This is a genomic window from Paenibacillus sp. EPM92, assembly GCF_016586185.1.
Lineage (GTDB): Bacteria > Bacillota > Bacilli > Paenibacillales > NBRC-103111 > Paenibacillus_G > Paenibacillus_G validus.
This window is the reverse complement of the sequence record NZ_BCPS01000110.1, coordinates 1-57,671: the sequence shown is the minus strand read 5'-3', so window position 1 is coordinate 57,671 and position 57,671 is coordinate 1. Positions and strand designations below refer to the sequence as shown.

The following is a 57,671-nucleotide window of genomic DNA, read 5'->3' as shown; positions in this document are numbered from 1 at the left end:
AATCACAAGCCAGCCAAGCGATAAGTCGATCAACGAAGGCAGCGATACGAGCTTCTCCGTAACCGCAACAGGAACGGGTCTGGGCTACCAATGGCAGGTAGACACGGGTACGGGCTTCACGAATATCACCGATGCGGGCGTGTACAGCGGAACAGCGACGAACATGCTGACCATTACCGGGGCTGCGGCAGGGATGAACGGTTACGCGTACCGCGTCGTTGTGAGCGGATCCGGCGGTCTTACACTCCCGTCGACCAGCGCGACGTTGACGGTGAATACGGCGCCAGCGATCACAAGCCAGCCAAGCAACCAGTCGGTCAACGAAGGCAGCAATACGAGCTTCTCCGTAACCGCAACAGGAACGGGTCTGGCGTACCAATGGCAGGTGGATACGGGTACGGGCTTCACGAATCTTACCGACACGGGCGTGTACAGCGGAACAGCGACGGATACGCTGACCATTACCGGGGCTGCGGCAGGGATGAACGGCAACACGTATCGCGTCGTTGTGAGTGGAGCGGGCGGTCTGTCTACGCCGTCGACCAGCGCAACCTTGACGGTGAATACGGCACCGACGATCACAAGTCAGCCAAGCGATAAGTCGGTCAACGAAGGCAGCGATACGAGCTTCTCCGTAACCGCAACGGGAACGGGTCTGGCGTACCAATGGCAGGTGGACACAGGTACGGGCTTCACGAATCTTACCGACACGGGCGTGTACAGCGGCGCAGCGACGGACACGCTGAGCATTACCGGAGCCGCGTCAGGAATGAACGGTTACGCGTACCGCGTCGTTGTGAGCGGATCCGGCGGTCTTACACTCCCGTCGACCAGCGCAACCTTGACGGTGAATACGGCGCCGGGAGCACCCGCAATAGTCAGTACAGTGGCAGGAAATGCACAAGCTCGTCTCACTTGGAATCCAGTGAGCGGTTCGACAAGCTATAAAATATTCACAAGTACAACTTCCCACGCTTATGGTGCAGAAGCAACTACGGTAAGCGGATCGGTATACAGTACTGAAATTACAGGACTTACAAACGGAACCACTTATTACTTTGTAGTTAGGGCTCTGAACGGAAGCTCGGAAAGTCCAAATTCTAACGAAGTAAGTGCAACTCCACAAGTTCCGTCACCAGGAGCGCCGGTATTGCAACCTGTTGCAGCAGGTGATGCAACAGTCAGTCTTGCTTGGAATCCGGTAGATGGTTCGACAGGCTACAAAATATTCAAAAGTGTGAATGCAGGAACTTATGAAACTGAGGTAACCACCGTTCTAGGGTCGGTATACAGCTATGAAGTGACGGGCTTGATCAATGGAACGACCTACTACTTTGTAGTCAAAGCAAGCAATCCGGGAGGAGAGAGTGATGCCTCCAATGAAGTAAGCGCAATGCCCAAAACGGTTCCGGCAGCTCCAACGCTCATCGCCGCAACTGCAGGAAACGGCCAAGCAACCATTTCCTTTACGGCTCCTGCGAACAACGGAGGGAGTCCCGTCACAGGTTATGAAGTTACTTCTTCACCAGGAAATATCGTGGTCACAGGAGCAACAAGCCCGATGACGATAATCGGTCTGTCGAATGGAACGACCTATACGTTTACGGTAAAAGCGATCAATAGCGCAGGCAGCAGTGCGGCTTCCGTTGCCTCCAATGCTGTAACACCGAGGGCGCCGTCCAGCGACAGCGACAGCAGTCCATCGACAGAGCCGTACACGCCAGGCATACCGGCTGCGCCGAGCACACCGGAGACAACGAACACGGGAGTTGACGTTCTTGTCAATGGCAAGGCGGAGAATGCAGGAACGGCAGCAACTACGACAGTGAATGAGCAAACGGTCACGACCATTACGGTTGATCACAAAAAGCTGGAAGAGAAGCTCTCGATCGAAGGACAGCGTGCCGTGATTACAATTCCGATGAATACAAAATCTGATGTTGTAGTCGGAGAGCTTAACGGCCAGATGGTCAAAAACATGGAGCAAAAGCTGGCGGTTTTAGAAATCAAAACGGAGAAGGCGACCTACACGCTGCCAGCGCAGCAGATCAACATCAATTCAATATCAGACCAAATCGGGAAGAACGTGGCACTTCCGGATATCAAGATTCAGATCGAAATTGCCGCACCTACAGCAGAGACGGTGAAGATCGTCCAGAACTCAGCGGCTCAAGGAGAGTTCACGATTGTCGCCCCACCGCTCAACTTTACGGTGAGAGGCATCTACGGCGATACCAGGGTCGAAGTGTCCAAGTTCAATGCGTATGTGGAACGAACCATTGCCATTCCGGATGGCATAGATCCTAATAAAATCACGACGGGAATCGTGGTTGAACCGGATGGAATCGTTCGGCATGTACCAACGAAGATCGTGATCGTCGACGGCAAATATTACGCCAAAGTGAACAGCTTGACGAACAGTACGTATTCCGTGGTATGGCATCCGCTGATGTTCAAGGATGTCGAGCAGCACTGGGCGAAGAATGCCGTGAACGACATGGGTTCGCGGATGGTCATTAACGGCATCGGCAATGGCTTGTTTAATCCCGATCAAGATATTACGCGCGCGGAGTTTGCGGTAAGCATGGTGCGGGGATTGGGGCTGAAGCCGGAGAGCGGAGCCGCTCCATTTACGGATGTGGCAACATCGGACTGGTATAACGAGGCTATTCAAACAGCATACTTGTATAACCTGATCGGCGGGTTTGAAGACGGCACTTTCCGCCCGATGGACAAGATTACGCGGGAACAGGCGATGACGATCATGGCTAAAGCGATGACAATCACCGATCTGAAAGCGAAGCTCCCGTCCCAGGAGACTGGAGAACTGTTACGTCCATTCATAGATGCCAATAACGCTGCAGAGTGGGCGGAGCAGAGTATTGCCGATTGCTTGCAGGCAGGAATTGTGTCTGGCAGGAACAGCGACCAACTTGCGCCAAAAGCGTACATCACAAGGGCAGAGGTGGCAGCGATTGTTCAGCGGCTTCTCCAGAAGTCTGAACTGATTTAATCTTCAGAAGTTACATGAATAGGGTCATCTCTCAAGCGTTTCAACAAACGGCTTGAGGGATGACCCTTTCCTTTGATTTCTTGGGAAAACTAGTAATTTACCAATTTTACCCATATACTCCCCCGATATCATTCACCTCGATGTCTCCGGATGAATACCATGCATGGATGCTTCAGTTCACGAACGGAGGTGAAAGGATGAATCATGAAGTCACGGTTGCCGTTCATCAACCTAACTATTTGCCTTGGACAGGGTATTTTTACAAAATGTTAAAATCGGATATTTTCGTTTTCTTGGATAACGTGCAGTACAGCAAGAACAGCTTCATTAATCGCAATAAAATCAAAGGGCAGCAGGGGGCGCAGTGGTTGACTGTGCCGATCCATGGAAGCACGCACAAGAACATCGATGAGATCGAGTGCGCCGATTGTCATTGGGCGGAGAAGCATATGAGAACGCTTGACACGTGCTACGCCAAAGCGCCTTATTATGAGCTTTACCGTCCTAAGCTGTTTGAAATCTATGAAACCATGAATACGAGAAACTTGAGTCAGTTAAACAAAGCCTTGATTGGTCAGATCGCCGGGTGGCTGCAAATTCCTTGTCAAATCCGTTCCACCTCCGAATTTACGCTAAGCGACGCTTCGAATGGGCGATTAATTGAAATCGCACAAAGGGTGGGCGGTCATATTTACTTGTCCGGTCAAGGCGCCGCGGCATATCAGGACGCAAAGAAATTTGAGGATGCAGGAATAACGCTTCAATATTACGATTTCTCGCCGCCGACATACCCGCAGCTCTACGAAGGGTTCGAGTCTCATTTATCGGTTGTGGATTTGTTGTTTAACACGGGGCGTGCGGCGGCCGATATTTTACGCCAATCTTCCAGGCAGACCGCTGAATAACCGGAGCCGCGGTATCATCAGGCGACCGATCTAATAGATTTCCGCTATGGAAAGAATTCCATTTTCTCTACCAGTTGAATACGATACAAGGAAACAATTTAAACGTAAGGAGGAGAATGAATGAAGCTTGGAAAAGTACTGGTCACAGGCGGCGCAGGCTTCCTGGGGTCGCAGCTGGTGAAGAGATTGCTGCCCCGATCTGAACATATTTATGTCATCGACGATCTGTCTACGGGGAATCCCCGTGCTCTGCCTGACTCGGACCAAATCACCTTTATTCAGGGCAGTATTACGAATGAGGAACTTCTTGAGGAGATTATGCCTAAAGTGGAGTGGGTCTTTCATCTGGCCTGCCGAAATTTGTATTTATCGGCCGTGGATGTAAGACAAGATTTCGATACTAATTTGTATGGAGGCTTCCTGCTGCTTCAGAAGGCCAAATCCCATTGCCCTAACTTAAAGAGGTTTGTTTATACCTCTACCGCATCCGTTTACGGCAATGCACCCGTCATACCGACCCCCGAGAGCTTTCATCAGATTACGATGCCTTATTCCGCAAGCAAATTTTCCACGGAGCATTATTGTCAAATGTTTTATCATATGTACCAGCTGCCTGTTACGACCCTTCGATTATCGAATGTGTACGGTCCAGGCCAATTATTGAGCAATCCTTACTGCGGAGTCGTAACCCTATTCTTTGATGCGGTTCAGAATGGGCGGCCGATTCCTATATTCGGCGACGGTACGCAGACGAGAGACTTTACATTTATCGACGATGCAATGGAGGCCATCCTCACGGCAAGCGTTCACCCCGATTCCATAGGCAAGCTATATAATGTGGGGACGGGCAAGGAAGTCAGCATTCATGAACTGGCTGAAACGATCGGCAAAATCATGGGACACGAGAATTATCCGATTGAATATAAGCCGAAACGAGTGGTGGATAAAGTATATCGCAGGGCCGTCGACATCACGTTCCTGGAACAGGATCTCCACATGAAGCCAGCCCATTCGCTGGAAGAAGGTCTGCACAAAACCCGCCAATGGATGATTCAGCAAAAGGATGCTTAAGTGCATGCGGCAGAAGGGGGGAGGAGCATGTTTTCGTACCAGATCAACGAGGTTACGCAGTTGAGATTGCTGGAATATCGTTATGATCAAGAGCTTTATGATTTAATAGACCATAATCGCGATAACTTGCGGGAATGGCTGTCGTGGGTCGATGGGATGCGCAGTGCGCAAGATACGAAATCGTTCATAGGCCGAACCAGGAAACTGGGCTGACCATGAAGGCTTCACAGCAGGTATTTTTTATAAAGACGCCATCTGCGGAATCATCGGATTCAACAGTGTCAATTGGCGTCAAAAACATATATCCATCGGTTATTGGTTGGGCCAGCAATTCCAGGGAAAAGGAATTATAACCCAAGCTTGCGCGGCCCTTGTGGACCACGCATTTCAGGAAATGAACCTGCATCAGGTTGAAATCAGCACGGCTGTTGAAAACTTCAAGAGCCGTGCTGTGCCGGAAAGGCTTGGATTTAAAGAGGAAGGAATTGCTCGTCAATCCGCATGGCTGTACGATCAATTCATAGATCATGTGGTATATGGTATGCTGGCCGAAGAGTGGAAGGCACGACCCGTGAAATGAATGGCATCCTACCTATAAAGCCCTACCAAGCAACTGCTTAAAAGCAGAGTTGCCATGGGAGGGCTTCTTTAGATGATCCACCTGACCATTTCAAAACATTCGGCATAAGCATAATTTACCTGTACGCCTCTCATTTTAGCTAGTCCGTATATAAAATCCTTATTAAAGTACGGTCTGTTTTCTTGCGTTTTATAGCATTGAAGCGCTTTGTATTTATGATCCTTATGAACATCGTCGACTAAGGAATAGCACATATTTTTAAAGGAATACAGATTCCAGGGCAGCTCGTAAGCTAATATCGAATGATTCTTGAATGCCCGGATTCCTTCCATACTGACGACTTGATGATCCTGATGGACATCTTTGAGACAGGGAAGGATGATCAAATCAGGTTGGATTTGAGTTTTTGCTTTCACCATATCGTCCCAAATATGTTGTCTGTACTCGGAAAATCGTCTGACGGGATACTTCAAAACTTGAATGTTTTGTTCGTTGATCCCTAATACGGCTGTGGACTGAAACGCTTCCTTGCGCAGTTGATCTTTCGGGAATGGATAGGGCACGGATTCTTCCGCCGCGGAAAATGCCAAATAATGCACTTCTTTTCCCTCGTTAATCCATTTATTGACCGTTGCTCCACATCCCAGTTCTATATTATCGGTATGTGCTGAAAGAACCAGGATTTTATGAAATGCGTGCACCTGAATTCCCCCGATCCATCAATTTGATAAATATATAGGCAGATTAATAGACCATATTGGGATATGGAATTTTGGTATACAATCCCTTAATGAACATATAGATCCGAATATAGTCGACGATGTTTTCGCTATAGATGGTCTTCATGGTTTGATTCGGGAACTGATAGACGATGAAGGAATGCTTCATATAACCCTGATACTCCGGTAATCCCAAATTGAAATGATCCAGATGATGAGTGCCATTGTAGATAGGACCTTTTCCATAAATCATTTGAATTCCCGTATTGTAATAGCTGGCGGAATAGGATACGGCGTTCACCCATTGATAGTCATACATCGTGTTGCCGTAATAGTTCGTATGATAAGCTGCAACGTCAAAATTGAAGTCTTTCCAATTCGTCGTGCCATACGAGGCGTAGTAGGGCAGCCACAAACTAAGAAAGCCCTTGGTTCGGATATAGGCATTGGTCCGCTTCACTAGTTCGTCATCATATTCATTGATCGATTCCCGCTGCCACAAAAAACCGCGAAAATGCAATTTTTGCGATAAATAGGATTCTGCGTGCCACCGTGCGATAAACTGATCTATCCACCATGAAATGGCGGCAAATCGTCGTTCTGTCGTATCAAAGTAAAGCGCGCTGCCGTGCAATTCCCCGAAAACCTTATCATCTATAAACGGATACGGGATGGAGACCCAAACGTCCAAAGGTGAATCATCGGCTAAAGCATACAAGGCCTTCAGGTTTGTATCCGGAGCAAACAAGGATTCCGTCCATTGCTCCCAGTCCTGCCGGTTGGCTTGTTGACCGAAAGCGGCATGCAGCGGATGCATATAGCGCCCTTTTTCAACAGAATACCCTTTAAATACAAACCCGTTAAACATGCTGTCGACAGGTTGATCCCCTGCATGATATTTCACATAATACTTCAGATCGGAAACGGTCCACTTATAGATCGGATGTTCAAATATACCGCCGCATGGCAAAACGCAAATGTGATTTTGCACGCCCTGGGCTGCCGGATGATAATATCCATATATAGAGCCTTCCACTGCTAATTCACGCACCCTTTCATACATAGAACCTCTTTTTCATTACAAGATATGCACATGCAATTTCATACGGAATACGGCAATGTCCCATTTTCAGCGAATGGAATAGCAAGTAATCGTTCGTCATCATAAAACAGTATAAGATCATTCTTATTCAAATCATGAAATTCCGGAGAGAAGGGTGATCTCTATGAAAATACTCCATCTGCCTATTGAAATCGCGGGCCAAATGGGGAGTTTATGCGGGGCGTTAAAAAGCTACGGCCATGAAGCGATCGGGTTAAACTACTACCATACCGCATTAAATTATAAAGAAAATATTATACCGGCTGACGGGATGGAAATCGTTAACATTATGGGCGAGGCGTTAAGGCATTTCGACATCTTTCACTACCATCACTTATTAACGGCAATGACGGATTACCGGGACTTGGAGATGGTGGCCGCAGCAGGGAAACACGCCATTATGCATCACTGGGGAAGCGATGTTCGAACCGCAAAGGCACAGCTGCTGAACCCGTATCTGTCCGTGGGATTTGTGCCCGAGCAGGAGACCCATGAGAAGCTGATGACGGTCTCAAAATATATTTCCACGGCGATTGTACAGGATTATGAAGTGCTGCCGTTCGTCTCGGACTATTACCGTCAAGTTCATATCCTGCCGGTAGCGATCGATACTTCCAAATTCATTCCGGTCTTTCCTAACCCTCTTCAGAGTAATCCTCTTGTGATTCATGCGCCTTCCAACCCGAAAGTGAAAGGAACGGATGTGATAGAACGGACGATCGAAATGCTTCAGCGGGAAATTCCATTCCGTTATCAACGTGTAGATAAAACCAGCCATGAGCAAGCTAAACAGTTGTACCGACAAGCGGACATTATTGTCGATCAAATTATAACCGGCTCTTATGGCTTGCTTTGTGTAGAATCGATGGCTTTCGGAAAGCCCGTCATCGCCTATGTGCGGGATGATCTGATGAGCCGGTATCCGACTCAACCCCCGATCTGCAATGCCAGTCCGGATACGTTCTATGACGTGCTGAAATCTTTATTATTATCGCCGGAGACACGGTTTCAGAAGGGGGTAGAGTCGAGGAAATTCACAGAAGATTATCACGACAGCATGAAAGTCGGGGGCAGGTTATTAGAGATATACGGGCAGTTGACGAGCGGGTAAAAGGGGTTTTCTTGGAAGCCATTCCACAATAGTTATTTAATCAAACGCTTCCTTGCATAATTGCTTGGTTTTCGGGAAATTATAATCTTGTTCATCCAAAAACAACGATCTAGGAGGCTAACGTTTAAGATGCAGCTAATCCCTTATGAACCATTCCGGCATCTCGAAAACATGAGACGGGAGCTTGACCGTTTCTTCACAGGAGACTTGTCGACTTTTAAAACAGGATTCGGTCAAAATCTCGGCAGTTTAAGGGTTGATGTCCATGAAACCGAAAATGAAGTCGTGGCTACTTGCGATATACCGGGATTAGAAAAGAAAGAAGATGTGAATATCGATATTGACAACAACATCCTTACCATTACCGGGTCCATCAACAGAGCAAACGAAGTCAAAGAAGAAAATTTGCACAGGCAGGAGCGTTTTGTCGGCCGTTTTCAACGCTCCATCAGCTTGCCTTCAAGCGTATCTTCAGAAGGCGTTACAGCGACTTATAAGAATGGTGTACTTGAAATTCGTATGCCTAAAACCAAACCCGATACGAAGAAAAAAATTGATGTTAACTTTCATTAACCGGGCCGATTTTGTTCCAGGCAGCAAATGAGCATCGCTTAATCCAGAGAACATCATGACCAGTCAGGATTTTGTTGATTGGTCTTTTTGCGTGCATGTCGAAAGGGTGGCACGATCACAATGGCTGCTAGCGAGAATACGAACCGCAAACCTCCTCCTATATGACAAATGTCATACCTTCTACTTGACGTTTATGACTACAGCGAACGGGCTGCATTTTCTATAATTGAAGATAGAAAACTGCGTCCGGTGTTCAACAACGTTCCCCGCGCGTTATATCGAGGAGGAAGCCCGCAATGCACCAAGCTAGCATAGCCCATCTGAAAAAGAACGTCGCTCCTTATGAGAAAACCGATACGAAAGCGAGTATCCGGCAGCTTGTCAACACCCTGGTTCCACTTGTGCTGCTCTGGTACGGCGCGTATCTTAGCCTGTCCGTTTCGTATTGGTTAACGCTGCCGATCGCGATCGTTGCGGCCGGGTTTGTGGTTCGGACGTTCATCATCTTTCACGACTGCTGTCATCAATCGTTCTTCAAGAACCGCCTGGCTAACGATATACTCGGCACCATTACGGGTGTCCTTACGCTTTGTCCGTATGAACAGTGGAAAAATGCTCATGCCATCCACCACGCGACGAGCAGCAACCTCGATAAACGGGGGATCGGCGATATATGGATTTTGACCGTGGACGAATATGCGGCTTCTTCATTGTGGCAGCGAATCGCTTACCGGATTTATCGGAATCCGCTCGTCATGTTCGGACTCGGACCGAGCTTTGTTTTTCTGCTGCAGTACCGGTTTAACCGCAAGGGAGCGAGACGCAAGGAGCGCATGGGCAATTATTTGACGAATGTACTCCTGGTCGCTTTGTATGCGCTGTTGATCTGGGCCGTCGGCTGGCAAGCATTCGTCATGGTTCAAGGGCCGATTTTCTTCGTATCCGGCTTGTTGGGCATCTGGCTGTTCTATGTCCAGCATCAGTTCGAGGATTCCTACTTTGAGAACGAAGAAGAATGGAGCTATGTGAAAGCCGCGGTGGAGGGGAGCTCTTATTACAAGCTTCCCACGGTTTTGCAATGGATCACGGGCAACATCGGATTTCATCACGTTCATCATTTAAGTCCGAAAGTACCGAACTATAACCTGGAGAAGGCGCATGAGGCTACGCCGCCCCTTCAAATGGCGACGACCATTACGCTCCGCACCAGCCTGAAGTCGCTTCGTTTCCATCTATGGGATGAGCGTAACAAAACGTTTGTCGGTTTCAGAGACATCAAACGGGTGCTCGGCAAGACCGATCCTGCAGTCCATTCCATAAAAAAACATAGCCCGAGTCTGCAAGGAAAGTAACTCTGCGCCAAACCTTTATGTTATGATACAAGTAACTTTATCGGCAAAGAACAAAGGATGGGCGACCATGCAGAAGTGGTATCAAATTTTTCACAAAAATACGGGTCTTAGTCCTTATGTGTGGGTCGTCTTTTACATCCTTCCGTTTTATTTCATATTCCGGTCATCCTCTACGTACGAAGTGGTGATCGGCTTCATCATGATTATCGTGTTCTTTGTTTGCTACGTGCTGTCCTTTGTTTCCAAAGGCTGGCTGGTGTACTTTTGGACAAGCGTGCAAATATTGATTTCCATCACGATGACCTTGCAGTTCGGCTATGTGTATTTCTCCCTCTTTTTGGCTTTTTTTATCGGCAATATACAAAATCGGATCGGATTTATTACGTTGTACTCCATTCATCTGGTTAGCACGCTGGCGACTATCAACTATGGGTTCGTATCGAAAAATCCTGTATTTATTACCCAGCTCCCGTTCGTCCTGCTCAGTCTGATTGCCGTGATCCTACTTCCCGTCACCACCTACGACCGGAACAAAAGGGATCAATTACAGGGACAGCTGGAGAATGCGAATAAGAAAATTTCCGAGCTGGTCAAGCTGGAAGAACGCCAACGCATCGCCCGCGATCTGCACGATACGTTAGGGCAGAAGCTCTCCTTAATTGGCTTAAAGAGCGATTTGGCGGGTAAATTAATAAATAAGAACCCGAACCAGGCCCAGATCGAAATCCAGGAAATCCGGCAGACGGCCAGAACCGCGTTGAAGGAAGTCCGGGAGATGGTTACCCAAATGCGCGGTACGAAGCTGGAGGATGAGATGTTTCGAATTGAGCAGATCTGTAGAGCCGCTCAAATCGAGTTCGTTTTGGAAGGGGACCCTAAGCTGACCGACACCTCCTTGATGACCGAGAATGTGCTCAGCATGTGCCTGAAGGAAGCTGTCACCAACGTGGTGAAGCACAGCGGCGCATCGATGTGCTCGATTGCCATCGAACCATCGCGAACCGAGTTGGTTATCCGGGTGAAGGACAATGGGATCGGCATAGCGGATGAATCCTTATGCGTCCGGGGGAACGGACTGCGGGGCATGAAAGAGCGGCTTGAATTTGTGAACGGAAGTTTGGAAATCAGTTCCGATCATGGAATGTTACTCGTGATGAAAGTGCCGAACGTCTTCAAACCAGCGGAGAAGGAGGCGGGGACATGATCCGAATTGTGATTGCCGAGGACCAGCGGATGCTGCTGGGCGCTCTGGCTTCCCTGCTTGATTTGGAAGAGGATATGAAGGTCGTAGGTCGAGCGAGCAACGGCGAGGAGGCCGTGAAGCTGGTTCACCTGCATAAGCCGGATATTTGCATCATGGACATTGAGATGCCGGGCAAGAGCGGGTTGGACGCGGCCGAGGAATTGAAGGGATCCGGCTGCAAGGTGATGATTCTCACCACGTTCGCCCGCTCCGGCTACTTCGAGAGGGCCGTCAAGGCAGGCGCCAACGGGTATTTGCTGAAGGACAGCCCCAGCGAGGAGCTCGCTGACTCGATCCGCAGCATCATGGCCGGCAGGCGCATCTACGCCTCGGAGCTGGTGGATGAGGCTTATAGCGAAGAAAGTCCGTTGACCGAGCGGGAGAAGGAAGTGCTCGTCCTTATCGCCGACGGCAAGAATACGAAGGAAATCGCCAGCGAGCTGTACATTACAACCGGAACCGTCCGCAATTACATTTCCACTATTCTGGATAAGCTCGGCGTCAGTAACCGGATCGAAGCGATTATGCGGTTCAAGGAGAAGGGCTGGTTCAAGTAACAGGTTGCCAGCCAGAGTCACGCCACCTGACGGCAGGATGGAACCGCACCTAGCAGAAATGAAAGCTCATGAAAGAGGCCCTACGAGTAGAATCGTGGGGTCTTTGTTTGTGTACGGAGAACACGAAACGGCCGGGCAAACCGGAAATTTGTTTAGAGTCGCCCGGGCATGGTATTATTACTAAATATGGAAGATCATACAATATACGTTTATACAAGTGGCGATCCAATTCATGAGTCAAATCCGGCTTGCATCTGCTTTATCCCTGAACGGAACACCCATTCTACAGAACAATAAGGAGGCCCGGCATGACATCGATCCATCAATTGCTTATGCCCGGAAAGGTCTTATACGGGCGGGGAGCTTTCACCCAAGTAGGCGAGCAGGCAAGCCTCTTGGGCGTCAAAGCGTTCATTATCAGCGATCCGATCATGGCAAAGATCGGTAACGTCGATTTATGCATCGAGCATCTGAACCGGTATTCGTTTCCATACGCCACCTATTTGAATGTGGATGCAGAGCCGACCGATGTTCACGTGCAGGAAGCGCTGGAAATTTGCCGTCAGGAGCAATGCGACGTCATCATCGCTTTAGGCGGAGGAAGCTGTATCGATACTGCCAAGGCCGTGGCGGTATTCATGACCAACGAAGGCCATCTCAGCAAATACGTCGGCGGCAAAAACCGGTTCCGCACCAAACCGATCCCGCTCATTGCCGTGCCCACCACGGGGGGAACCGGATCTGAAGTCACCAAAGTCACAGTCATCATCGATACGGCGAACGATGTGAAAATGATGATTTCGGATCCGGCGCTGCTTCCTGCGATAGCCATTGTCGATCCATTATTATCCGTTTCCTGTCCCCCGGCCGTTACGGCGGCTACCGGAATCGATGCGCTGTGCCATGCTGTGGAAGCTTACCTCTCGCGCCGCTCGCAGCCTGTAACGGACCTGTATGCGCTGTCGGCGATAGAACTGATTATGAATCATTTGCATCAAGCTTTCATTCAGGGAGACGATGTGGAGGCGAGAGAAAAACTTGCGCTCGGCGCCATGCTGGCGGGAGCCGCTTTCTCGAATGCGTCGGTTACGCTGATCCACGGGATGTCGCGTCCGGTGGGCGCACTCTTTCATGTGCCGCACGGGTTATCGAATGCAATGCTGCTGCCAGCTGTGTTAGATTATACGAAAAGCAGCGCGGAGGAACGGCTTGCCCATATTGCACAGACCATGAGGCTGGACACGACCGGTACCGCCATCCCGGAGCGCGCGGACATGACGATTGACGCCATCAAAAAATTGTGCCGTTCTCTGCGCATACCGAATATAAACCAGTGGGGGATCGAACGGGACAAATGGGCGAACGCTGTCCATAAAATGGCGTTCGATGCTCTCGACAGCGGCAGTCCCGCGAATAATCTGAAGATTCCGACGCACGAGGAGATCGTCCAGCTGTATAACACGGCTTACGACTACAAGTTTTGTTAGCTTTCTTTTTTATCTTGAAATTAACTCCGTTGTATGTTAAATTAAGAAAAGACAACGTATTCTTTATTTAGAAAGCGGTTTCATATATACAAAATGTTAATTCATATTCGGCTCTTTATCTGCTTTAGTAGCTTCAACTACTAACTCTCGCAGACAAAAAACAGCCTTTAAGAATCGAAAGATTCTTAAAGGCTGTTTTTTTATAAAAAAAGGAGTGAAAAAGATGTCAGTGAAACAGGATTTGCGTACTCACATAAAACTTTTGGATTCCAAAGAGAAGCTGCACCGTATCACAAAATCTGTCAATAAGGATACGGAATTGATGCCGCTAGTAAGATGGCAATTTCGGGGGTTGGAAGAAGAGCAGCGGCGCGGATTTTTATTCGAAAATGTGACTGATAGCCGTGGCCGTACTTTTTCCGGTTCGGTGGCGGTCGGTATTTATGCAGCTTCAACAGAAATCTACTCTTTAGGTATGGGGTGCCCCCCGGAAAAAGTAAGAGAACGATGGTTGGAAGCGCAAGCTCGGCCCATTCCTCCGAACATTGTGGAATCAGGACCCGTGCATGAAGAAGTACATATGGGCGATAGCTTGCTGGAACACGGGGGTATTGAGGAGTTTCCCATTCCGATTTCGACACCTGGCTTTGATATCGCTCCTTACACTACAGCATCGAATTGGGTTACGAAAGACCTACAGACGGGCTGGACTAACGTCGGCAATTATCGCGGGCAAGTAAAAGGGCCGGATCGGATGGGAATGTTTATCAGCCCGCGCAATCACGGTTGGAATCACTGGGATCTCGCACGTCAAAAAGGGATTCCTTTGGAAGCGGCACTAGTCATCGGCGGACCGCCTACGATTACTTTTACCTCAGGTTCCCGCATCCCATACGGTGTGGAGGAATATGCGGTGGCCGGAAGTCTGCTCGGCGAGCCTATTGATATGGTTCGATGCAAAACCGTTGACTTATTGGTTCCTGCATATGCAGAACTTGTGATAGAAGGTCGGATTTCCACGGAATACATCGAGCCTGAGGCACCTTTCGGCGAATATACGGGATATATGGGTCCGCGGGTATTCAATGCTGTGTTCGAAATTACGGCTATCACGCATCGGAAAAATCCGATTTTCTGCGCGATCATTAGTCAAATGCCGCCTAGTGAAAGCAGCAAAATGAAGAAGATTGCGCAGGATAACAACTATCTGCATTATCTTCGGAATCAATGTAACCTGCCGGATGTATTGGACGTGACATTCGATGAAATCGCGGTCGATTCTTGGTGCGTGATCAGAATGCGAAAGTGCAATCCGGCAATAGTCTGGCAAGCGTTATATGCTGTGGTGGGCCGGAATTCCACCGTCGGAAAAATGGTTATCGCCGTAGATGAAGATATTGATCCCAGCGATATGGAATCGGTGGTATGGGCGCTCAGTTATCGTGTGCAGCCGGAACATGATATGAGGATTTTACCGTATCGAAGCGCGGGGTTGGATCCATCCGGACATCCGCCTACGAAGGATATTGCTGACAACACGGTTCAGAAGAACTTCGGCTCGGTTTGCCTTGTCAATGCCATGCGTAAGTTTGATTATCCGCCGGTTTCCCTGCCAGCTAAGCCGCATATGGAACAAGCAAAAAAAATATGGGAAGAGCTGGGGTTGCCGAGGCTTAAACCCCGTGTTCCGTGGCACGGATATGAGCTGGGCGAGTGGTCGGAGCGCGACCGGGAGGAAGCTGAATGGGCGATTCGTGGCGAATATAGTCGAACGGGAGAACGAGCGAAAGAAGAGAGAAAGCCCGTGTAAATTAATGGGTTATTAGCAAAAAAAAGCGATTGCAGCTTATGTGGTTGTGTGATAGTCTTTACTTAAATGGATGGGGTGGTTTTCCCAAAAACATTTCATTTCAAACAACGGCGTTCTTAAATCACAACTAAAAACATACAATGATTTAACCGTCGGGTTTAGTGAAGGATGTCGGGTGATCATATGAGCGGATTTATTAATGACAATACCATGAATCACAACATTAATTTATTCGAAAAGAACGTAGTGCATTATTCCGAAATTACCGGCACCGCCATGTTTACCGGTAATGCCAAATTACCAAGCGGTAATGCGCTTTATGAGATGTTGAAAGTAATAAGTTGTGTAATAATCGTCGATCTCAAGACCTCAACGATTATTGATGCATCATTTACTACACTCAGCCCGACAGCTAACAATTATATAAGATCGCTCGTTATAGGCTATGTTTTAAATGGAGGCTTCCAGCCTTTGGCAAACCGTCTTGATCGGCATCTTCATTTAACTTCTAAAAAATCATTTATTAAATCCCTTGAAATTGCATATCAAAGATATCAGGACTATCTGACCGACAGTAAAATGAAGATTGGCTCCTAAATCTTAAAAGCTCACGTAAAATAGAATAAACGGCTTATTATCTGCTTTGGCGGTTAACCTGTCAATTTCACAGATAAACCCAGCCTTTAAGAATCCATATGATTCTTAAAGGCTGTTTTTTTTCAAAAATAGATAATTTTGAAGGAGGCTTGTATATGTCGTCATCATCCGCACCTGAATTTGAAGATAATTTGGAAGCGCTATATCGGGATATGGAGGCAGAAAATGTTGATGCCCTTTGGCGGCGTGAAGGGGAATTGCTAACTCGCGAACCTGCTAAAACCGGCTTGCCTTATCATTGGGAGTGGGAAAAAATTGAATCCTTGCTGCTTCGTGCAGGTCAATTGGTCCAGTTAGGCAGCGGAGGGGAGAGGCGGGTACTCCGTCTGGTTAATCCGAGTCTGGAGGCTCCCGCGAGTACCACCCATACGATTTCTTCCACATTGCAATTGCTATTGCCGGGTGAATCGGCACCTCTTCATCGCCATAGTGCGGCTGCTATCCGCTTCATTATCTCCGGTCGTGGAGCTTTTACCGAGGTGGAAGGCGAACGAATTGAGATGGAACCGGGAGATTTGATATTAACCCCGAATTGGACTTGGCATTCTCATCATAATCCGACCAATGAACAAATCATTTGGATGGATATTATCGATACACCTATGGTACTGCGGTTGAAAGCGATGTTTTTTGAATCGGGACGAAATCAACAGGTGCAGGAGAAACCGGTTGGGTATACGGTGCGTCGTTCGAATAAAGCAGGGATGATTAGGCCCGAATTGCTGCGTAATGCCGCTCCGGTCCAGGGAGGAGCTTTGCCACTGATTTATCGTTGGGCGGAAGTGGAACCTATTTTTCAAGAGCAGGGAGCTGAGCGAAGTCCTTATGATGGCGATTTGCTGCGCTACGCGAACCCGCTGACCGGGGATCATCACACCCTGCCTACGATGGGCTGCGCCATTCAGCGTCTTCACTGCGGTGAACAAACCCTTACGCACCGTCATCTTTCCAGCACGGTTTACTATGTAATGCGTGGCCAAGGAATGAGCACCGTCGAAGGTAAAGAGATTCGATGGCGTCAAGGAGATGTAATCACAATTCCGACTTGGGCCTGGCACTCTCACAATGCTGACCAGGAAGCGATTTTGTTTTCGATCAGCGATCAGCCTGCCATGGAGAAATTGGGCTGGTATAGGGAAGAAGCCGCTGAATAGCGAGGAACGCACAACTAACAATATTAAATGGGGTGTTGGCATGAAAGAATACTTTGTAGCGAAGGCAGAAGAGGTGTCTGAGGGAGGCGTCGTCACTGTTCAAGCGGGAAAAAGGGTGATCACTGTATTTAAAATCGACGACGAATTTTATGCGATGAACAATATGTGTCCTCATAAAGGTGCGTCATTATGTGAAGGGAAAATCGACAAGGCAAGAAAGGTGGTACGTTGTCCCTGGCATCTGTGGGATTGGTCAGTCGAAACAGGCGAATTGGAAGCGTATACAAAAAAACGCCTTCCGGTTTATAAAGTGAAGGTTGTAAACGGGGACATTCTTTTATACACCAAGTAATTCCTGAAAAATGCGTAAAGTCAATCAATCCAACATTTGGGGAGGAGAAGTTATATGACTTCGGAAGAAAAATCGGCTGTTATTGAACGTGAAATAGGTAAGATTATACAACCTCATCCTATTCATCCAAAAGGCAAAGAATTTGAGGTGATCGATTCGGACTTTCATTTTCAACCGGATTGGGATACCCTTCGGAAATATATGAAAGAACCGTTTCAATCCAAATTTCTGCGGTATCCGCAGGTTGCTTCCGAGTATGCGCCCGATCAAGCCATCGGTTTGCAGGGCACGGGTCAAAACGTCCAGGGTCAGGCAAAGACTGCCGCAGATGTGCTGCGGGTGTTGGACGATAACTATACGGATATGGTCATTTTGAGTCCCGGTTTTCAGCGTCCACAGAGCATGTTTAATGAACCCATGATTACTGCGGTTGCTTCAGCCTATAACGATTATCTGGTTCATGAAGTATTCCCTGCGAGTGATCGAATTAAAGGTCTTATTATGATCAACCAACGGGATCCGGTGGCAGGAGCTGCGGAAATTCGCCGTCTTGCTCACCATCCCGGCTTTGTCGGCGTATATTCGGAGTTTGGGGGCACCTATGAACCGATCGGTTCCGCTAAACATGATCCCATTTATGATGCGCTTGCCGAATTCGATCTGCCGATTTCGATCCATGTCGGAACCTTCTGGCAGCAATGGTCGCCGCTTTCCATAGGATCCCGTACCTGGGTTGAATTGCTTGGCGTGTCTTCTGCTGGAACGTGCATGGCTTTTATGGCCAGTATGATCATGCAGGGCCTCTTCGATAAATATCCGAAGCAAAAGGTGCTTGTACAAGAAGGCGGCTACTGGTGGCTTCCCGATCTCATGTACAGAATGGATGAGTTATATCTGGACCATCCCGGCGATATCCAGTTTGTGGAGAGAAAGCTGGAAAGCGGAGAAAAGTATCTGAAAAAACTTCCAAGCGAATATATTTTCGAGCATTTCCGGTTCTCTACACAGCCGATGTGCAAGCCGAAAAACAACAAGCATTTTGCCTACTTACTTGAATTATGTCATGCAGAGCATTTATTCCTCTATTCTTCAGATTGGCCTCACGCTACGTTTGATCCGTTGAACTGGGTTGTGGAAACCGACTTTATTCCGGAAGACATGCAGAAGAAAATTTTGAGCGGCAATGCCCGGGAATTTTATAAACGCTTATAAAACAAAATGGATATGGAGGCTATGATCTATGTTTACTGGGATTATTTTACCTTTGATCACACCGTTCAAATCGAACGGTGAAGTGGATGAGCAAACACTGCTTAATATGGCGGACGGTGCGATTGAAGCAGGGGCTCACGGTATATTTCTATTGGGCTCTCAAGGCCAGGGACCGGCTATGAGTTTAGAGGAGAGAACCAAGACCACGGCTAAAGTTGTGGAGCATGTGAATGGCCGAGTACCGGTCATCGTCCATGTCGGTACAACCGATCTGCGCAGCACCACCCGGTTGGCGGTGGAAGCGGAGGCCGCAGGAGTTGACGGGATCGCAGTGATTGCCCCTTATTACTACACGGATCATACAACAGCGGAAATCGATGCGCATTTCATGGGGGTGGCTAAAGCAACATCACTGCCGATGGTGATGTACAATAACGCCAAATATTCCGGGGTCAACATTACGGTCGATTGGCTGGTTCGGCTAAGCGAGCAAATTCCTACTCTATGCGGGGTTAAACTGTCATACGCCAGTCCCGAAATGATGCTGCAGTATGTGGAACGTCTGCCGGAGCGGGTAGCGGTATATTCGGGCTCAACGATGTATTTGTTAACTACGGTTCCGTTTGGCGTTCGCGGAGCGATCAACCCCTTAGCCGTTTTATTCCCGGAGCTGGCCGTTTCCATGTGGAATGCAATTCATGATAAAAACTGGGAGCTTGCTTTTAAACTGCAGGATCGGGTCAATCGCGCTTCATTGGGGATTTCCAAAATCTTTAAGCAATCAGGACGTTCCTTGTATAAAGAAGGTTTACGTATGATGGGCTATAACGTTGAAGTCTTCCCCCGTTGGGAAGCTCTGGACTTGTCGGAAGCGTCTCTAGCTGAGCTGCGTCATATTATGGAAATCGTATCTGTACTTGATATCAAAAATTAAATGAATGAGGAGAGGTTAACATGGAGTTTGAACGAACAAAGAGTCGTGAACGTGAGCAGATGCCTAATAACATCTATGAAATGGCGCTTAAGTACCGCAAAGACTTTAATGACCGGCAAGTTTCAGGAAGACTCTTGGTAAAGGGCAAGGATGCGGAAGTCCAATTGAGCCGTCAAGGATATATTCAATATTTGCTGTCGGGCCTTTATTTCAAGGATACCGCTTTGCAAACTTGGCAGGTTTTTATTCATGATATCAAAAAACAAAGCGGAAAACACCGGCATCAAGGAGGCCTTGTGCTCTTTATTCTTGAGGGCAGCGGATGGTCTGTTGTCGATGGCGTTCGCTATGACTGGGAAGAGGGCGATCTCGTGCCGCTTCCGCTGAAGCCCGGGGGTGTCGAGCACCAGCATTTTAACGGGGATCCGGAAAAGGGCTGTAAATGGATAGCTTTTATTAACTATCCTCTGTTTGACGAAGCGGCCAGCGAGCTTGTACAGAGTGAGGTCAATGAAGATTTTAAGAAGATGTACGGCGATGTTCTTTAGGAGGGGGATTGAAGCATGAGCAGCAGAGAAGAAAAATTGGCGGCGCATAATTATTTTGAGGAGTTAATGGAGCTTCGTGACAAGCAGCGTGAACAAAAGAAAAATACCGACATTATCGTAAGGGTGAAGGATCTTCCCTTGGAGAATAATCGCCATGGACTGATGCAGTGGTATCTGCACCCGAATATGGACGATACGCCAATCAACAGCGAAATCATCTATGTCCAACACATTCCGCCGGGCAGCAAGAGCGGACGCCAACATCATCCTGGAGGAAAGCTGTTATATTTCTGGAAGGGAAAGGGGCACACCGTAGTCGATGGAGAAAGCTACACGTGGGTAGCCGGCGACATTTTGCAGCTTCCGCTGCGAAGAGATGGCGTGGTTTATCAGCATTTCAATGACAGTGATGAGGATACGGCGAAAATTATTGCGGTAGAAGCCAATTTTACGCAGACACTTGGCGTTGATAAAGGTTCCGTTTTTGAAGAGATTGAGAATTCTCCCGATTTCAAATAGCAGAACAATAACAAGATGCAAGGAGGATCTGCAAAATGCTAAAAAGAATCAAAGCAACAGTTGATCGTGCAGTGTCAGAGCTTGCCACTACTTCCAGATGCCAAGTGACGATAGATCAACAGCTAATGGAACAAGCGGACTTGCATATCGGTGATGTGGTGGCGATCGAAACCGGATTGGGGCGTCACACGTTAGGCAGAGTCGCAGAACCTCTTGAAAAAGACACCGGGAGCGGAATTATTCGTCTGGACCGGTTTCTCAGGCAATCGATCAAAGCAAGAATCAACGAAGATGTCCGTATTGAAAAGAAGGAGTTAGAGCCTGTCAGCAGGGTGATCTTATCGCCTCCCATTGATGTATCGCGGGCGCATCATCTTATTGAGCATTTATCAGAGACGTTTAGCAAACATCAAACTCCCGTCATGGTCGGATCTGTGTTATTCGCCACTTTTCACGATTCCAACGCCGGCATCCTTTATAAGGTAGTGGAAGTCCACGGCGCTCCACACACGCATACAGACGGAGACAAACACTCCCATTCCCATTCACACTCCCATTCACATTCTCACACGCATACACATACACACTCTGACATACAGGGAATCATCAATGAGAAAACGGTAATTGAAGTGGAACCCCCTGATGCGCGAACTGTGGAAGGGGCTTTTGACACCACTTTCGAAGACGTGGGAGGATTAGGAGCGGAAATTAAATTAGTACGTGAATTAATTCAGCTGCCGCTTCAATTTCCTTATATGTATCGCCAACTTGGCATTCAGGCTCCAAGGGGGATTTTGCTTTACGGTCCCCCAGGCAGCGGCAAAACCCATTTTGCCCGGGCCATTGCCAATGAGCTTCAGGCGAAGTTCTATTATATCAACGGCCCGTCCGTTGTCGGCACCATGTACGGCGAAACCGAATCTAATCTTCGCAAGATTTTTAGTGAGGCGGCTCATCACGCACCATCGATTATTTTTATTGATGAAATGGATGCCATTGCACCGCGTCGTGATCAGCTTGGCTCACAAAGTGACATTCGTGCGGTGACCCAGCTTCTCTCACTCATGGATGGGCTGTCCAAGGTTGACAGCGTTGTAGTGATCGGCACGACCAATCGCGTCGATGCCGTGGATAACGCGATGCGGCGGCCGGGGCGATTTGACAGAGAGGTTATTATAGGGCCGCCAAACGCGGTCGGCAGACTGGAGATTTTGCAAATTCATACCCGGGAAATGCCTCTGAGTTCATCGGCTGTAGATTTTTTGCCGCAAGTTTCGAATGTAACGCACGGTTTTGTCGGTGCTGATCTCATGGAGCTATGCCGGGAAGCAGGATTAAACTCATTGCGGCGAAGCACATCCAATCTCAAAAATCATCTTGAAGGGTTCCAATTAAAACCGGAACAGATCACAGTGGAGCCGGAGGACTTCCAATTGGCGCTGACGAAAATTCGTCCATCGGCAATTCGTGAGGCGCTTGTCTCCATACCGAACGTTCGTTGGAATGAGATAGGCGGTTTGGAGAGCGTCAAACGGGAGCTGCAGGATATGGTATTGCGGCCAATGAAGGAACCGGAGCGTTATCAGCAATTGAACTTGACCCCGCCTCGCGGAATTTTATTATATGGCTCTCCGGGTACCGGCAAAACTTTATTGGCAAAAGCTCTGGCTAATGAGGCAGGGGTAAACTTCTTAGCATTGGACGGTCCTGAAGTTTTCAGCAAATGGCTCGGTGAGTCCGAAGAGGCTATCCGCCATATTTTCCGGGTTGCCCGTCAGCTTGCGCCAAGCATCATTTTTTTTGACCAGCTTGATGCCATTGTGCCCAAACGCGGTTTTGATTCCGGTTCCCGTACCACGGAGAGGGTAGTAAATCAAATTATGTCCGAACTCGACGGCATCGAATCTATGGCCAACATCGTGGTTATCGGGGCTACCAATCGAATAGATCTGATCGATTCCTCAATTTTAAGACCAGGCCGTTTGGGTATGCAAATTCATGTTCCGCTTCCGGATTTCAAAGACCGGATTGACATTTTACAAGTGCTGCTGGCAAATATGCCGTTAAGCGATGAGCTATCCGCTTCTGCTCTAAGCGAACAGATTGCGCAAAAAACCGACGGTTTTTCCGGGGCCGATTTACAAGCGATATGCACCCAATCGAGGCTGCAGGCTATGCGGGATGCAAGGTTCCAAGAATGTGTGAAATTATACCTGGCGCATTTTACTACCGCTATTGAGAGAATTCATGAGTTAAAAAAACAAGAGAACGGATTAGGAGTAAAAGCATCGCAAACGATACATGCATAAGGGAGGCGGTTTTACAAGTGGCTGAGAATATTCAAGTGAAATCGACTTCAAACAGGTTAAAGAGACCCCGAACGAATGTTGTAAAAGCCTTCTACTTTAAGCGTGAGCGAGAAATTCTTGGAGGGGGGGCAATTCTTCTTTTCTTTGTGATGTGGGAAATCATTGGAGCAAGCGGATTATTTAATTCCATGTTTGTCAGTTCCCCTTCCAGAGTATGGGTTGCCGGAGTTGCATACATCGAATCCGGATTAGTATGGAATGATTTAAGAATCAGCGGAATCGAATTTTTCTCCGGATACCTTCTAGCCCTGCTCGTTGGGGTTCCTATCGGTTTAATGATGGGATGGTACTGGAGAGTACACGCCATTCTCGATCCGTTTGTCTCATTTTTTTACAGCACTCCACGTATTGCCTTCCTTCCGGTATTGATCATTTGGCTTGGCATTGGTATGGGGTCGAAAATCGCAATTATCTTTATGATGTCCGTGATCCCGTTTGTCGTCAATACGATGACCGGTGTCCGTACAATTGACCAAAACCTGGTCAAAGTTGCCCGCGCTTTTAATGCCAGCGATTTACAAATTTTTCTTACCATCATTTTGCCTGGAGCCATTCCGTCTATTATATCCGGATTGCGTCTCGGTATTGGATTGGGGCTGATCGGTATCGTTGTTGGAGAAATGTATGCGGCCAACGCCGGCATCGGATATCGGCTTATGGAGGCAGGAACCATGTTTAGAACGGATCTGCTTTTCGTTTGTGTTTTAATGATTGCCGGGATTGGCATCGCTTCATCAGAGTTGCTGGTGCGGGTGGAACGTATTTTTGACAGGTGGCGTCCCGATAGATCGTAGTCAATAAATGGAAAATAAATACTCTACCTTACGGGGGTATCATATGGGTCAGCATTCTTTATCTTTGGCAGTAACTAAAGAACGAGGGTTTGAGGCGACGAAGGATAAGCTTATCGCAAACCGGGTTCAAATCGAGTATTTCGTAAAACGGACAGGGGAGTATCATCTTGCCGTAGAGGATATCACACTTACGATTGCGGAGAATGAGTTCGTTTGTATTGTCGGACCGAGCGGATGTGGAAAATCTACATTTCTCAGTGCGGTAGCGGGTCTTCTGAAGCATAGTGGAGGTAATCTTAGTCTTAACGGCAAGCCGATCACGGGTCCCTGTAAAGATCTGTCGATGGTATTTCAATCTGCGGCGCTTCTGCCATGGCGTACTATTGTGAGAAATGTGACTTATGGAATTGAACTTTGGGGTGTTCCCAAAAAAGAAGCGCTGGAACGGGCAAAAAAGATGATCAGTCTTGTGGGCCTGTCCGGATATGAGCAGCGTTATCCCCATGAGTTATCAGGGGGCATGCAACAGCGTGTCAATTTAGCGCGTGCACTTATTGCGGATCCGCAGCTTTTGCTGCTTGACGAGCCATTTGCCGCTCTTGACGCCCAAACAAGAGAGATGATGCAGCATGAACTCTTGCGGATTTGGCAGGAGAATAAGAAAACCGCGCTGTTCATTACACATCAAATCAATGAAGCTATTTATTTGGCCGATCGGGTGGTGGTGCTCTCAAAGGGTCCTGGTCGTATAAAAGAAATTATTCCGATTGATTTTCCTCGGCCACGCGATGAAACTATTAAACGCGATCCGAAATTTTTGGAGTATGAAGATCGTATCTGGGCATTGATTAAAGAGGAGTCAAATGATTAGGAGCATTATGGTTTGAGGGGGAGGGATAGCAGGATGGTTAGAAATAAGCGGTTTTATTTTACGATTATTTTATTACTATCTCTTTTGCTGGCAGCTTGCGGTCAGAGGGAAACGATCGCTGTCAATAATGGGAAATCGGATGCCGTCAACCCTAATCAACAAAGTAAGGATGCTTCCAAGGAACTCAAAAAATTGACGATAAGCGTTCCCGCAAAAAGCTTGGCATTTCTGCCCCTCTATATGGGCATAGAAAAAGGAATGTATAAAGAAGAGGGCATTGATCTTTCGGTAAGCGTCTTGAAAGCCAGTGCTGCCGTAGCCGCTGCGATTAGCGGTGAAGTTCCTTATACGGGTTCTTTGGGATCTACTTTCCGTTCGACCATCACCGGCGGATCCGGCCTGAAGGTAGTAATGGTGACCCTGGATAAGCTGGGTTTCAGTTTGTTTGCTGCTAAAGATATCAAATCAATAAAAGATCTCAAAGGTAAGGCTGTTATGGTGACGAATACTACTGGTTCTGATAACTATGTATTGAAAAAAATGTTGGAGAAAGAAGGCCTTAACCCAAATACCTTTTTAAATGCCGTCAGCTCCACAACAACCGCTAATAGCTATCAAGGTTTACTAGGAGGCGCATCCCAGGGCGCTATACTTTCGCCGCCTTACAGCCAGATGGCCGAAAAAGAAGGGTTTCCTCGTTTGAAAAACGCAATTGATGTTATCCAGCGCGGAAATGCAGGGATTTCCGTGACAACGGCTTATCTGCAAAACAACGAGGAAGAAGTGAAAAAGATGATTCGGGCTACTCTCAAAAGCATGAAATATATTAAAGAAAATCAGCAGGAAGTGATTCCTTTTATCAGCAAATTTTTTGAAATAGATCCGGGGCTGGCAAAAGGCGCATACGAGGACACGGTTGTTCTTTTTTCTAAAGACGGAACATTGGCGGATGAAGTTTTCATGGAGGAAATCAATGAGATTTTAGAAGAGACCAATAGCACGTCTAAAATGAAGGTTTCCGATGCTGTCGACTTTAGTATTGTGAAGAGTCTGGCAAAGTAGTTTACCGGAAAAGTACCGAATAAACCTAACTTATGGAAGGTGACCTCATGAAAACACGATTCTCTCTCATCGTTATGCTCCTGTTGATGACTTTCTTATCTACAGCTTGCGGTCAATCGGCAGCGCCCGCTTCGGCCGACAAAAGTGCCGCCCCTAAAGAAAGCGCTGCCAATGGAGCGGAAGCTAAAAAAGATACTCCTATCGCCTCGCAAAAGCCTGCAGACCTTAAAAAAATCAGTATCAGCGTTCCCGCGAAAAGTCTTGTGTTTCTGCCGCACTATATTGGTGTGGAAAAAGGGATATATAAAGAAGCCGGAATCGATCTTGATATCCAGGTATTAAAACCAAGCGCTGCAGTCGCTGCTTCCATCAGCGGAGAAGTTCCGTACACGGGGTCTCTGGGCTCTTCTCTCCGTTCCGTCATTACCGGCGGATCGGATTTGAAGGTGGTAATGGTTACTTTGGATAACCTGGCTTTTAGCTTGTTCGGCGCAAAGGATATTAAAACCGTACAGGATCTTAAAGGTAAGGCTGTTATGGTTACCAATTCCGGCGCTACAGATCATTACTCCTTAAAAATGATTCTCCAAAACGCCGGCCTGGATCCGATTAAATCCGTGAATATCGTCAGCTCTTCCACCACAGCGAACAGCTACCAATCTTTAGTTCAAGGTGCGGCCAAGGGTGCGATACTTTCTCCGCCGTACAGTCAAATGGCGGAACAAGCAGGATATCCCCGTTTGAAAAATTCGATTGACGTACTTAAGCGCGGGAATGCGGGTGTTTCCGTTCCGGGAAAATACCTGGAAAAGAACAAGGAAGAAGTGACAAAAATGCTTCAAGCCACATTAGAGAGCATGAAGTACATTCATGAACATCGCGAAGAAACGATCGCCTTTATTGAGAAGTTTTGGGAATTGAAGCCGGAGCTTGCCAAGGGAGCCTATGAGGACATCGTTATTTTGGTCTCAAAAGACGGCACGATGGAAGACAAAGTGTTTACTGAGGAAATACAAGAAGTTACTGCAGAGACGGGCGCTAAATTTGACGGTAAGGTTACGGATGCTGTCGATTTCACCATAGTGAAGAGTTTAAACAAATAAACGGAGGGTGAACAGGATATGAGGAACGCTCAGCATGAATTGTCGGATCCTTTAAAGGAAATACGAGAAACCAAGTTTTATCCGATGCTGATCGATGGACAGTGGGTCGAGAGTAAATCGGGAAAGTGGATGGATGTATTTAATCCTGCAGACGGCGAACTGCTGGCGAAAGTTCCGGCCGCGACCGCCGAAGATGTGAATGAAGCCGTTCAAGCGGCGAGTAGAGCGTTAAAAACCTGGAAACATACACCTCCCATGCAGCGTGGCCGACTTTTACTTAAGCTGGCCGATCTGTTGGAAGAAAACATCGATTATCTGGCTGCTATCGATGCCATCGACAGCGGTAACCCGGTATCCGCAATGAAAACCGACATTGTGGCAGCCGCAAGGCAAATCCGATACTTCGCCGGTTTGGTGTTGGAAATGAAAGGGGATACCCTTCCCTTCGGCGGTACGATGCTGCACAGTACGTTTCGCGAACCGTATGGAGTTGTCGCCCGGATTATCCCGTTTAACCATCCCATCATGTTTGCCGCCGGTAAAATTGCCGCTCCTTTGGCGGCCGGAAATACGGTTGTTTTGAAGCCCGCAGACCAAACTCCGATTTCACCTTTGATTTTCGGAAAATTAGTTAACCAGATATTGCCTCCAGGCGTCTTGAACATTATCACCGGCGACGGCCAGCATGCAGGTGATGCTCTGGTACGCCATCCGGAAATAAAAAGAATCGCATTCACGGGAGGCAGCACAACCGGAAGGAAAGTGCTGCAGACCGCTGCTGAGAGAATGAAAGTTGTGTCATTGGAGCTCGGTGGGAAAAATCCGATGCTGGTTTTTCCGGATGCGGACCTCAAAGAAGTTGTGAAATCAGCGGTGAAAGGTATGAATTTCGATGTTTCGCAAGGACAGTCGTGCGGGTCTACATCGAAGATTTTTGTGCATGAATCGATGTATCCGGATTTTGTAAGACAACTTGCTGAAGAAGTGGAGAAAATAAAATTAGGCATACCCAGTGACCCCGGCTGTCAAATGGGAGCTTTAATTTCAGAGGCTCATCTACAGCAAGTCGACGGATTTGTGAAGAGGGCCGTTGCTGAAGGTGCGCGTGTAGTTACCGGCGGAAGCAGGGAAAAGAAAGCTCCCTTTGATAAAGGATACTTTTATTTGCCTACGGTTTTGGATCAGGTTACTCCGGAGATGGAAATTGCAGTCGAAGAAATATTCGGACCCGTAATAGCCGTGATTCCCTGGAAAAATGAGGAGGATGTTCTTCAGTTGGCAAATGACAGCGAATACGGCCTGACAGCCAGCATTTGGACTAACGACATTCGACGTGCTTACCGTATAGCCACCTGTCTGGAGACGGGTTACATCTGGATAAACGACAGCTCCTCCCGATTTATGGGCACACCCTTCGGAGGCTACAAGCAGAGCGGAATCGGCGTTGAAAATAGCATCGAAGAAATGCTCAGCTATACTCAAATCAAAACTATCAATGTCTCTTTATAGGACAGAGAGAAGCTGATCTATGGGTGTATTTTTTTCCTTCGTCACAGCAGTGTTATTCGCGCTTTGCAATATTTACAGCCGAAAAGCATCCAAAGGAATTACGGGCCTGCAGGCGATTGTGCTTACCGTTACCTTGAATTTCTTATTCTTTTTTCCGCTCGGCGTCATTACAAAATATATACAGGGAACGCCATGGCCCGACTTTTCAACGATTCTGCTATTTTTGCTTGTGGGTGTGTTAGGTACATTTTTAGGGCGATGGGGTCTATATAACTCTATAGCTTTAATTGGGCCTTCCAGGGGAAGTCTGATCAAAAACTCTGCACCCTTATTTGCGATTTTGCTGGCATTTCTCTTTTTCTATCAGCTGCCTACATGGTTGTCTTTTATCGGCATTTTTACCATTATGGCGGGAATTTGGATTTCCGGGTGGAAAAAAGAGGATGTCCAAAATTCTACTCCTGAAAAGGAAACATTATTTCAAAACCGTCGTTGGTACAAAGGGATTATACTGGGAGTAGCCGCAGCGTTTTTGTTTGCGGCGGCCGATATTGTCCGTGCAGTTTCCATCCAGCATTATTCCGATATTATCATTGCAACGGGTTTTTCAACTTTGGGTGCTTGGCTCGCTATGTTAGTGTTTTTAATGCTTAGGGGAGAGCTCGTTGAAAGACACCGGAGCCACTTCACAGCATTGAATAAAAATTTGGTTCTGGCTTCCTGTTATGCGGGAGCAGCTCAGTTGACCAATTTCTACGCTTTAAAAATGTTATTTGTGCCTTATGTAAGCGCTTTAGTAGCTACAGCTCCGATATGGACGGCAGTGTTAAGCTATATGATGCTGCGGGATGATGAGAAGTTTGGCGCCGTATTTTGGACTAGTTTAGGACTGATTACCGGGGGAGCGTGTTTGATTATCGGTTTTAAATAAACTCTTGATGAACTGTGAAGCCCTATAAATTTTTTAAATTTGCAAGAAAAAGGAAACCTCAGCTACAATGACAATATGAAAGCGTATTCAAAAGTTCATAATAGAAAGGAGTGCGACTATCTTATGGCAAATAAAAAGTGGTATTTAAGCAAAGTAATAGTAATTTTCAGCCTGTTGCTTGCTATTACGGCTTGCGGTTCAAGCGCGCTGAAAAAGCCGGAGCCGAAAGCTTCCGTTCCGGAGGAAAAGAAGAGCGAGAAAACAAAGGAAGTCGGTGAATGGGACGAAATCGTTGCAGCAGCAAAAAAAGAGGGCAAGTTGGTCATGTCCGGAGATCCGAGCGAAGTGTGGAGAAAGTCGCTGGTCGATTTGTTTCAGCAGGACTACCCGGAAATTAAAGTCGAGTATACAGGCGCTAATGGGCGTGATTTTTGGCCAAAAGTCAGGAAGGAACGCGAGCTGGGGCAAAACCTTTGGGATGTAAGAGCCGGCGGGGTAGAATTGCAAGGTTACCAAGCAAAAAATGACGGTTTTCTGGATCCGATCCGTCCGGTGCTGCTCCCTGAAATTGCCGATGACAGTAAGTGGATCGGCGGATTAAACGGTATGTTTCATGACAAAGAAAAAAAATTCATGCCCTCCTACACGGTATACCTCTCACCGACCGTATTTGTGAATCGCGACTTTATTCCAGAATCTGAGCTTACATCTTCGGAACAACTGCTTGATCCCAAATTCAAAAATAAGATCGTTATGCAGACGCCTACCGGGGGAGCCTCGTTTAGCTCGTTAGGCAATCTCGGATTTATGTATGGAGAGAAGTTTGTGCATGATCTTTTGTCTACGCAGAAAGTGGTTGTTACGGATGACAAACGCCAACAGGCGGAGTGGGTAGTGCGAGGCAAGTATCCTATCGCAATCGGCTTTAATGATACCCAGCTCGTACCGTTCGTCAGTCAGGGTCTTGGTAAAAATGTAACGACGCTGGAAGATAAAATTACGCCCGCGGCATCAGGACTGGGGGGCCTCTTTTTAATCAAGGACGCGCCGCATCCGAATGCGGCCAAACTGTATATTAACTGGTTGCTTTCTAAAGAAACCCAAATTAAGGTGACTAAAAATGTGCTGCTTAACAGCAGACGTACAGATGTCCCTCCGGTTGTCAAAGATCTGGCCATCGATCCGGCAAATTTATCCAAATATCGTTTTTATTCTACTGAGGAAAATGTGGAGATATCCGAACGTCTCTTGCCGGTGATCAAGGATGCTATGCGGCAAAAATAAAAAATTTAATCAAGAATTATGAGGGGAGTAATGTTAGATGTCGAATGTAGAATATAACGATCTTCGCGAATTTATTGAACTTTGTAGAGAACACGGTGAGTTGAAAGAGATCAATGGAGCAGACTGGAACTTGGAAGTCGGTGCCTTGACAGAAGCCACGGCTGAATTGCTTAATGATCCTCCGATGCTTTTGTTTGATCAAATCAAAGGTTATCCGGCCGGATTCAGGACATTATCCTTGCCGATTGCTTCCCATAAACGGGCAGCGTTGGCGCTTGGACTTTCATTGAACAAGACGAAATTGGAGAATGTTCGTTTAGGGGCGAAAAAAATCAAAGAGGCAAAGTCTATTCCGCCGGTAGAGGTTGAGTACGGACCCGTGATGGAAAATGTGCTTACAGGCGATGAAGTTGACCTTCTTCGTTTTCCGGCTCCGATTTACCATTCTTCTGACGGAGGACGTTACATCGGTACCGGCGATTCATTAATTAACCGGGATCTCGTTACGGGCTATGTGAATATGGGGACCTATCGGATGCAGTTACACGAACGGAACTTGCTTGGTTTATGGATGAGCCCGGGTCAGCAGGCCCGTCAGATCTGTCAACAATACTGGGATCAGGGGAAAAGCTGTCCGGTTGTCGCCACTTTCGGTATCGATCCTCTATCCTTTATGGCATCGCACACCAAACGGCCATTCGGCAGCTCCGAATTTGATTTTATCGGCGGCCTTCGCGGCAAGCCGTTGGAAGTCATTAAGGGGCCGATTACCGGGCTGCCTATACCCGCCCATGCCGAGATTGCCATTGAAGGTGAAGTGCCGCCTCCAACAGAGGAATCCCGCGAAGAAGGGCCGTTCGGGGAATGGCCGGGCTATTATTCCGGAGGAACATTGGGTACCGGTGAGCTTCAGCCCGTCATTCGTGTAAAGGCTGTTTATTATCGCAACAACCCCATTATTTTAAGCGAAGCGCCATTATGGCCGGGTGCATCTAAACGCGCTCTTCCGCTCCATGCGGGTTTATTATGGGATCAGCTTGAGAGCGCAGGTATCCAGGATATCTCCGGTGTGTTCTTCCATACGGACTATATGGTTGTCGTTTCAATCAAGCAGCGCTATGCTGGACATGCGAAACAAACGGCAATGGCTGTCTTGGGATGTGCGGCCTCTGCGCGCAATGGACGTTATGTTGTTATCGTGGATGAGGACATTGATCCTACCAATATGAAAGAAGTGTTGTGGGCGATGAAAACCCGCGTAGATCCGGCCACGGATATTGATACCCTCGATGGTGCCTGGAGTACGCCTTTAGATCCGCGCATGCCTCCGGAAAAGCGCCATTCAGGCGATTATACAAACAGCCGAGCGGTATTCTATGCTGTTCGCCCCTTTGCCTGGCGTGATAAATTTCCTAAGTCCAGCCGTACTGAGCGTGAATTGCGCGAAGAAATTGTGAGGAAATATAAATCCATTTTACCTTTTCCGAATGTTTAGAGAAGGAGGGGAACAATATGTCTGAAGTTTCGTATAACGATTTGCGAGAATATATTGACGCTTGCAAAGCGATAGACAATTGGAGAGAGATTCTGGATGCCGACTGGAATGAAGAGATAGGTGCTCTTACCGAAGCGACGGCAGAACTTATCCCGGATCCTCCCATGCTTATGTTTGACAGAATCAAGGATTACCCGGCAGGAATGCGGGTGGTCAGCCTGCTGCTTTCGTCCCCCAAAAGAGTTGCTCTTTCATTGGGCCTTCCTTTGGAGAAAAGCAAGCTGGAACTTGTCCGATTGGCTGCAAGAAAAATAAAAGAAGTGAAAGCGCTTCCGCCCGTGGAAGTGTTGCATGGTCCGATCATGGAAAATGTGATGACCGGAGAAGATGTGAATATATTGCGTTTTCCGGTGCCTCTTTTTCATCAATCGGATGGCGGCCGGTATATCGGCACGGGTGATTCCGTGATTAATCGCGATCCGGAATCGGGTTACGTGAATATGGGGACTTACCGTATTCAGGTTCATGACCGCAATCTGCTTGGCTTATGGATGAGTCCCGGTCAGCAAGGACGCCAGATTTGCCAGAAATACTGGGATCGGGGGAAAAGCTGTCCGATCGTCGCTACGTTCGGAGGCGATCCGTTAACATTTATGGCATCACACAGCAGGCGGCCTTGGGGAAAATCCGAACTGGAATTCGTAGGCGGCCTTCGCGGCAGACCTCTCGAGGTGATTAAAGGACCGATTACTGGACTGCCGATTCCAGCTTATGCAGAAATTGCTATCGAAGGGGAAGTGCCTCCTCCCGGAATCGAATCCCATCCCGAGGGGCCTTTTGGCGAATGGCCCGGTTATTATTCCGGGGGAACAGTGGGTACGGGGGAATTGCAGCCGGTCATTCGGATAAAAGCCATTTATCACCGCAATAATCCGATTATTTTGAGTGAGGCGCCATTATGGCCCGGAGCTCCTAAATATGGATTGCCGATTGGTTCAGGGGTATTATGGGATCAGTTGGAGGGCGCGGGAATTCAGGATATTGCCGGGGTTTATAACCATGATCGCTATTTCATCGTGATCGCGATCCGCCAGCGCTACGCCGGTCATGCCAAGCAGGCAGGTCTGGCTGCCCTTGGCTGCGCTGAAGCGGCCAGGCACGGCAGATATATAGTGATCGTTGACGAAGATATCGATCCCTCGAATATGAAAGAAGTGCTCTGGGCGTTGAAAACCCGTGTAGATCCAGCAACCGACATAGAAATCGTTGACGGCTGTTTAAGCACACCGATCGATCCCGTTATGTCTCCCGAGAAACGGGAGTCTCGCAATCATACAAGCAGCCGTGCCATTTTTTATGCGGTCCGTCCGTTTACCTGGAAGGACAAATTCCCCAAGTCCAGCCGAGCGGGAAAGGATTTGCAGCGGGAAGTGATGGAGAAGTATAAGTCTGTTCTTTCATTTCCAACCTTGTAAATTTTATGGATTGGTTCATAGGCTGATTTCGCGGGAAATCTGGTTGAAATGTCCGGTGATAAAGGAGGAAAGAACATGTCTGAGGCCTTATTAAAGCCACCTTACCCGAATGATGAATACATAAAGGCGGAATCCCCAAAAAAAGATATTCTCCGATTAGAGCAAATAACCAAATATTTTGGGAATAACAAAGTGGTTGATGCCTTAAGTTTGAATATCCAAGAGGGGGAAATTTTCACACTGCTTGGACCTAGCGGCTGCGGCAAGACGACCACTTTGCGGCAAATTGCCGGACTTGAGCAACCGGACTCCGGGAAAATTTATTTTCGCGATACGCTGCTTGTCTCACCATCGGATAAAATAAATATGTCCCCTCATAAGCGGAAGATGGGGATGGTATTTCAATCTTACGCCATTTGGCCTCACCTTAACGTATTCGAAACGGTAGCGTATCCTCTTCGTGCCCGAAATGTGAAAAACGCTGAAATCAAGCGGCGGGTCATGGAGACGTTGGAATTGGTAGGTCTGAACGGAAAGGAACATCGCGCCGGACCTGCGCTAAGCGGAGGTCAACAGCAGCGTGTAGCCGTTGCCAGAGCACTCGTATACGAACCGGATATTCTTTTACTTGATGAGCCGTTTAGTAACCTTGATGTCAAATTGCGCGAGCAGATGCGTATTGAGCTGAAGCTGCTGCAGCGAAGAATCGGGGTTACGGTAATTCTGGTCACTCATGATCAAATGGAAGCTCTCAGCTTTTCGGACAGGATTGCCATTATGAACCAAGGGAAAATCGAACAATTAGGCACTCCCAAGCAACTGTACGAGAAACCGCAAACGGTATTTGCCCGCGACTTTATCGGAAAAAATATCACCTTGGAGGCAGAGATCGAAAGCGTGGAACGAGGATTGGTAAAAGTAATTGTGGGTAAAGGGAAGGGCACAGTTTTATGCGCTCAAAATAATTACGTTCCCCAGCCTAGCAAGGGACAGAAGGTTGTCGTTTCTATCCGTCCCGAGGATATTGTGGTCAATGCTTCGGGCAGCGAAGCGGATCATAATTTCTTGGAAGGGGAAATTGACGCTCTGCTGTTTATCGGAGACCGATATGAATGCCATGTCAAGATAGGCGATGAGGCAATTCTGGGATACGTACCCCGCAACCAAAATTTAGAGGAAGGCAGCAACGTGCGCTTATACTTTCCTCTGGAGGGATTGTCCGTATGGCCAAAGTCATAGTAGAACAAAATCGGTTGACCCGTCGAAGATTCAAAGTTGAAGCCGGAACGATCTTTTACACTTTGATACTGGCGGTCTTATTAGTCGTTATTATTTATCCTCTCGGGCTGCTCATAATCAACAGCTTTATCGTTACGCTTCCCGATGGAACGGAGCAGATCGGATTCGGCAACTGGACCATTGCCTGGACTCAGCCAGGTCTTGTCGAATCCATATTCAATACGTTTAACATGGTAATCGTAACTACAGTGATTGTATTTCCTGTCGGCATTTTATTCGCCTGGCTTTTGACCCGTACGGATATTCCGGGCAAAGAATATTTGGATTTTTTTATGTGGCTGGCGTTTTTTCTGCCAACCTTGCCTGTATTGATGGGTTGGATTCTTCTTCTGGACCCGGACTTCGGCTTGATAAATCAGATTTTTTCAGATTGGTTCGGTCTGCAAAAAGGACCATTCGATATTTATTCCTTTTGGGGAATCATTTGGGCGCACATTGTCATCCGCGGTGTGGCTGCAAAATACATTTTCCTGGCTCCGGCGTTCCGTAATCTCGATTCTTCTTTAGAAGAAGCTTCGAGGATTTCAGGCAGGGGTACACTGGGAACATTGTTTCGGATTGTGGTGCCTGTAATGACTCCCGCCATTCTCATTACCCTGATCATATCGCTTATTCACTCTCTGGAATCATTTGAAATCGAGAAAGTTCTGGGGCCGCCAATCGATTTTTTTGTTTTCAGTACGAAAATCTACCAGCTGATTGCAGAAGTAAACCCTCAGTTTGGCGTGGCGACCGTATTGAGTTTGATCATTTTATTAAGCATGCTGCCTTTGATTTTTCTTCAGCAGTGGATCAATTCCAAACGGAATTTCGTAACTGTGACGAGTCACTTTAAACGGAATATCGTTCGCTTGGGCGCAATGAAGTGGCCGGCGTTTATCCTCGTTTTTGGATTCTGTATGCTCGTCACAGTAGTGCCGATTACATTTATGATCCTAGGGACTTTTATGAATATGTTCGGTTTTTTCGACATTGAGAACGTTTGGACAATGGATCATTGGAAGCGTGTTCTCCAAGATCCCATCTTGATTAAATCGCTTTGGAATACAGTCAAAATGGCGGGCAGTGCAGCCTTGATAGGCATGGTGCTATTTACCTTGTTGGCGTATATTTCAGTGCGCAGCAAGTATTTGGGACGGGGAATGATCGATTTGCTTACCTGGCTTCCTGCCGCTATACCGGGAATCATTTTGGGACTCGGGATGCTGTGGATGTTCTTGGGAACTCCATTTTTCCGTCCGCTGTATGGAACGATTTTCATTTTAATAATCGCCGTGTTAATTAATTCGATGACGACCGGGGTTCAACTGATAAAAACGAACATGGTACAGTTAGGCAAAGAGCTGGAAGAGGCTTCTTCGGTGTCGGGAGGATCCTGGTTGTATACCTTTAGGCGTGTCATTATGCCTATTCTCGCGCCCGTACTTCTTTCCGTCGGCACCTTGACCTTTATTACGGCATCTAGAAACGTGGCCAATATTGCAATGATCGTTACAGGAGAAAATCGCCCGATCGCTATGCTTCAGCTGGATTATATGGCGGACGGCAGCTATGAAGCGGCGGCCATTTCAGGTGTATTCGTCGTTATTCTGACCATTGGCGTGGCGTTACTTGCAAAATGGATCGGAAAACGAATCGGTATTCGCATTTGAACCGCTTTTAGAGTAGAAGAAGATCCACGAGAAAAGGGTTAAAGCTGAAAGCCGGACAAAAGCATTTTGATCGGTGGAATAACCGGCGCGATCATGTTGAATGTGATTTGGGTGAGGCTTGTCGTACAAAATCCATCTCTCGGTTCGGGAAATACCCAACTAACGAATCAGCAAGATAATTACTTGTGAGTTCCAAGCTATTATTGAGGTTCACGCGACCAATTCAATCACATTTATTCTAAGGAGAACACGATGGAAGATAGCCTGTATATGGTCATGCTTTTGGGTTTTATTCTAGGAATGAAGCACGCGCTTGAACCGGATCACATCATCGCCTTATCTACGATCGCCAGCCGGAGTAAAAGTTTATGGCGATCCAGCTTGACGGGTGTATTCTGGGGAATTGGTCACACCTCTACTTTGTTTGTGATCGGACTGCTGCTAATCCTACTGAAGCTGGAACTCTCTTTAAGATTAAGTCTGTCCTTAGAGTTTTTAGTCGGGATTATGCTTGTTTATTTGGGATTTTCCACGGTAATATCGTTTCAGCGCAAAAAGATTCATAATCACGAGCACCAGCACGATGGAATTCCCCATCATCATTTTCATGAAAAACATGAGCATTCCCATTCTAGCTTCTCTTATATAAAGTCCACGATGATCGGAATGATCCACGGGCTGGCAGGAAGTGCGGCCATGGTGCTGTTGGTTATGTCTACGGTATCTTCTGTGTGGAAAGGAATCGTATATATTCTGGTTTTTGGTTTGGGTACTGTGTCCAGCATGCTTATTTTTACGACGATCATCGGGCTGCCTTTTGTTTTAAGTGTAAAAAAGCGGAACTTGAATACAAAATTGATTTTGGCAACCGGAGCCCTAAGTGCATTGTTTGGTTTTTATTACATGTATAATTTAGGAATCAATGAAGGACTTTTCAAACTCTGGTTTTCATAATTTGGTCAGACCTTTATCAATAACCCGGATAATGTTACATCCCCCCTATTATATACCTATGAAAATGCTTGCTTGGATGTGTTATATGTAACTACTGGTCTTATAAAGACATTGAAACGAGGGGACAGAAGATGAGGGTGATTGTAGGTATTTCGGGAGCGACCGGAGCAATATTCGGGATTCGCCTGTTAGAAGTTCTTCAGCAATTGGGAGTGGAAACGCATCTGGTGATGTCCAAATGGGCGGAAACGACTATCAAGCTGGAAACGGGCTATACGGTGCAGCAAGTCAAAAGTATGGCGGCTGTCGTACACGATCCGATGAACCAGGCTGCATCCATATCTAGCGGCTCGTTTCGCGTTGACGGTATGATCATTGCCCCCTGCAGCATGAAAACATTGGCGTCTATCCGTGTCGGTTTCGCCGAGGGACTTCTCGGCAGAGCAGCTGACGTCATATTAAAAGAACGCAAAAAACTCGTGTTACTCGTTCGCGAAACTCCGCTAAGCGACATACATCTGGAAAATATGCTGGCACTTTCGCGGATGGGCGCGGTTATCCTGCCGCCGATGCCCGCATTTTACAACAAACCGACGACATTAGATGACATGGTAAACCATATTGTGGCGCGGACATTGGACCAATTCGGCATCGATAATACGCTAACCAAACGTTGGCAGGACCCGGTAAAACGAAAACAGCCGTAATAAAGGGATAGGAAATGAATGTGTAATGAAGAGGAGGAACTTGAAGTGGAGGTCAAGGTTTTTATCGAATACAAAATCGTTTCAGAGAAAAGAGATACTTTTATGCAACTTCTGCCCGATTTGAAACGAAATACAGACGAGCATGGTGGACGGGAATACAAAATCTATGAGGGGACGGACCAGCCTAATCTGATCGTGGAGGAATTCCTCATCGCGGACATTGGACGCTATCAAATGATAAAAACAGAGCGCTTGAATCCCGATTCCCCATTCTGGAACAAACATCATGAACATATCGTAGGAGGGGCAAACAAGCTGCATATCTGGGCCTTCAAGACATTGAAATAGCTAACCATACAGAACAATACCGAATGAAAAAAAGCCCTAACATTACATATAGGAGGTGCCGCGGCACCTCTTTTTGCGTCTGGACAGTATCGAATAACAGGAGTAGCAGGAAAATAAAGGGATTTTCTTTTCCGATTCGAGCGAAAATTACAAAATACACTAAAAAAACCATGAGAAACGTTAATTGCCCCATGTTCATGGAACAGGCCGGCACAGGTAAAATTGAAGTGTAAAGAGGACAACGAGGGAAAGCCCCAAGCGGACATTTCTCAATATGTCTTTCAATATCTCAGAAGAAAAGAGGAGAAAAAATGGCTCAAAAGATTTTGGATCACAATGGAAACCCTGTCACACATGGCCGCGAAACCGTTAACGGAGTTCGTCTCCATTACTATACTGCTGGAGAAGGTGAGCCGGTTGTCCTTCTGCACGGTGTACCGAAAACCTCTTACTACTGGCGTAATGTATTGCCAAAGCTGTCTCATAAATATAAGGTAATCGTACCAGACCTTCGCGGTTTCGGCGATTCGGCTCGGACATTGACTGGTTACGATATGCCTAACATGGCGGAAGATATTGCTCAACTGATGACGGCTCTCGGACATGAGAAGTTCTTCCTTGTCGGTGAAGACTGGGGAGCAGCGGTGGGCATGGCGCTCGCCATGCAATATCAAGATCGGGTTAAGAAGTTCGTATACACTGAAATGCTTCTCCCTGGATTCGGGTTGGAAGATTGGTCGCACCTGACGGAAGAGAATGTGCGCACGAACCACTGGATTTGGCACATCAACTTCTACAATGTTCGTGATTTCCCGGAACTTCTGATCTCGGGTCGAGAAATGCTGTACTTCTCTCATTTCATCCGTCATGAGTGCTATGATCCTACTGCCGTTTCCGAAGAGGCCATTGCAGAGTATGTGCGCTGCTACGCTGCACCGGGCGGACTGCGGGCGATGTTCGAAGTATACCGCGCGACATTCCAAGATGCGGCCTTCTTCAAAACAGCACTCGACAACAAGTTGAAAATGCCGGTTCTCGCACTCGGAAGTACTTACTTCATTGGTGAAGAGAATACACGCGAGATGAAACTGGTTGCAGAGAACGTGGAGGAAGCAAGCCTGCCTTGGGGCCACCAATTGGCAGAGGAATGTCCGAACGAATTGAGCGAAATCCTGCTTAACTTCATCAGTAAATAATATCTTGATCATCACGCCACATGAATGCAGTGGCGTGATGTTGTAAGTAAGGGTCTGATTCTATCGACGATCAAAGGGGGAACGGAATGTGAAATGGAATAAGCCGGTTCTTGTAGCCATTGTCGTTCTATTCATGTTCATGACGGCTTGCGGCAATAACAGCGGTACATCTTCCGGTAAAGCTGAGGGTACAGCGGAAGCTGACAAGAATGCTGCCGGGTCATCCGTGAAATCTGAAGCGGATGGCAGTACTCATGCAGGACTAAAGCAGCCGCCATGGTATAAGGAACCAACGGCTGATCAATTGGAAGCCGTCAAATTGGACAATCCTTCCGATGTGATTGTAAGCAGCGGTCCTAATGGTGAGAAAGCAACTCCTGCCAGCGAAATTATCATTACGGAAGAGCAAGCTGCCAAGATCAAGGAAGGCAAATTTACGGCAGCAATCGCTATGGGATTCCTCGGGGATGATTGGTCCGAGCAGCAGCTCGCCGGATTGAAGTCGGAGTTCCGCAAGCTGGGTATTGAAGTCGTCGCTGAAACCAATGCAAATTTCAAGGATACGACGCAAATTTCCGATCTTCAAGCTATTGCCGGTAAGAAGCCGAACATTGTTGTAAGTATTCCGCTCAACGCTCAGACAACGGCAAGCGCATACAAAGCTCTGGCCAATGCAGGCACGAAGATCGTCTTTATGGACCAGCCGGCGGAAGGCATGCTGCCGGGCAAGGACTACGTTTCTGTGGTGTCCGCAGACAGCTTCGGTCTTGGCATGAACATTGCGGATGAATTAGCCAAAGCCGTAGGAGGCAAGGGTGAAGTTTCAGCGCTCTATTACGCTCCGAACTTCTATGTGACCAATCAGCGCTATCAAGGGTTCGTAGCTCGTCTGGCAGCCAAGTATCCTGACATTAAGCTGGTTGAGGTACAGGGCTTCCAGGATCCGAACCGTTCACAGGAAGTAGCGGCTGCCCTGCTGACGAAATATCCGAACTTGAAAGGGATGTATGCCAGCTGGGATGTACCGGCAATGGGGGCCGTAGCAGCAGCTCGCGTTGCAGGTAAGACGCCTGCGAACTTTAAGATTTCAAATGATAATCTTGGTAATGAAGTGGCGCTTGACATGGCGCAGAACGGCTTTATCGCCGGCATCGGCTCGCAGCGTCCGTTCGACCAAGGTGTCGCAGAAGCTAAATTGGCGGCACTGGCGATGATCGGCCAGCCGACGCCGGCTTATGTTGCGGTTAGTTCATTGGCCGTCAACCGGAAAAACCTTAAAGAGTCCTACAAGGTGATCTATCACAAGGATGCCCCGGCCGATATTCTTGAAGCATTGATGAAATAAGAGCGTAACGAAGGCATGGCAGGGGGGGACGTCTCTGCCGTGCCATCCATTTATACACGTAGGCGGTGAGACCATGACGATCCCACACATTCTTGAAATGGAGAACATCAATAAGTCGTTCAGTCGTGTGCCTGTACTGAAGAATGCACACTTTGAGCTGCGCAAAGGTGAAGTTCATGCCCTTATGGGAGGCAACGGTGCAGGGAAATCAACGTTGATGAAAATTCTTACCGGTGTGTACACCAAAGACTCCGGAACCATTTTATTAGAAGGCAGCAAGGTGGAGTTCAACAAGCCCAAGGATGCCGAACGAAGCGGTATCGCGATGATCTTCCAGGAATTCAGCCTAATCCCTACACTCACGGTTGCAGAAAATATCTTCTTGAAGCACGAACCCAGGAGAGGCTTGCCCTTCTCCATCGACGGCAAGGAGATGGTTAGAAGATCCAGGGAAATTCTGAACGATTTGGATGTCCAGATTGATCCTAACGCAACGGTTGATTCGCTTAGCGTTGGTTACTGGCAAATGGTCGAGATTGCCAAAGCCTTATCCAAAAATGCGCGAATTCTCGTGATGGATGAGCCTACGGCCTCCTTATCGGAAAGTGAAACCCGATCCCTGTTTCAATTGGTCAAACGCCTTAAACATGCAGGGATATCGATCGTCTACATTTCACATCGAATGGCGGAGATTTTTGAAATCTGTGATCGCATCACGGTAATGAAGGACGGACAGAACGTCTTAACGGAGGAATGCAGCCGGATCTCGATGGAGCAGGTTATTGTGTCCATGCTGGGCAAAGAGACAGCCTCTTTCGAGTGGCAGGAGAGGCAATACGAGCTTACTCCCGAACCCGTTGTGCAGGTGCGTAATCTGGCTTATGGGAGCAGAGTAAGGAATGTTAGCTTTGATCTTTACCCTGGGGAAATTGTAGGCCTGGCAGGTTTAATGGGCAGCGGAAGAACAGAAATTGCGGAAGCCATCTTCGGCATTCGCCAACCGGAAGCAGGAGAAATCCTCATCCGAGGAAAGGAAATCAAGAACGTTCGCGATGCAATAGGTCAAGGGGTTGCTCTAGTCCCGGAGAATAGGCGCAAACAAGGATTGATTCTCGATCATTCGGTTCGAAGCAATGTCATGCTGACGAATATCTATCAGTTATCAAAGCATCTGTTCGTGAATGATTATGCAGGCACGAATATGACGAACCATTACATTCAGAAGCTGAATATTAAAACAGACGGCCCTGATAAGATTGTAAAGCTGCTGTCTGGCGGAAATCAACAAAAAATCGTACTGGCTAAATGGCTGGCTAAAAATCCTACCTTGCTGATCCTGGATGAACCTACGATCGGCGTAGACATAGGAGCAAAATCAGAAATTGTTGAGATCGTCCGTGAGCTTGCCGACAGAGGAATATCCGTTCTTGTTATTTCTTCCGAACTGCAGGAGCTTCTGGCGTTAAGCGACAGAATTCTTGTTCTATATAACGGCGAAATCATGAAAGACATATATCGACGGGATATTGAGACCGAGGAGGTTCTTCATCATGCAATCCAAGGATATTAAAAGCAAGGAGCTCATTTCGATTTCTCGGTTAAGCTTTCCTTTCCATTGGAGGGATTACTTTGTTTATATCGCATTCGCAATTGTTTTGATCTTTTTCGCTTTTACGATTGCTGCGGACGGTTTTTTCCTGCCTTCCAATTTGTTTAATATCGTCCGGGCTACGACGATGATTTCCATTATGGCCATTGCCATGACCTTCGTCATCTCCGCGGGGGAGCTGGATTTATCCATCGGTTCGATAACGGCATTCTCCGCTCTGATTTCGGCCATGGCCATGAATGCCGGATATGGCATGGCAGGAGGAGTTATCGCGGGTCTGCTGGCTGGCCTGCTGATTGGCGCCACTAACGGCATACTTGTTACGAAAGTAGGCATTCCTTCCTTTCTTGTGACCCTGGGAATGATGCAGCTGCTGCGTGGTGTGGATATGTGGCTGACCAATACCAATCCGGTTGTGATCAAGAATGCCAACTTTAACTTCTTCTTCGGTTCCGGCAATTTGGGCTCCATACCCGTCTTACTGTTATGGTCTCTCGTGTTCTTAGGGGCGGGGCATTACATACTCAAGCACACCCCGTTCGGACGTGAGGTGCTGGCTACGGGGGGGAACCGGCTTGCTGCTGAATATTCGGGTGTCAATACGAAGCGAATCAAGTTTTATGCGTTCCTGCTTTCCGGTGGTGCTGCAGCGATCGCAGGAATGCTCTATGCCGGCATGATGCAAAGTGCGCGTTACAGCTTCGGGCAGGGCGATGAGCTAAGTGCGATTGCTGCGGTTATATTGGGAGGAACCAGCCTCTTCGGCGGTGCGGGTACAATCATAGGTACGATCATTGGTTCTCTGCTGATTGGGACCATTAATAACGGGCTCATTATTATGGGACTGAGCGTCAGCCAGCAGATGATTGTCAGCGGCGCGATTATTATTCTGGCGGTTGCGTTCGGTAAAAAACCTGCGTCCTAATCCCTAATGAAGGCGGGATCCGGGACTGCTAAAACATGCTGTACGGCCGTGCGTTCACTCTCCCGGGGTTATGAGGAAGGCTGGACGGATAGCAAGGGAAATAGGATGCAAGGAAAGAGCAGCACCCCTGGAACGGGAATCCGATTCTAGGGGTTCATTCTTATTGGCTTCTCCAGTGCCTGATTATGAAATCCTAGCTTACCTCATCATGGGTTAACACGTGTTATAATAGACGATAGCAGCACACTCACCTGTACTTCTCGTATACCAGAGACTTCAATTGCAAGGGGTGATTACCAATGAAAGTCATTGTCGTTGAAGATGAACCGAACTCATTAATGGGGATGAGAAGAGCGGTCGAATCGATGGGGATGAATTTGTCCCTGTTTACTTCAAACCATGCCGAAGAGGCAATGGGAATCATTGCGGAGCACCGGCCGGACTTGATCGTTACAGATATTATGCTGCCGGGCATGACAGGCTTGGACCTTGTCGAGCATTTCGTTGGGAAACATTATCAACCTAAAATCATTGTTGTAAGCGGATACAACGATTTTGAATATGCACAAAGAAGCATTCGTGTTGGAGCCGCCGATTATTTGTTAAAGCCGTTCCATACGGAGGAGTTCGCGGAGAAAATCCGCAAGTTTCTACTCCTGATTCAGCAAGAAAAAGAACAGAATCACCATCTGCAGCAGCAGTATACCTTTGCCCAAATGGGAAATCGGTTGATGCGTGATAATTATTTGGCCGATTTCTGTTTAAAATATACGCCGCTTGAAGAGCATATTTACCAAAGGTTAAAGCTATGGAACCTGGCATGGCTGGCGGACCAACCCTATTCTATTATGGTGATGGACACCAAAGGCTATCCGGACGGTAAGCCGATCGGGAGTAATTATGCGCTGCAAACCTTCGCTATCGGGAACATTTTGAATGAAGTATTGATGGACTACGCTGCTACTGTATTTTTCAAGGATTCCAAGCATCGTTGGGTTGTAATAACAGGGAACGACAAGGTTCAAGAGTTGATACATTCGATTATCCACAGTGTCAAAAGTTATCAGAAAATTGAATTGGCAATAGGGATCAGCGCAAAGATGGAGCTTTTCGAACATATCCATTCCGCTTACCAAGATGCACTGAAAGCATTCCGAATCCATTCCTTATCGGACCATTCGGAGTTCTTCTATGAGTCCAATCCATCTAAATCAAGCGGTTATGTGACGCCGGACCAGATGGCCTCCTTGTTGTGCGAGCAGAACGAGGAGGCGATTGCACGGGCTGTCAAACAATTCATCCGAGGCACCGTCATGCTGGAAGGAACGGAGAGCAAAGAGGATGTTACTCGCGGCGTCTTAAATTACCTTTCGCAAATTCATATCAGCCTGAGTGAGAGAACGGCCAAGGAATTGGAAGAAATTCCGATGAGAGTGTGGGAGATGCTCGACGAGTGCAGCACGATTCAAGAGTATCAGCAGGTTTTGCGTGACTACCTCACCAATCTAGGCCGACAGCTGTTCGCTCCCAGGATGAATGCGATTGTGGAACGTGCATTAGAGAAAATGGCTGCCGCTTATATGGAAGATATTACATTAGGTAAAGTCGCGGACGAGTTATCGATTCATCCCGTGTGGCTCAGTCAGGTGTTCAAGAAAGAAACCGGCCAGACCTTCACGGATTATCTTGCCGATCTCCGGATTAACCGCGCGAAGACGCTGCTAAGAGAGACAAGTATGAAAATCTATGAGATTGCCACGGCTGTTGGCTACAATGATTTGCAGTATTTCGGCACGCTGTTCAAAAAGAAAACAGGTGAAACTCCGAAAGAGTTCAGGTATGGCAAATGAGGAAGAGAACGAATTTTAACACGCTGTTCATTAAAATGCTTCTGATTATGTCTGTATCGATGTTAATCCCGATCGCCGTACTAGGCATGCTTTCTTTTGAGAAGTCTAAGCAGCAAATTGAATCCGTCACCTCCCAGTTTCTTCAGGATAATCTCGCATTAAATGCCAAGCTGGTTAGAAAAATAATGGTTAGTGTGGAAGAGGAGTCACGACGCTTAGCTGCATCCAAAGAAATTCAGGACTATCTGGAGACCTACCCCTTAGCTAATGAAGCGGATCAGGTTCCGTTCTCCGTGGTGGAAACGCGACTTCAAATCAAGCTAACCAGCGCTTACCGCATGGATGTATTGACTAAGAATTCGGAGTCTTATTCGCAGCTATATCCTCTCATTCAAGCAGCGGGAAAAAAGGGGGTTTGGATTCATGAGTGGGATCGGGATATGTCCAGCCCGGTATTTATCTATATCGCCTTGATCAGGAACTCCGCCTATGATACCATCGGCATTCTAACGCTGGAGATTCCGGAGTATTTAGTCCGTGGAGGATTAGTCTTCCCATCTTCATTTAAGAACTATAAAGTCATGCTGGTGGATAGCGGAAATCATATCATCTCTAATACGGATACAAGCTTCTACAATAAGGAGTATTACTATGAAGAATATTTTCCGACGGAAAAATGGAAGAAGGGAGAAGTCGAGCTGAACAGGGATGGCTGGAAGCTCATTGCGGCTGTCCCAAGGGATGAGCTCACGGGAACCATTTACCAAATTAAAGATTTCACCTTCTGGATTGTGATGATCAGTATGATTGTTGTCACGCTGTTTCTTGTTATACTTGTACGCACCTTTACGATTCCCATTAAAAATTTGGTTCTGCATATGAATGAAGTGAAGAGAGGGCTGCTAAATCCTTTTGCTCTCTATCAAGAGAGACGAGATGAAATCGGCCAGCTTGTTCGCGGCTACAATCAGATGGTATCGGGTATGCTGGAATTGCTTCACAAGACGAAAGCCATGGAATCAGACAAAAGGCAATTGGAGCTGCAGACCTTAAATCATCAAATCAACCCCCATTTCTTTTACAATACGCTTGATGCGATTAAGTGGAGAGCCGAACACAGCAACGAGACGACGATTGCCGCGATGGTCACTAAATTAGCCAGTTTGCTGCGGTTCAGTCTGAACAATGGGGATGAATGGACGACCGTTGAGCGGGAAATTGAGCATGCCCGAAATTACCTTGACATTGAGCTTCTTCGCAGCAATCGTTCTTTCCAAGTGTTCAGCCAAATTGCACCGGATGTTCGCAAAAAAAAGATTATTAAATTAATTTTGCAGCCGATTATGGAGAATGCGGTGAAGCATGGCATCAGCAAGCATCCGGAAGGAAAAGGGAAGATTAAGCTGACCGCGAAACGGGATGGGAATGAAATTGTCTTCATCATTGAAGATAATGGGCCCGGCTATCATGGCGGGCCCTTGTTGAACTTGGGCAATCCTGCGGAGAGGGACGGAACTGGCGGAATCGGATTAGTGAATGTTCATAAACGGCTAGAGCTGCATTTTGGGCATAAGTTCGGATTATTGGTGCATCCGAATCCGAATACAGGATTTAGAGTCGAAATCCGGCATCCTATTATCGAAGATGGGCAGGATAGCAGAAGTGGTGAACATGGCGGGCTCTAAGATGATGATCAGATGGGTGATATCGATTGTACAAGCTATGCAAGAGCACAGTGTGCCACCGCTGGTCATAAAGGTCTAGCAGATGGATAAGCCCTTTACATGGAGAGACGGGCATGATAAGCTCGCTAGCCTCGCGATGCCTGTTTACCCGCATCGCCCTATCGCGAGGGATTCATGCCCGTAGAGGTTCCATGTCAAGGGCAGCACCAAAAGAAGGAATTGGAAAGTTTTTTGGTTGGGGAAAAGAGCCCGCTTACTTTTAGTCAAATGACCGCAGGAGTCTGTTCGTTGCTAGTTAGATATTGATTTTTTTAAAAAACTACTATAATGAACTTAAAAATAAATAAACAATGAACTAATATTTATGGACATTTATGGTTATGTCTATAATTAGCGCTAATCATCACAAACTCTAAAATGGGGGGCGGAAGGATGTATGACTACAAATTCATTAATGCCAGAATTGTCGACGGCACCGGAAATCCTTGGTTCAGAGGGGAGATTGGCGTTAAAGACGGTAAAATTGTAAGCGTGTCCAAAAATCTTGAAGGGGAGTCGCTTCATGTTATCGATGCAGAGCATCAGATCGTTTGTCCAGGTTTTATAGATGTTCATACGCATGATGATCTTGCAGTCATATCCAATCCTGATCATGAACCAAAGCTTTTTCAAGGTGTTACCTCAGAAGTATTAGCAAATTGCGGTTTTGGTTGTGCGCCTGTAAATAAGCTTACACGTAAACAATTGTTGCAATATATCTCACCAGTATTAGGGACTTATTCCCGCGAATGGGGCTGGAAAAGCTTCAAGGAATATGTAAGCGTTTTATCTGAGCGGTCAACTTCGATGAACTTGGTATCGCAGGTTGCTCATGGGGCGGTTCGCATTGCAGTAATGGGTTTTGAAAGCCGCCCTGCGACAAGCCAAGAGATCGAAGAGATGAAAGCTTTAGTGGAAGAGGCCATGCAAGCGGGCGCAATCGGATTATCTTTAGGTTTGCTGTATGCACCTGGTTGTTATGCGGATCGTGCGGAGCTCATTGCTTTGTCAAAGGTGGCTGCTCGATATGGAGGTATTCTCAACTGCCACATGCGGGCAGAAGGAGACAGCTTATTGGAGTCCATGAACGAAGTTTTCGATATTGCCGAAGCGGCGGAAATTCCGCTTCATATCAGTCATTTGAAGCTCATCGGAGTCAACAATTGGGGGAAAATTCATCATGCGCTTGAATGGATCGAATCTAAAAAGGCTCAAGGACTTGATGTAACCTGCGATATTTACACGTATACCGCAGGCAGCAGCACGTTGATGTCGGTCCTTCCGTCCTGGGTTTCCGAAGGTGGAGTGGAGAAAGCTCTCATGCGGCTATCCAACCCGAAACAGCGGGCCAAAATCAAAAATGACATGGGTAGGAGCGTTAAAGGCTGGGATAATTTTGTGGAGATGCTCGGTTGGGATCGAGTGGTCGTCTCGGCCGTAAACGGAGAGGCCAATACCAATAAAGCGATTGAAGGCATGAATTTTTTGGAAATTGCCGAACATCGCAAACAGGAGCCGGTTGAATGTTTAATGGATTTGTTACTGGAGGAGCAAGGCTGCGTTACAATGATTTTACATCAAATGTCAGAAGAAGATGTAAAAGCGGTTCTCCGTTCGGATTATTCCATGATTGGTTCGGATGGGCTGCCGCTGTCTTCGGAAAAAATTCATCCCCGCCATTTTGGTACTTTTCCCAGATTGCTCAGTAAGTATGTGCGTGATGAGAAAGTGATGCCGCTTCAACAGGCCATCCGGAAAATGACATCCTTCTCAGCGCAAAGGTTTGGGTTTAAACGGCGAGGGATTGTGCAGGAAGGTTATTTTGCTGATCTGGTGGTTTTCAACGAACAGGAAATCAGGGATCGCGCGACGTTTGAGAAACCGAGACAGTACCCCGATGGGATTAAGTACGTGATGGTTAATGGTCGGCTTGTCGCCCGTCACAACCATAAGACTGCGGAACGGCCCGGTGTTTTTGTTCCGTTGCAGTATAAGTGTTGTTGAGTCGTTCATCGAATGCGGACTTTGGGTTTGAGAGGAGGTGCGCTTAACCGACCGATTTGTATAACAGGGGAGATAGTGAAGATGTTAAAGATGGGCATTATTTCGCACGAAAATTTTAAAGGAAAGATTTTAAAGGCTGTAAACGAGGTAGCATCGCTGGATTTGGAGTTTTACCTTAGATGGTATGTTCACGAAAGCCAATCCGTCGAACTGACACTTGAACTTAATCATCAGGTAGATGTGATTCTTTATGGTGGACCTGTACCTTATTATCTGGCCAATAAGGCTGCGGCCATCATGGTTCCGGCAGATTTTGTATCCCATGATGAAGTATCGCTCATGAAAGCGTTGTTTGAACTGCAGAAAATGGGAGTTGATTTGGAAAGAGTCAGTATCGATACGATTCCTGAAAGCACTCTTCGTAATGTATGCGAAGAATTGCAGCTTCCGTTTGAGCGGCTTAAAATTAAACCTCTGACTGAACCGAAAGTGAGTGATGATTATACGACGTTCCATATGGAACTTTATAACAACGGAACAACGGCATTCGCTTTGACCTGCCGTTCGATCGTATATGATCATTTGGTGAGCAAGCAAATACCGTGTTATAACATGATTGCAACGAAAACATCAATCATCAACGCTATAAATCAATTGAATGCCGCATACGAACGCTCGAAGTATCAAGGCTCACAAATTGCAATTGGGCTAATCAAAGTCAAGTCCCCTTCCCTGGTAAAGGAATCGATCATTCATTCTCGCAGATATCAAATTGAGATTCATCAGCATTTGCTGAACTATGCGGAGAAGCTTAAGGCGGGGCTGACGGAATTAAATGAAGGATTGTATTTGTTCTATACCACTTACGGTGTTTTGAAACAAGTGACGAACGGCTTCAAAGAGGTCCCGGATCTAACGGCACTTAAAGATTTAAACATTGTGCTGAGTATCGGAATTGGCACGGGCAATACATCTTCTATTGCTGAAGAAGGTGCAAGAAAAGCTTTATTAAAGGCGGAAAAATCCGGAGACGGTCATGCATTCATCATTCTGGACAATCAAGAACTTCTTGGACCATTAGGGGGGCACACCAGCAGAATTATTGTGAGAACGATAAGCACACAGCTACAGACGATGGCCAAAGAAAGCGGAATTAATGTTCCGACCATGGCGAAGCTATTCCACTTGTTTAAAAATGAACGCCGCTATCATTTTACTGCCGAAGAGCTTTCCAACGAACTGGGACTTTCCCAACGAAGTGCAAGACGGATCTTGACTCATCTCCATAAGGAAGGATTCGCAGAACCGATCGGAGAGGAAATCAGCTCGGGTCAAGGCAGACCACGAAGGATTTACCGGATTAATTTTGCATCACTGGATGTAACGGAAGAACGGATAGATTAAAAGGTGGTGAGTGTAATGGCAAATGTACCTGCCTTGGAGAAACATCCTAATAAACCCAATTTTACAGCTGACGACGATTCGTTTGAATATCAGAGAGACAAATTTGGGATGATATATCATTTATTCCGAAGAAAAACGGTTTTGATCGGTTTGGGGCTTGTTGTATTTGTCATTTGTTTGGCTGTATTTTCTTCACTTTTGACGAGTTATGACCCTAATGGAGTCAAAGTGGAAGAACGTTTAATGTCACCCAGCATGCAGCATATTTTCGGCACAGACGACTTCGGTCGCGATGTGTACAGCAGGGTCATTCATGGCGGTAAAACATCATTGATTATTGGAGCGACCGTTATGTTGCTGGCAGTCGGGGCAGGATCGCTAATCGGATTGTTTTCTGGCTTTTATAAAACACTCGATCATGTATTGATGCGAATCATGGATGGATTGATGTCGTTTCCGGGCCTGGTGCTCGCCATTGCCATGATGGGAGTGCTGGGCGGAAGTTTAACGACCGTGATCATCGCATTAAGCATCGTTTATATGCCGCGAGTAGCGCGGGTCGTGCGCGGTTCGGTTCTCGTCGTTAGGGAATATCCGTTTATCGAGGCGGAGCGGGCGCTTGGAGCAAGTAAAATATATATATTATTCACTCATATTTTACCCAACTGCCTGTCTTCTATCATTATTCAAGCTACATTTATTTTTTCCTATGCGGTGTTGGGTGAGGCTGCTCTAAGCTTTCTTGGAGTGGGTGTTCCTCCGACAACGCCCAGTTGGGGAAATATTCTCAGCGATTCGCGAGTTTATATCGTGCAGGCTTGGTGGATCGCGGTATTCCCGGGAGCGGCCATTATGTTAACGGTGTTAGGTTTGAATATGTTCGGCGACGGTTTGAGGGATATGCTGGATCCAAAGCTGCGGAAGGTATAACAACGGTGTTGGAGGTGAGAAGAGGTGAATTTACGATGCGTCGAATGCGGAAAAGTCTTGCCGCCGGAAATGTTATACGAATGCGATGATTGTGGAGGGATTCTCGAGGTTATCCATCCCAAGGGCGTGGAAACAGATGGTGCTTTACAGACAAGCATGTGGCGCTATAGCAAGAAATTGCCGGTCCGCAGTCCGGATCATATCGTTTCGCTGTATGAAGGAATGACTCCGATGCATCGTGCCTTGCGCATGGAGCAGTCGCTATCAGGCTTTAGAGGCATTGTGTATATAAAGGATGAAACAACCAATCCGACGGGATCATTTAAGGATCGGTTGGTCAGTGTTGCGATCAGTCGGGCACAAGAATTAGGTTGCAACGGAATCATCTGCGCCTCAAGCGGGAACGCCGGAGCTTCTGCAGCCGCATATGCCGCAAAAGTTGGCCTAAAAGCGATTATCGTCGCTCCGAGTCATACGCCCATTGAGAAATTAACCCAAATTTCCGGGTATGGCGCAACGGTTGTGCTTATTGATGGACACTACAGTCATTCGTATCGTTTTGCTGAACGGTTGGCTAAGGAGTTTAATTATGTCAATGTGACGACAACTTATTTGAATCCGTACGGAACGGATGGGCTAAAAACGGTTGGTTATGAGCTCCATGAACAGACGGGAGGAGAAATTCCTGATTACGTGTTTGTTCCAGTGGGTTCCGGCCCTTTAGTGAAAGGGGTTTATCAAGGCTTCCAAGAAGCTTTGCGCGAATCGGGTGATGCGCGCAAAGGGATTCCGAAGATCATCGCCGTACAAGCGGCTGGCTGCTCCCCAATCGTGAAAGCGTTTTATTCGGGCGACATGGAGGTGACAGCTTGGGATCAACCGGCAACAATCGCATCCGGGATCTCTGATCCGCTGATCGGTTATGAGAAGGACGGCACTTATACGCTAAGGCTGATAAGAGAATCCGGTGGGGGAGCGGTTTCCGTTACGGATCATGAAATCCGGAATGCAATGAGAATATTGGCCCAATCGGAAGGCGTGCTCGCCGAACCGACCGGAGCCTGTTCCCTTGCAGGATTCATCAAAATGCAGCAAAACCATCGCATTTCGCAGGACAGTAAAGTAGTATGTATGGTCACTGGCCACGGATATAAAGATTTCAAGGTGTACCGGGAAATGTCACCTGTTGTTCATCAGCTCAAAAGTCCGGATGATACGGAGTCAATTCGTCAATTATTATGTTTGAGCCCTGATTGAAAGGAGTGCCGAGCCGCATGATGTCCTATATTATCAAACGCTTTCTTTCGTTGCTGCCGACATTGTTCGTTCCCTTGCTGCTTATTTTCTTTATGCTTCGTTTGGCGCCCGGGGATCCTGCATCCATTATGCTGGGAGCGGATGCAACTGTCGAACAGGTTGAACAGTTGCGAGAGAAAATGGGTTTAAATGAACCGCTGCTGATCCAACTATTTGCCTTTCTGAAACAACTGGTTACACTCGATCTCGGTGACTCCATCTTTCTAAAAAAACCTGTGTTGACGGTTATTTTGGATCATATAGAAACGACCATTGTACTGACGATTTACGCTTTAATCATTGCAATCGTGATCGGTTTGCTTTCCGGCATCATTTCGGCCATTTACCGTAATAAGTCGATTGACCAGATCGCGATGACCGGAGCGATGATAGGCGTGTCCATGCCGGAGTTTTGGTTTGGCCTGATGCTGATTCTGGTATTTGCCGTCAACTTACAGTGGTTCCCGGTTACAGGCTATGTTCCTTTATCAGAAGGATTCTTCGAATGTATTCGTTCATTGACTTTACCGGCTGTGTCCCTTGGCTTCGTGCAGGCGGCGTTTATCGCCAGGATTACAAGAACCAGCATGCTTGACGTCATTCATGAGGATTTCGTTCGAACTGCAGAGGCCAAAGGATTGTCGAATGGGGTGATCGTATTTAAGCATATTTTGCGCAATGCATTCATCCCGATTTTAACGGTAATTGGAATTACTGTCGCGGTATTAATGGGTGGAGCAATCGCCATCGAGACGGTGTTTAGTTTACCGGGCATCGGCAGAATGATGATCAGCGCCGTGTCCAGGCGGGATTACCCGCTTATTCAAGGCATTGTTATGTTTATTTCTGTAGTGTTTATACTCATCAATATGATCGTGGACATCATATATACGTGGGTTGATCCGCGAATCAAGTATCGGTGAAATGGGAGGCGGAAATGGAAATGACACGACCTTTGCTGCAAATCAACCATTTGGAGCTTTCGTTTATAACGCCCAAAAGTCAAGTTCAAGCCCTTGCCGACGTCTCTTTCGAGATTCAGGAGGGTGAGATTGTCGGTTTAGTCGGGGAGTCGGGATGTGGAAAAAGCATTACTTCCTTGTCTATTATGGGGCTTTTGCCAAATGAATCTACGAGAGTCACAGCTGGATCGATCAAATTCCGCGATATTGAATTGACAGGACTGAATAAACAACAAATACGTGCCATACGGGGTAAAGAAATCGCTATGATTTTCCAAGAACCCATGACATCGCTTAATCCGGTGTTTACCATCGGTGATCAATTGACTGAATCCGTTAAACTTCATTTGAAAATGACCCATAAAGAAGCGAATGATCATGTGCTTTCCATTCTGGAAAGCGTCGGTATTCATCGTTCGCGTAATATTATGAATGAATATCCGCATCAATTGTCAGGGGGTATGCGTCAACGGGTAATGATTGCGATGGCATTATCCTGCAATCCGAAGCTGCTGATTGCAGACGAGCCGACAACTGCGTTGGATGTAACGATTCAAGCACAAATTTTGGCATTGTTAAAGAAAATTAATCTTGAATCGAAAACATCCATGCTGTTCATTACACATGATTTGGGTGTCGTCGCCGAAATGTGCGATCGGGTGATTGTCATGTATGCCGGTCAAATCGTGGAAAGCGGAAAGGTGAAAGAAATTCTGAACAATCCGCAGCATCCCTATACAATCGGGCTACTTAAGTCCATACCTAGGCTGAAGGAAACGCGCAGACGATTGGATACAATACCAGGGACCGTTCCACAGTTTGGTAAAATGCCGTCAGGGTGTCGTTTTATGCCTAGATGCGGTTCGGCAACGGAAAAATGCGCAAATGAACCTTTAATGGTGCATGTTACTGATGATCATGCCGCAAAATGCTGGAATGCCACTGGAAATGAGGGATAAGGATGACTTCAGCGCTGCTTGAGGTAAAAAATCTAAAAAAGGTGTTTACAGTAGGGGCTGGCATTAAGAAGAAGAAGGTACAGGCCGTTCGCGATGTCTCTTTCACGATTAACAAAGGCGAGACATTCGGATTGGTAGGCGAAAGCGGATGCGGAAAGTCGACAACGGGCAGGTTGGCGATCCGATTGATCGAACCGTCAAGCGGGTCTATCACGTTTGGCGAAAAGGATGTAACGATGGCGAAGGAAAAAGAGCTGCGGACGATGCGTAGAGAAATGCAGATGATCTTCCAAGATCCGTACGCTTCGCTAAACCCTCGGATGACGATTGAGAAAATATTGACGGAACCGTATAAATTACAAGGTTTATATACGACGGAAGAACGTAACAAACGTGTTATTTCGTTGATGGAAGAGGTAGGGCTTCGCCCTGCTTATCGAACGAGGTTTCCGCATGAATTCTCAGGCGGACAGAGGCAGCGCATCGGAATTGCAAGGGCACTTGCTTTAAATCCCAAATTAATAGTTGCCGATGAACCGGTTTCCGCATTAGACGTATCCGTACAAGCTCAGGTATTGAATCTGATGATCGATTTGCAGGAAAAATACGGGTTGTCGTATTTATTCATCTCCCATGATTTAAGTGTCGTGAAGTATATCTGTCACCGTGTCGGGGTGATGTATCTTGGAGAAATTGTGGAAATCGGTCCAAAAGAAACGTTATACGAAAATCCGCTTCATCCCTATACGCAGGCGTTATTGTCTTCCATTCCGTCGGTTGATCAGAGGGACCGGGAGCGAATTATTTTAAGCGGAGACGTTCCTAATCCGGCCAATCCGCCCAGCGGTTGTTCGTTTCATCCGCGGTGTCCTAGCTGCATGGATATTTGCAAAATCGAAAAACCTGCGGCCAAGCAGATAGGCGATCAATTGGTTTCTTGTCATCTGTACAATTAAATCGAAAACTCGTTATTTTAGGACATTTATGGATATGGCTATAACTGCTGCTCTCTTCTTGTACTTTAAATTCAGAGTCATCAGACTCAGTCTGTACTCAATATAAAATAAGGGGCGATCAAAGTGGAAAGTAAAAAAAGATTCAAGATTTTTTTGTCTCTAATTCTTATGCTTTCAGTCTTGTTGTCCGCTTGTCAAGACAAACCGTCGTCCGGCCCTGGAACGAATGCAGCAGGTGAGCCTAAGATGGGCGGCACGTTAAAGGTCGCAACTACCGGGGAACCGCCAACGCTTGATCCGACTCAAACGACAGCTTATTCCGCGCAAGAGATCGGTTGGCATATTTATGAAGGACTATTTACTATTGATGAAAATTACAATGCTACTCCAATGCTGGCCAAGGATTATGTTTTTGATGAAACTAAGAATACGTACACCATCCATTTACGTGAAGGGATTAAATTTCACAACGGCAAACAACTGTCCGCGGATGATGTCGTCGCTTCTCTAAATCGTTGGGGGAAGAAAGCAAACTACGGAAAAATTCTGTTTCAGAATTTGCAAGAGTTAAAAAAGGTTGACGATCTTACGATTGATATTGTTTTAAAGAGTCCATCGCCTATCGTACCGATTCTGCTCGCGTTCCCGAATCAGCAGTCCGCGATTTTTCCTAAGGAAATTGTTGAAGCTGCCGGAGACGGTGAGATTAAACAATATATCGGCACAGGACCTTACCGTTTTGTTGAGCACAAGCCGGATCAATATATCAAGCTAGCCCGTTTTGAAGACTATAAACCGCTTGAAGGACCGGCCAAAGGTATGGGTGGCAGCCGCAAAGCTTATTTGGATGAAATTTTGTTTATCCCGACTCCGGAAACTTCGGTGCGTTTGGATGGCGTACAGACGGGTCAATTCGACTTTGCCGAGCAAGTGAACTCCGACATGTACAAGCAGATTCAAGCAAACAATCAAGTAGATGCGTTGATCACCAAGCCCTATTGGTTTACGCAAATTGTGTTTAACAAAAAGTCAGGACCGTTCACGGATAAGAGATTGCGCCAAGCATTTTCACTGGCCTTGGATATGAAACCGATGATGCAGGCCGCTTTTGCCTCCGAAGAATTTTATCGTTTGGACCCAAGTATAATGTTCAAGGAACAGAAGGAGTGGTGGTCTGAGGCTGGGAAGGAAAATTATAATCAAGCCAATCTGGAAAAGGCCAAAAAACTGATGGAAGAAGCCGGCTATAAAGGCGAGAAGCTGCGGTGGCTGACGACGAAAGAATATGACTTTATGTATAAAAACTCGCTGGTTGCAACGGAACAGTTGAAGAAAATCGGCTTTAATATTGAATTGCAGGTAGTAGACTATGCAACGATCGTTTCCAAACGAATGAAGCCTGAGGAATATGAAATTTTTATGGGTGCGACAACATTCACTCCGGACCCGGGAATTTGGCCGATTTGGGAAAGCAGTTGGCCTGGATTCTGGGTAGACCCTAAGAAAGATGAAATGGTGAAAAAATTGAACTCAGAGATGGATCCAAAAGAGCGTAAAAAGCATTTGGACGCGCTGCAAGCCTACTTCTGGGAAGAAGTTCCGTTGCTCAAGGTCGGCGATTTCTTCGTATTAAGTGTAAAGACCAAAGAGGTAAAAGGCCTGGAAGGCACCGCATTCCCATTCTATTGGAACGTTTGGAAGGAATAAAGGTTCTATTGGCATCCTGTCGTTGGGGAGCTCTGCTCCCCTCCAGACATAC

At 47.1% G+C, this 57,671-nt stretch carries 50 protein-coding genes (1 of these 50 running past the window's edge); 48 read left to right on the top strand and 2 right to left on the bottom strand.

Going from position 1 to position 57,671, the window contains the following annotated elements; all coding sequences use genetic code 11:
• The 5 genes from JMF85_RS27540 to JMF85_RS28290 form a co-directional block, all read left to right on the top strand.
• Nucleotides 1-3,013 carry the 3' portion of a DUF4347 domain-containing protein gene (locus tag JMF85_RS27540; RefSeq protein ID WP_201319367.1) on the top strand. 2,012 nt of this gene lie to the left of the window's left edge, so only the last 3,013 of its 5,025 coding nucleotides appear in the window; its start codon lies beyond the left edge, outside the window; its stop codon occupies nt 3,011-3,013.
• A gap of 197 nt (nt 3,014-3,210) precedes the next feature.
• Nucleotides 3,211-3,918, top strand: a complete 708-nt coding sequence (locus tag JMF85_RS27535) for a WbqC family protein (RefSeq protein WP_201319366.1) — start codon at nt 3,211-3,213, stop codon at nt 3,916-3,918.
• 120 nt (nt 3,919-4,038) lie between these two features.
• The gene (locus JMF85_RS27530) at nt 4,039-4,989 is read left to right on the top strand and encodes an NAD-dependent epimerase/dehydratase family protein (protein ID WP_201319365.1); all 951 of its coding nucleotides are present in this window, start codon (nt 4,039-4,041) and stop codon (nt 4,987-4,989) included.
• 27 nt (nt 4,990-5,016) lie between these two features.
• Nucleotides 5,017-5,202 (top strand): hypothetical protein, encoded by a 186-nt coding sequence (locus tag JMF85_RS28295; RefSeq protein ID WP_236596024.1) that lies wholly within the window; start codon nt 5,017-5,019, stop codon nt 5,200-5,202.
• Nucleotides 5,203-5,224: 22 nt separating this feature from the next.
• The gene (locus tag JMF85_RS28290) at nt 5,225-5,569 is read left to right on the top strand and encodes a GNAT family N-acetyltransferase (protein WP_308645046.1); all 345 of its coding nucleotides are present in this window, start codon (nt 5,225-5,227) and stop codon (nt 5,567-5,569) included.
• 68 nt (nt 5,570-5,637) lie between these two features.
• On the opposite strand, the gene JMF85_RS27520 is transcribed toward JMF85_RS28290, so the two are convergent.
• Nucleotides 5,638-6,270 carry a PIG-L deacetylase family protein gene (locus JMF85_RS27520; RefSeq protein ID WP_201319364.1) on the bottom strand — a complete coding sequence of 211 codons (633 nt, stop codon included), beginning with the start codon at nt 6,268-6,270 and terminating at the stop codon, nt 5,638-5,640.
• 43 nt (nt 6,271-6,313) lie between these two features.
• Complete coding sequence (locus JMF85_RS27515) at nt 6,314-7,351, bottom strand: DUF4855 domain-containing protein (RefSeq protein WP_201319363.1); 1,038 nt, start codon at nt 7,349-7,351, stop codon at nt 6,314-6,316.
• 163 nt (nt 7,352-7,514) lie between these two features.
• Here JMF85_RS27515 and JMF85_RS27510 point away from each other — a divergent pair, with 163 nt between their 5' ends.
• From JMF85_RS27510 to JMF85_RS27300, 43 genes are all read left to right on the top strand, one after another.
• Nucleotides 7,515-8,501, top strand: coding sequence for a glycosyltransferase family protein (locus tag JMF85_RS27510; protein ID WP_201319362.1), 987 nt, complete (start codon nt 7,515-7,517; stop codon nt 8,499-8,501).
• A 129-nt stretch (nt 8,502-8,630) separates the two neighbouring features.
• Nucleotides 8,631-9,074, top strand: coding sequence for an Hsp20/alpha crystallin family protein (locus JMF85_RS27505; RefSeq protein WP_127609287.1), 444 nt, complete (start codon nt 8,631-8,633; stop codon nt 9,072-9,074).
• A 296-nt stretch (nt 9,075-9,370) separates the two neighbouring features.
• Nucleotides 9,371-10,426 carry a Delta(5) desaturase DesA gene (gene desA, locus JMF85_RS27500; RefSeq protein WP_201319361.1) on the top strand — a complete coding sequence of 352 codons (1,056 nt, stop codon included), beginning with the start codon at nt 9,371-9,373 and terminating at the stop codon, nt 10,424-10,426.
• A 67-nt stretch (nt 10,427-10,493) separates the two neighbouring features.
• Complete coding sequence (locus tag JMF85_RS27495) at nt 10,494-11,630, top strand: sensor histidine kinase (protein WP_127609291.1); 1,137 nt, start codon at nt 10,494-10,496, stop codon at nt 11,628-11,630.
• Nucleotides 11,627-12,226 (top strand): response regulator transcription factor, encoded by a 600-nt coding sequence (locus JMF85_RS27490; protein ID WP_054797828.1) that lies wholly within the window; start codon nt 11,627-11,629, stop codon nt 12,224-12,226. Before JMF85_RS27495 ends, JMF85_RS27490 begins: the two co-directional genes overlap by 4 nt.
• 308 nt (nt 12,227-12,534) lie before the next feature.
• On the top strand, nt 12,535-13,713 hold the full coding sequence (locus JMF85_RS27485; protein ID WP_127609294.1) for an iron-containing alcohol dehydrogenase: 1,179 nt from the start codon (nt 12,535-12,537) through the stop codon (nt 13,711-13,713).
• A gap of 223 nt (nt 13,714-13,936) precedes the next feature.
• Nucleotides 13,937-15,523 carry a UbiD family decarboxylase gene (locus JMF85_RS27480; RefSeq protein ID WP_201319360.1) on the top strand — a complete coding sequence of 529 codons (1,587 nt, stop codon included), beginning with the start codon at nt 13,937-13,939 and terminating at the stop codon, nt 15,521-15,523.
• A gap of 183 nt (nt 15,524-15,706) precedes the next feature.
• Nucleotides 15,707-16,120 (top strand): DUF3870 domain-containing protein, encoded by a 414-nt coding sequence (locus tag JMF85_RS27475; protein ID WP_201319359.1) that lies wholly within the window; start codon nt 15,707-15,709, stop codon nt 16,118-16,120.
• 98 nt (nt 16,121-16,218) lie between these two features.
• Complete coding sequence (locus JMF85_RS27470) at nt 16,219-17,334, top strand: cupin domain-containing protein (protein ID WP_201319358.1); 1,116 nt, start codon at nt 16,219-16,221, stop codon at nt 17,332-17,334.
• Nucleotides 17,335-17,374: 40 nt separating this feature from the next.
• A complete protein-coding gene (locus JMF85_RS27465) occupies nt 17,375-17,686 on the top strand; it encodes a Rieske (2Fe-2S) protein (RefSeq protein WP_201319357.1) in 312 nt (103 codons plus the stop codon).
• 54 nt (nt 17,687-17,740) lie between these two features.
• Nucleotides 17,741-18,898 (top strand): amidohydrolase family protein, encoded by a 1,158-nt coding sequence (locus JMF85_RS27460; RefSeq protein ID WP_201319356.1) that lies wholly within the window; start codon nt 17,741-17,743, stop codon nt 18,896-18,898.
• Between the two features lie 28 nt (nt 18,899-18,926).
• The gene (locus JMF85_RS27455; RefSeq protein ID WP_201319355.1) at nt 18,927-19,832 is read left to right on the top strand and encodes a dihydrodipicolinate synthase family protein; all 906 of its coding nucleotides are present in this window, start codon (nt 18,927-18,929) and stop codon (nt 19,830-19,832) included.
• A 20-nt stretch (nt 19,833-19,852) separates the two neighbouring features.
• Nucleotides 19,853-20,380, top strand: a complete 528-nt coding sequence (locus JMF85_RS27450; RefSeq protein WP_201319354.1) for a cupin domain-containing protein — start codon at nt 19,853-19,855, stop codon at nt 20,378-20,380.
• A 15-nt stretch (nt 20,381-20,395) separates the two neighbouring features.
• On the top strand, nt 20,396-20,899 hold the full coding sequence (locus tag JMF85_RS27445) for a cupin domain-containing protein (protein WP_201319353.1): 504 nt from the start codon (nt 20,396-20,398) through the stop codon (nt 20,897-20,899).
• 35 nt (nt 20,900-20,934) lie between these two features.
• The gene (locus tag JMF85_RS27440; protein ID WP_201319352.1) at nt 20,935-23,208 is read left to right on the top strand and encodes an AAA family ATPase; all 2,274 of its coding nucleotides are present in this window, start codon (nt 20,935-20,937) and stop codon (nt 23,206-23,208) included.
• Nucleotides 23,209-23,225: 17 nt separating this feature from the next.
• Nucleotides 23,226-24,062, top strand: a complete 837-nt coding sequence (locus JMF85_RS27435) for an ABC transporter permease (protein WP_201319351.1) — start codon at nt 23,226-23,228, stop codon at nt 24,060-24,062.
• 43 nt (nt 24,063-24,105) lie between these two features.
• Nucleotides 24,106-24,933, top strand: coding sequence for an ABC transporter ATP-binding protein (locus tag JMF85_RS27430; protein ID WP_201319350.1), 828 nt, complete (start codon nt 24,106-24,108; stop codon nt 24,931-24,933).
• Nucleotides 24,934-24,966: 33 nt separating this feature from the next.
• On the top strand, nt 24,967-25,995 hold the full coding sequence (locus tag JMF85_RS27425) for an ABC transporter substrate-binding protein (RefSeq protein WP_201319349.1): 1,029 nt from the start codon (nt 24,967-24,969) through the stop codon (nt 25,993-25,995).
• Between the two features lie 47 nt (nt 25,996-26,042).
• Nucleotides 26,043-27,098, top strand: a complete 1,056-nt coding sequence (locus tag JMF85_RS27420; protein ID WP_201319348.1) for an ABC transporter substrate-binding protein — start codon at nt 26,043-26,045, stop codon at nt 27,096-27,098.
• Between the two features lie 18 nt (nt 27,099-27,116).
• Nucleotides 27,117-28,607, top strand: coding sequence for an aldehyde dehydrogenase family protein (locus JMF85_RS27415; RefSeq protein WP_201319347.1), 1,491 nt, complete (start codon nt 27,117-27,119; stop codon nt 28,605-28,607).
• 19 nt (nt 28,608-28,626) lie between these two features.
• Nucleotides 28,627-29,538: a DMT family transporter gene (locus JMF85_RS27410; protein WP_201319346.1), complete on the top strand. Its 912-nt coding sequence runs from the start codon at nt 28,627-28,629 to the stop codon at nt 29,536-29,538.
• Nucleotides 29,539-29,661: 123 nt separating this feature from the next.
• Nucleotides 29,662-30,822: an ABC transporter substrate-binding protein gene (locus JMF85_RS27405; protein ID WP_201319345.1), complete on the top strand. Its 1,161-nt coding sequence runs from the start codon at nt 29,662-29,664 to the stop codon at nt 30,820-30,822.
• A 37-nt stretch (nt 30,823-30,859) separates the two neighbouring features.
• Nucleotides 30,860-32,317, top strand: coding sequence for a UbiD family decarboxylase (locus JMF85_RS27400; RefSeq protein ID WP_201319344.1), 1,458 nt, complete (start codon nt 30,860-30,862; stop codon nt 32,315-32,317).
• Between the two features lie 17 nt (nt 32,318-32,334).
• A complete protein-coding gene (locus tag JMF85_RS27395; protein ID WP_201319343.1) occupies nt 32,335-33,792 on the top strand; it encodes a UbiD family decarboxylase in 1,458 nt (485 codons plus the stop codon).
• Nucleotides 33,793-33,867: 75 nt separating this feature from the next.
• Entirely contained in the window at nt 33,868-35,031 is a 1,164-nt protein-coding gene (locus JMF85_RS27390) for an ABC transporter ATP-binding protein (RefSeq protein ID WP_201319342.1), read from the top strand.
• Nucleotides 35,016-36,743 (top strand): ABC transporter permease, encoded by a 1,728-nt coding sequence (locus JMF85_RS27385; RefSeq protein ID WP_201319341.1) that lies wholly within the window; start codon nt 35,016-35,018, stop codon nt 36,741-36,743. The genes JMF85_RS27390 and JMF85_RS27385 overlap by 16 nt, the downstream gene beginning before the upstream one ends.
• A gap of 252 nt (nt 36,744-36,995) precedes the next feature.
• Nucleotides 36,996-37,697, top strand: a complete 702-nt coding sequence (locus JMF85_RS27380) for an urease accessory protein UreH domain-containing protein (RefSeq protein WP_201319340.1) — start codon at nt 36,996-36,998, stop codon at nt 37,695-37,697.
• Nucleotides 37,698-37,828: 131 nt separating this feature from the next.
• The gene (locus JMF85_RS27375; protein ID WP_201319339.1) at nt 37,829-38,404 is read left to right on the top strand and encodes a non-oxidative hydroxyarylic acid decarboxylases subunit B; all 576 of its coding nucleotides are present in this window, start codon (nt 37,829-37,831) and stop codon (nt 38,402-38,404) included.
• Nucleotides 38,405-38,449: 45 nt separating this feature from the next.
• Nucleotides 38,450-38,752 carry an MFS transporter gene (locus JMF85_RS27370; RefSeq protein WP_054800118.1) on the top strand — a complete coding sequence of 101 codons (303 nt, stop codon included), beginning with the start codon at nt 38,450-38,452 and terminating at the stop codon, nt 38,750-38,752.
• 311 nt (nt 38,753-39,063) lie between these two features.
• Nucleotides 39,064-39,948: an alpha/beta fold hydrolase gene (locus JMF85_RS27365; RefSeq protein ID WP_054797830.1), complete on the top strand. Its 885-nt coding sequence runs from the start codon at nt 39,064-39,066 to the stop codon at nt 39,946-39,948.
• A gap of 88 nt (nt 39,949-40,036) precedes the next feature.
• Nucleotides 40,037-41,293 (top strand): substrate-binding domain-containing protein, encoded by a 1,257-nt coding sequence (locus JMF85_RS27360; RefSeq protein ID WP_141335920.1) that lies wholly within the window; start codon nt 40,037-40,039, stop codon nt 41,291-41,293.
• 73 nt (nt 41,294-41,366) lie between these two features.
• On the top strand, nt 41,367-42,863 hold the full coding sequence (locus JMF85_RS27355; RefSeq protein WP_201319338.1) for a sugar ABC transporter ATP-binding protein: 1,497 nt from the start codon (nt 41,367-41,369) through the stop codon (nt 42,861-42,863).
• The gene (locus JMF85_RS27350; protein ID WP_127609302.1) at nt 42,844-43,827 is read left to right on the top strand and encodes an ABC transporter permease; all 984 of its coding nucleotides are present in this window, start codon (nt 42,844-42,846) and stop codon (nt 43,825-43,827) included. The genes JMF85_RS27355 and JMF85_RS27350 overlap by 20 nt, the downstream gene beginning before the upstream one ends.
• Before the next feature lie 299 nt (nt 43,828-44,126).
• Entirely contained in the window at nt 44,127-45,677 is a 1,551-nt protein-coding gene (locus JMF85_RS27345; protein WP_127609304.1) for a response regulator, read from the top strand.
• Nucleotides 45,674-47,362, top strand: coding sequence for a sensor histidine kinase (locus JMF85_RS27340; protein WP_201319337.1), 1,689 nt, complete (start codon nt 45,674-45,676; stop codon nt 47,360-47,362). Before JMF85_RS27345 ends, JMF85_RS27340 begins: the two co-directional genes overlap by 4 nt.
• Nucleotides 47,363-47,794: 432 nt before the next feature.
• Nucleotides 47,795-49,405, top strand: a complete 1,611-nt coding sequence (locus tag JMF85_RS27335; RefSeq protein WP_201319336.1) for an N-acyl-D-amino-acid deacylase family protein — start codon at nt 47,795-47,797, stop codon at nt 49,403-49,405.
• An 81-nt stretch (nt 49,406-49,486) separates the two neighbouring features.
• On the top strand, nt 49,487-50,809 hold the full coding sequence (locus JMF85_RS27330) for a helix-turn-helix domain-containing protein (RefSeq protein WP_141335917.1): 1,323 nt from the start codon (nt 49,487-49,489) through the stop codon (nt 50,807-50,809).
• Nucleotides 50,810-50,824: 15 nt separating this feature from the next.
• Nucleotides 50,825-51,739, top strand: a complete 915-nt coding sequence (locus JMF85_RS27325) for an ABC transporter permease (RefSeq protein WP_201319335.1) — start codon at nt 50,825-50,827, stop codon at nt 51,737-51,739.
• A 24-nt stretch (nt 51,740-51,763) separates the two neighbouring features.
• On the top strand, nt 51,764-52,996 hold the full coding sequence (gene thrC / locus JMF85_RS27320) for a threonine synthase (RefSeq protein WP_201319334.1): 1,233 nt from the start codon (nt 51,764-51,766) through the stop codon (nt 52,994-52,996).
• Between the two features lie 17 nt (nt 52,997-53,013).
• A complete protein-coding gene (locus JMF85_RS27315) occupies nt 53,014-53,958 on the top strand; it encodes an ABC transporter permease (RefSeq protein ID WP_201319333.1) in 945 nt (314 codons plus the stop codon).
• A gap of 20 nt (nt 53,959-53,978) precedes the next feature.
• Nucleotides 53,979-54,956, top strand: coding sequence for an ABC transporter ATP-binding protein (locus JMF85_RS27310; RefSeq protein WP_054797829.1), 978 nt, complete (start codon nt 53,979-53,981; stop codon nt 54,954-54,956).
• Between the two features lie 2 nt (nt 54,957-54,958).
• Nucleotides 54,959-55,912 (top strand): ABC transporter ATP-binding protein, encoded by a 954-nt coding sequence (locus tag JMF85_RS27305; protein WP_141335914.1) that lies wholly within the window; start codon nt 54,959-54,961, stop codon nt 55,910-55,912.
• Nucleotides 55,913-56,035: 123 nt separating this feature from the next.
• Nucleotides 56,036-57,619 carry an ABC transporter substrate-binding protein gene (locus tag JMF85_RS27300; protein ID WP_201319332.1) on the top strand — a complete coding sequence of 528 codons (1,584 nt, stop codon included), beginning with the start codon at nt 56,036-56,038 and terminating at the stop codon, nt 57,617-57,619.
• Nucleotides 57,620-57,671: the final 52 nt, after the last annotated feature.

Bases quoted from the DNA above. Each gene is read 5' to 3' on its own strand.
- JMF85_RS28295 (WP_236596024.1), top strand. From the start codon at position 5,017: ATGTTTTCGTACCAGATCAACGAGGTTACGCAGTTGAGATTGCTGGAA.
- JMF85_RS27375 (WP_201319339.1), top strand. From the start codon at position 37,829: ATGAGGGTGATTGTAGGTATTTCGGGAGCGACCGGAGCAATATTCGGG.
- JMF85_RS27305 (WP_141335914.1), top strand. From the start codon at position 54,959: ATGACTTCAGCGCTGCTTGAGGTAAAAAATCTAAAAAAGGTGTTTACA.
- JMF85_RS27510 (WP_201319362.1), top strand. From the start codon at position 7,515: ATGAAAATACTCCATCTGCCTATTGAAATCGCGGGCCAAATGGGGAGT.
- JMF85_RS27310 (WP_054797829.1), top strand. From the start codon at position 53,979: ATGACACGACCTTTGCTGCAAATCAACCATTTGGAGCTTTCGTTTATA.
- JMF85_RS27490 (WP_054797828.1), top strand. From the start codon at position 11,627: ATGATCCGAATTGTGATTGCCGAGGACCAGCGGATGCTGCTGGGCGCT.
- JMF85_RS27505 (WP_127609287.1), top strand. From the start codon at position 8,631: ATGCAGCTAATCCCTTATGAACCATTCCGGCATCTCGAAAACATGAGA.
- JMF85_RS27330 (WP_141335917.1), top strand. From the start codon at position 49,487: ATGTTAAAGATGGGCATTATTTCGCACGAAAATTTTAAAGGAAAGATT.
- JMF85_RS27355 (WP_201319338.1), top strand. From the start codon at position 41,367: ATGACGATCCCACACATTCTTGAAATGGAGAACATCAATAAGTCGTTC.
- JMF85_RS27485 (WP_127609294.1), top strand. From the start codon at position 12,535: ATGACATCGATCCATCAATTGCTTATGCCCGGAAAGGTCTTATACGGG.
- JMF85_RS27390 (WP_201319342.1), top strand. From the start codon at position 33,868: ATGTCTGAGGCCTTATTAAAGCCACCTTACCCGAATGATGAATACATA.
- JMF85_RS27350 (WP_127609302.1), top strand. From the start codon at position 42,844: ATGCAATCCAAGGATATTAAAAGCAAGGAGCTCATTTCGATTTCTCGG.
- desA (WP_201319361.1), top strand. From the start codon at position 9,371: ATGCACCAAGCTAGCATAGCCCATCTGAAAAAGAACGTCGCTCCTTAT.
- JMF85_RS27460 (WP_201319356.1), top strand. From the start codon at position 17,741: ATGACTTCGGAAGAAAAATCGGCTGTTATTGAACGTGAAATAGGTAAG.
- JMF85_RS27430 (WP_201319350.1), top strand. From the start codon at position 24,106: ATGGGTCAGCATTCTTTATCTTTGGCAGTAACTAAAGAACGAGGGTTT.
- JMF85_RS27410 (WP_201319346.1), top strand. From the start codon at position 28,627: ATGGGTGTATTTTTTTCCTTCGTCACAGCAGTGTTATTCGCGCTTTGC.
- JMF85_RS27465 (WP_201319357.1), top strand. From the start codon at position 17,375: ATGAAAGAATACTTTGTAGCGAAGGCAGAAGAGGTGTCTGAGGGAGGC.
- JMF85_RS27325 (WP_201319335.1), top strand. From the start codon at position 50,825: ATGGCAAATGTACCTGCCTTGGAGAAACATCCTAATAAACCCAATTTT.
- JMF85_RS27405 (WP_201319345.1), top strand. From the start codon at position 29,662: ATGGCAAATAAAAAGTGGTATTTAAGCAAAGTAATAGTAATTTTCAGC.
- JMF85_RS27425 (WP_201319349.1), top strand. From the start codon at position 24,967: ATGGTTAGAAATAAGCGGTTTTATTTTACGATTATTTTATTACTATCT.
- JMF85_RS27475 (WP_201319359.1), top strand. From the start codon at position 15,707: ATGAGCGGATTTATTAATGACAATACCATGAATCACAACATTAATTTA.
- JMF85_RS27415 (WP_201319347.1), top strand. From the start codon at position 27,117: ATGAGGAACGCTCAGCATGAATTGTCGGATCCTTTAAAGGAAATACGA.
- JMF85_RS27335 (WP_201319336.1), top strand. From the start codon at position 47,795: ATGTATGACTACAAATTCATTAATGCCAGAATTGTCGACGGCACCGGA.
- JMF85_RS27400 (WP_201319344.1), top strand. From the start codon at position 30,860: ATGTCGAATGTAGAATATAACGATCTTCGCGAATTTATTGAACTTTGT.
- JMF85_RS27515 (WP_201319363.1), bottom strand. From the start codon at position 7,351: ATGTATGAAAGGGTGCGTGAATTAGCAGTGGAAGGCTCTATATATGGA.
- JMF85_RS27395 (WP_201319343.1), top strand. From the start codon at position 32,335: ATGTCTGAAGTTTCGTATAACGATTTGCGAGAATATATTGACGCTTGC.
- JMF85_RS27380 (WP_201319340.1), top strand. From the start codon at position 36,996: ATGGAAGATAGCCTGTATATGGTCATGCTTTTGGGTTTTATTCTAGGA.
- JMF85_RS27345 (WP_127609304.1), top strand. From the start codon at position 44,127: ATGAAAGTCATTGTCGTTGAAGATGAACCGAACTCATTAATGGGGATG.
- JMF85_RS27445 (WP_201319353.1), top strand. From the start codon at position 20,396: ATGAGCAGCAGAGAAGAAAAATTGGCGGCGCATAATTATTTTGAGGAG.
- JMF85_RS27450 (WP_201319354.1), top strand. From the start codon at position 19,853: ATGGAGTTTGAACGAACAAAGAGTCGTGAACGTGAGCAGATGCCTAAT.
- JMF85_RS27470 (WP_201319358.1), top strand. From the start codon at position 16,219: ATGATTCTTAAAGGCTGTTTTTTTTCAAAAATAGATAATTTTGAAGGA.
- JMF85_RS27365 (WP_054797830.1), top strand. From the start codon at position 39,064: ATGGCTCAAAAGATTTTGGATCACAATGGAAACCCTGTCACACATGGC.
- JMF85_RS27420 (WP_201319348.1), top strand. From the start codon at position 26,043: ATGAAAACACGATTCTCTCTCATCGTTATGCTCCTGTTGATGACTTTC.
- JMF85_RS27455 (WP_201319355.1), top strand. From the start codon at position 18,927: ATGTTTACTGGGATTATTTTACCTTTGATCACACCGTTCAAATCGAAC.
- JMF85_RS27315 (WP_201319333.1), top strand. From the start codon at position 53,014: ATGATGTCCTATATTATCAAACGCTTTCTTTCGTTGCTGCCGACATTG.
- JMF85_RS27480 (WP_201319360.1), top strand. From the start codon at position 13,937: ATGTCAGTGAAACAGGATTTGCGTACTCACATAAAACTTTTGGATTCC.
- JMF85_RS27495 (WP_127609291.1), top strand. From the start codon at position 10,494: ATGCAGAAGTGGTATCAAATTTTTCACAAAAATACGGGTCTTAGTCCT.
- JMF85_RS27385 (WP_201319341.1), top strand. From the start codon at position 35,016: ATGGCCAAAGTCATAGTAGAACAAAATCGGTTGACCCGTCGAAGATTC.
- JMF85_RS27535 (WP_201319366.1), top strand. From the start codon at position 3,211: ATGAATCATGAAGTCACGGTTGCCGTTCATCAACCTAACTATTTGCCT.
- JMF85_RS27340 (WP_201319337.1), top strand. From the start codon at position 45,674: ATGAGGAAGAGAACGAATTTTAACACGCTGTTCATTAAAATGCTTCTG.
- JMF85_RS27530 (WP_201319365.1), top strand. From the start codon at position 4,039: ATGAAGCTTGGAAAAGTACTGGTCACAGGCGGCGCAGGCTTCCTGGGG.
- JMF85_RS27440 (WP_201319352.1), top strand. From the start codon at position 20,935: ATGCTAAAAAGAATCAAAGCAACAGTTGATCGTGCAGTGTCAGAGCTT.